Source organism: Streptomyces sp. NPDC048664 (assembly GCF_040650555.1).
Lineage (GTDB): Bacteria > Actinomycetota > Actinomycetes > Streptomycetales > Streptomycetaceae > Streptomyces.
This window is the reverse complement of sequence record NZ_JBEZHK010000001.1, coordinates 57,672-114,321: the sequence shown is the minus strand read 5'-3', so window position 1 is coordinate 114,321 and position 56,650 is coordinate 57,672. Positions and strand designations below refer to the sequence as shown.

Annotated in this window: 48 protein-coding genes, 1 pseudogene and 1 riboswitch (2 of these 50 only partly in view); of the genes and pseudogenes, 29 read left to right on the top strand and 20 right to left on the bottom strand. The window is 72.5% G+C overall.

Annotated features, from left to right (window positions below):
• On the top strand, positions 1-993 hold the 3' portion of the coding sequence (pcrA, locus tag AB0C59_RS00495; protein ID WP_362999921.1) for a DNA helicase PcrA. The gene continues 1,527 nt to the left of window position 1, outside the view; the window shows 993 of its 2,520 coding nt (coding positions 1,528-2,520); its start codon lies beyond the left edge, outside the window; it ends in the stop codon at positions 991-993.
• Positions 994-1,027: 34 nt separating this feature from the next.
• Here pcrA and AB0C59_RS00490 read toward each other — a convergent pair whose 3' ends face one another.
• Positions 1,028-2,683 (bottom strand): M23 family metallopeptidase, encoded by a 1,656-nt coding sequence (locus AB0C59_RS00490; RefSeq protein ID WP_362999920.1) that lies wholly within the window; start codon positions 2,681-2,683, stop codon positions 1,028-1,030.
• A gap of 204 nt (positions 2,684-2,887) precedes the next feature.
• A complete protein-coding gene (locus AB0C59_RS00485) occupies positions 2,888-3,751 on the bottom strand; it encodes an alpha/beta fold hydrolase (RefSeq protein ID WP_362999919.1) in 864 nt (287 codons plus the stop codon).
• Positions 3,752-4,343: 592 nt separating this feature from the next.
• Between AB0C59_RS00485 and AB0C59_RS00480 the strand changes: the two genes are divergently transcribed.
• Positions 4,344-4,760 (top strand): cobalamin B12-binding domain-containing protein, encoded by a 417-nt coding sequence (locus AB0C59_RS00480; protein WP_362999918.1) that lies wholly within the window; start codon positions 4,344-4,346, stop codon positions 4,758-4,760.
• Between the two features lie 666 nt (positions 4,761-5,426).
• Here AB0C59_RS00480 and AB0C59_RS00475 read toward each other — a convergent pair.
• Positions 5,427-6,992 (bottom strand): DUF5691 domain-containing protein, encoded by a 1,566-nt coding sequence (locus AB0C59_RS00475; RefSeq protein WP_363000141.1) that lies wholly within the window; start codon positions 6,990-6,992, stop codon positions 5,427-5,429.
• Positions 6,993-7,156: 164 nt separating this feature from the next.
• Positions 7,157-8,524: an SWIM zinc finger family protein gene (locus tag AB0C59_RS00470; protein ID WP_362999917.1), complete on the bottom strand. Its 1,368-nt coding sequence runs from the start codon at positions 8,522-8,524 to the stop codon at positions 7,157-7,159.
• 164 nt (positions 8,525-8,688) lie between these two features.
• Here AB0C59_RS00470 and AB0C59_RS00465 point away from each other — a divergent pair, with 164 nt between their 5' ends.
• From AB0C59_RS00465 to sucD, 5 genes are all read left to right on the top strand, one after another.
• On the top strand, positions 8,689-9,846 hold the full coding sequence (locus tag AB0C59_RS00465; protein ID WP_362999916.1) for an AAA family ATPase: 1,158 nt from the start codon (positions 8,689-8,691) through the stop codon (positions 9,844-9,846).
• 171 nt (positions 9,847-10,017) lie between these two features.
• On the top strand, positions 10,018-12,429 hold the full coding sequence (locus AB0C59_RS00460; RefSeq protein ID WP_362999915.1) for a DUF5682 family protein: 2,412 nt from the start codon (positions 10,018-10,020) through the stop codon (positions 12,427-12,429).
• Positions 12,426-13,625, top strand: coding sequence for a VWA domain-containing protein (locus AB0C59_RS00455; RefSeq protein WP_362999914.1), 1,200 nt, complete (start codon positions 12,426-12,428; stop codon positions 13,623-13,625). The genes AB0C59_RS00460 and AB0C59_RS00455 overlap by 4 nt, the downstream gene beginning before the upstream one ends.
• Before the next feature lie 692 nt (positions 13,626-14,317).
• Positions 14,318-15,499 (top strand): ADP-forming succinate--CoA ligase subunit beta, encoded by a 1,182-nt coding sequence (sucC, locus tag AB0C59_RS00450; RefSeq protein WP_362999913.1) that lies wholly within the window; start codon positions 14,318-14,320, stop codon positions 15,497-15,499.
• A gap of 20 nt (positions 15,500-15,519) precedes the next feature.
• Entirely contained in the window at positions 15,520-16,404 is an 885-nt protein-coding gene (sucD, locus tag AB0C59_RS00445; protein ID WP_362999912.1) for a succinate--CoA ligase subunit alpha, read from the top strand.
• 107 nt (positions 16,405-16,511) lie between these two features.
• Here the strand turns inward: sucD and AB0C59_RS00440 are convergent, their stop codons facing one another.
• A complete protein-coding gene (locus AB0C59_RS00440) occupies positions 16,512-17,660 on the bottom strand; it encodes a sigma factor-like helix-turn-helix DNA-binding protein (RefSeq protein WP_362999911.1) in 1,149 nt (382 codons plus the stop codon).
• Positions 17,661-17,756: 96 nt separating this feature from the next.
• Here AB0C59_RS00440 and AB0C59_RS00435 point away from each other — a divergent pair, with 96 nt between their 5' ends.
• Positions 17,757-19,481, top strand: a complete 1,725-nt coding sequence (locus AB0C59_RS00435) for a DUF6350 family protein (protein WP_362999910.1) — start codon at positions 17,757-17,759, stop codon at positions 19,479-19,481.
• 60 nt (positions 19,482-19,541) lie between these two features.
• On the opposite strand, the gene AB0C59_RS00430 is transcribed toward AB0C59_RS00435, so the two are convergent.
• Positions 19,542-20,339, bottom strand: a complete 798-nt coding sequence (locus AB0C59_RS00430) for a hypothetical protein (RefSeq protein ID WP_362999909.1) — start codon at positions 20,337-20,339, stop codon at positions 19,542-19,544.
• 351 nt (positions 20,340-20,690) lie between these two features.
• On the opposite strand from AB0C59_RS00430, the gene purN reads away from it, so the two are divergent.
• Positions 20,691-21,329 (top strand): phosphoribosylglycinamide formyltransferase, encoded by a 639-nt coding sequence (gene purN, locus AB0C59_RS00425; protein ID WP_363000140.1) that lies wholly within the window; start codon positions 20,691-20,693, stop codon positions 21,327-21,329.
• Positions 21,326-22,897, top strand: coding sequence for a bifunctional phosphoribosylaminoimidazolecarboxamide formyltransferase/IMP cyclohydrolase (gene purH, locus AB0C59_RS00420; RefSeq protein ID WP_362999908.1), 1,572 nt, complete (start codon positions 21,326-21,328; stop codon positions 22,895-22,897). Before purN ends, purH begins: the two co-directional genes overlap by 4 nt.
• Before the next feature lie 113 nt (positions 22,898-23,010).
• Here purH and AB0C59_RS00415 read toward each other — a convergent pair whose 3' ends face one another.
• Complete coding sequence (locus AB0C59_RS00415) at positions 23,011-23,535, bottom strand: hypothetical protein (RefSeq protein WP_362999907.1); 525 nt, start codon at positions 23,533-23,535, stop codon at positions 23,011-23,013.
• Positions 23,536-23,796: 261 nt separating this feature from the next.
• Between AB0C59_RS00415 and AB0C59_RS00410 the strand changes: the two genes are divergently transcribed.
• From AB0C59_RS00410 to AB0C59_RS00395, 4 genes are all read left to right on the top strand, one after another.
• Positions 23,797-24,651: a bifunctional methylenetetrahydrofolate dehydrogenase/methenyltetrahydrofolate cyclohydrolase gene (locus AB0C59_RS00410; RefSeq protein WP_362999906.1), complete on the top strand. Its 855-nt coding sequence runs from the start codon at positions 23,797-23,799 to the stop codon at positions 24,649-24,651.
• A 67-nt stretch (positions 24,652-24,718) separates the two neighbouring features.
• Positions 24,719-25,156 (top strand): DUF3017 domain-containing protein, encoded by a 438-nt coding sequence (locus AB0C59_RS00405; protein WP_363000139.1) that lies wholly within the window; start codon positions 24,719-24,721, stop codon positions 25,154-25,156.
• A gap of 300 nt (positions 25,157-25,456) precedes the next feature.
• On the top strand, positions 25,457-26,362 hold the full coding sequence (locus AB0C59_RS00400) for a DUF2690 domain-containing protein (RefSeq protein WP_362999905.1): 906 nt from the start codon (positions 25,457-25,459) through the stop codon (positions 26,360-26,362).
• A gap of 407 nt (positions 26,363-26,769) precedes the next feature.
• On the top strand, positions 26,770-27,759 hold the full coding sequence (locus AB0C59_RS00395; protein ID WP_362999904.1) for a malate dehydrogenase: 990 nt from the start codon (positions 26,770-26,772) through the stop codon (positions 27,757-27,759).
• Between the two features lie 84 nt (positions 27,760-27,843).
• Here AB0C59_RS00395 and AB0C59_RS00390 read toward each other — a convergent pair whose 3' ends face one another.
• Positions 27,844-29,253, bottom strand: coding sequence for an MFS transporter (locus tag AB0C59_RS00390; protein WP_362999903.1), 1,410 nt, complete (start codon positions 29,251-29,253; stop codon positions 27,844-27,846).
• 171 nt (positions 29,254-29,424) lie between these two features.
• Between AB0C59_RS00390 and AB0C59_RS00385 the strand changes: the two genes are divergently transcribed.
• The gene (locus tag AB0C59_RS00385; protein WP_363000138.1) at positions 29,425-30,309 is read left to right on the top strand and encodes a LysR family transcriptional regulator; all 885 of its coding nucleotides are present in this window, start codon (positions 29,425-29,427) and stop codon (positions 30,307-30,309) included.
• 209 nt (positions 30,310-30,518) lie between these two features.
• Here AB0C59_RS00385 and AB0C59_RS00380 read toward each other — a convergent pair whose 3' ends face one another.
• Both AB0C59_RS00380 and AB0C59_RS00375 read right to left on the bottom strand, forming a co-directional pair.
• Positions 30,519-30,920, bottom strand: coding sequence for a hypothetical protein (locus AB0C59_RS00380; RefSeq protein ID WP_362999902.1), 402 nt, complete (start codon positions 30,918-30,920; stop codon positions 30,519-30,521).
• 149 nt (positions 30,921-31,069) lie between these two features.
• Positions 31,070-31,843: a hypothetical protein gene (locus AB0C59_RS00375; protein WP_362999901.1), complete on the bottom strand. Its 774-nt coding sequence runs from the start codon at positions 31,841-31,843 to the stop codon at positions 31,070-31,072.
• A 192-nt stretch (positions 31,844-32,035) separates the two neighbouring features.
• On the opposite strand from AB0C59_RS00375, the gene AB0C59_RS00370 reads away from it, so the two are divergent.
• From AB0C59_RS00370 to AB0C59_RS00350, 5 genes are all read left to right on the top strand, one after another.
• On the top strand, positions 32,036-33,547 hold the full coding sequence (locus AB0C59_RS00370; RefSeq protein WP_362999900.1) for an aldehyde dehydrogenase family protein: 1,512 nt from the start codon (positions 32,036-32,038) through the stop codon (positions 33,545-33,547).
• 79 nt (positions 33,548-33,626) lie between these two features.
• Positions 33,627-35,153 carry a GMC oxidoreductase gene (locus tag AB0C59_RS00365; protein WP_362999899.1) on the top strand — a complete coding sequence of 509 codons (1,527 nt, stop codon included), beginning with the start codon at positions 33,627-33,629 and terminating at the stop codon, positions 35,151-35,153.
• Complete coding sequence (locus AB0C59_RS00360; RefSeq protein ID WP_362999898.1) at positions 35,153-36,328, top strand: glycine betaine/L-proline ABC transporter ATP-binding protein; 1,176 nt, start codon at positions 35,153-35,155, stop codon at positions 36,326-36,328. Before AB0C59_RS00365 ends, AB0C59_RS00360 begins: the two co-directional genes overlap by 1 nt.
• Entirely contained in the window at positions 36,328-38,277 is a 1,950-nt protein-coding gene (locus tag AB0C59_RS00355; RefSeq protein WP_362999897.1) for an ABC transporter permease subunit, read from the top strand. Before AB0C59_RS00360 ends, AB0C59_RS00355 begins: the two co-directional genes overlap by 1 nt.
• 34 nt (positions 38,278-38,311) lie before the next feature.
• The gene (locus AB0C59_RS00350) at positions 38,312-39,268 is read left to right on the top strand and encodes an ABC transporter substrate-binding protein (RefSeq protein ID WP_363000137.1); all 957 of its coding nucleotides are present in this window, start codon (positions 38,312-38,314) and stop codon (positions 39,266-39,268) included.
• A 115-nt stretch (positions 39,269-39,383) separates the two neighbouring features.
• Here the strand turns inward: AB0C59_RS00350 and AB0C59_RS00345 are convergent, their stop codons facing one another.
• On the bottom strand, positions 39,384-40,301 hold the full coding sequence (locus AB0C59_RS00345) for a hypothetical protein (RefSeq protein ID WP_362999896.1): 918 nt from the start codon (positions 40,299-40,301) through the stop codon (positions 39,384-39,386).
• 85 nt (positions 40,302-40,386) lie between these two features.
• Between AB0C59_RS00345 and AB0C59_RS00340 the strand changes: the two genes are divergently transcribed.
• On the top strand, positions 40,387-41,055 hold the full coding sequence (locus tag AB0C59_RS00340) for a peptidase E (protein WP_362999895.1): 669 nt from the start codon (positions 40,387-40,389) through the stop codon (positions 41,053-41,055).
• Positions 41,056-41,070: 15 nt separating this feature from the next.
• On the opposite strand, the gene AB0C59_RS00335 is transcribed toward AB0C59_RS00340, so the two are convergent.
• A complete protein-coding gene (locus AB0C59_RS00335) occupies positions 41,071-41,538 on the bottom strand; it encodes an NUDIX domain-containing protein (RefSeq protein ID WP_362999894.1) in 468 nt (155 codons plus the stop codon).
• 49 nt (positions 41,539-41,587) lie between these two features.
• The gene (locus AB0C59_RS00330) at positions 41,588-42,475 is read right to left on the bottom strand and encodes a hypothetical protein (protein WP_363000136.1); all 888 of its coding nucleotides are present in this window, start codon (positions 42,473-42,475) and stop codon (positions 41,588-41,590) included.
• Between the two features lie 107 nt (positions 42,476-42,582).
• On the opposite strand from AB0C59_RS00330, the pseudogene AB0C59_RS00325 reads away from it, so the two are divergent.
• The 5 genes and pseudogenes from AB0C59_RS00325 to AB0C59_RS00305 form a co-directional block, all read left to right on the top strand.
• Positions 42,583-42,921, top strand: a pseudogene (locus tag AB0C59_RS00325) (glutathionylspermidine synthase family protein); the annotation flags it as partial.
• Positions 42,922-42,980: 59 nt separating this feature from the next.
• Positions 42,981-43,075: riboswitch (ZMP/ZTP riboswitch) on the top strand.
• A gap of 33 nt (positions 43,076-43,108) precedes the next feature.
• Positions 43,109-44,557, top strand: a complete 1,449-nt coding sequence (locus AB0C59_RS00320) for a glycine hydroxymethyltransferase (protein WP_362999893.1) — start codon at positions 43,109-43,111, stop codon at positions 44,555-44,557.
• 145 nt (positions 44,558-44,702) lie between these two features.
• On the top strand, positions 44,703-45,719 hold the full coding sequence (gene trpS / locus AB0C59_RS00315; RefSeq protein ID WP_362999892.1) for a tryptophan--tRNA ligase: 1,017 nt from the start codon (positions 44,703-44,705) through the stop codon (positions 45,717-45,719).
• Between the two features lie 140 nt (positions 45,720-45,859).
• Positions 45,860-46,438, top strand: coding sequence for a 2'-5' RNA ligase family protein (locus tag AB0C59_RS00310; protein WP_362999891.1), 579 nt, complete (start codon positions 45,860-45,862; stop codon positions 46,436-46,438).
• A 116-nt stretch (positions 46,439-46,554) separates the two neighbouring features.
• On the top strand, positions 46,555-47,466 hold the full coding sequence (locus AB0C59_RS00305) for a YihY/virulence factor BrkB family protein (protein ID WP_362999890.1): 912 nt from the start codon (positions 46,555-46,557) through the stop codon (positions 47,464-47,466).
• Here the strand turns inward: AB0C59_RS00305 and AB0C59_RS00300 are convergent.
• Positions 47,414-48,706, bottom strand: coding sequence for a D-alanyl-D-alanine carboxypeptidase (locus AB0C59_RS00300; protein ID WP_362999889.1), 1,293 nt, complete (start codon positions 48,704-48,706; stop codon positions 47,414-47,416). The two genes, AB0C59_RS00305 and AB0C59_RS00300, sit on opposite strands and share 53 nt — an antisense overlap.
• On the opposite strand from AB0C59_RS00300, the gene AB0C59_RS00295 reads away from it, so the two are divergent.
• Entirely contained in the window at positions 48,705-48,947 is a 243-nt protein-coding gene (locus tag AB0C59_RS00295) for a hypothetical protein (protein ID WP_362999888.1), read from the top strand. The two genes, AB0C59_RS00300 and AB0C59_RS00295, sit on opposite strands and share 2 nt — an antisense overlap.
• 127 nt (positions 48,948-49,074) lie before the next feature.
• Positions 49,075-50,631 carry an ABC transporter substrate-binding protein gene (locus AB0C59_RS00290; RefSeq protein ID WP_362999887.1) on the top strand — a complete coding sequence of 519 codons (1,557 nt, stop codon included), beginning with the start codon at positions 49,075-49,077 and terminating at the stop codon, positions 50,629-50,631.
• 16 nt (positions 50,632-50,647) lie between these two features.
• Here the strand turns inward: AB0C59_RS00290 and AB0C59_RS00285 are convergent, their stop codons facing one another.
• The 6 genes from AB0C59_RS00285 to AB0C59_RS00260 form a co-directional block, all read right to left on the bottom strand.
• Positions 50,648-51,427, bottom strand: a complete 780-nt coding sequence (locus tag AB0C59_RS00285; protein ID WP_362999886.1) for a TetR family transcriptional regulator — start codon at positions 51,425-51,427, stop codon at positions 50,648-50,650.
• A gap of 134 nt (positions 51,428-51,561) precedes the next feature.
• Positions 51,562-52,323, bottom strand: coding sequence for a succinate dehydrogenase iron-sulfur subunit (locus AB0C59_RS00280; RefSeq protein WP_362999885.1), 762 nt, complete (start codon positions 52,321-52,323; stop codon positions 51,562-51,564).
• Positions 52,323-54,077, bottom strand: coding sequence for a succinate dehydrogenase flavoprotein subunit (gene sdhA, locus AB0C59_RS00275; RefSeq protein WP_362999884.1), 1,755 nt, complete (start codon positions 54,075-54,077; stop codon positions 52,323-52,325). The genes AB0C59_RS00280 and sdhA overlap by 1 nt, the downstream gene beginning before the upstream one ends.
• Positions 54,078-54,096: 19 nt before the next feature.
• Positions 54,097-54,579: a succinate dehydrogenase hydrophobic membrane anchor subunit gene (locus AB0C59_RS00270; protein WP_362999883.1), complete on the bottom strand. Its 483-nt coding sequence runs from the start codon at positions 54,577-54,579 to the stop codon at positions 54,097-54,099.
• A gap of 5 nt (positions 54,580-54,584) precedes the next feature.
• A complete protein-coding gene (sdhC, locus tag AB0C59_RS00265; protein WP_362999882.1) occupies positions 54,585-54,965 on the bottom strand; it encodes a succinate dehydrogenase, cytochrome b556 subunit in 381 nt (126 codons plus the stop codon).
• A 167-nt stretch (positions 54,966-55,132) separates the two neighbouring features.
• Complete coding sequence (locus tag AB0C59_RS00260) at positions 55,133-55,726, bottom strand: 2-oxo-4-hydroxy-4-carboxy-5-ureidoimidazoline decarboxylase (RefSeq protein WP_363000135.1); 594 nt, start codon at positions 55,724-55,726, stop codon at positions 55,133-55,135.
• A 423-nt stretch (positions 55,727-56,149) separates the two neighbouring features.
• Between AB0C59_RS00260 and AB0C59_RS00255 the strand changes: the two genes are divergently transcribed.
• Positions 56,150-56,650: the 5' portion of a hypothetical protein gene (locus tag AB0C59_RS00255; protein WP_362999881.1), read on the top strand. The gene runs 69 nt beyond the window's last position; the window shows 501 of its 570 coding nt (coding positions 1-501); the start codon lies at positions 56,150-56,152; its stop codon lies beyond the right edge, outside the window.

Sequence of the window (56,650 nt, the reverse complement as noted above, 5' to 3'; positions counted from 1 at the left end):
CAGCGCGAGAAGATCAGCTTCCCGCAGGCGCTGCGCCGCGTGGACGAGGCGTACGGCATGGCGGCCCGCTCGACCAACGCGGTCAAGCGGTTCAACGCGCTGATGGAGGACCTGCGGACGATCGTGGAGTCCGGCGCGGGCCCGGCCACGGTCCTGGAGGCGATCCTCGAACGCACCGGCTACCTCGCCGAGTTGCAGTCCTCCACCGACCCGCAGGACGAGACCCGGATCGAGAACCTCCAGGAACTCGCCGCCGTCGCGCTGGAGTTCGAGCAGGAGCGCGGCGAGGAGGCGCAGCCGGCGCAGGCGCCGGAGGCGGGCGCGCCGGGCGGCATACTGGCCGAGTTCCTGGAGCGGGTCGCCCTGGTCGCCGACTCCGACCAGATCCCCGACGAGGAGGAGGGCGGCGGAGTCATCACGCTGATGACCCTGCACACCGCGAAGGGCCTCGAATTCCCCGTGGTCTTCCTGACCGGCATGGAGGACGGGGTCTTCCCGCACATGCGCGCACTCGGCCAGGCCAAGGAACTGGAGGAGGAGCGGCGCCTGGCGTATGTCGGTATCACGCGTGCCCGGGAGCGGCTGTATCTGACGCGGTCCGCCCTGCGCAGCGCCTGGGGCCAGCCCTCCTACAACCCGCCGTCCCGCTTCCTGGAGGAGATCCCGGGCCGGCACCTGGAGTGGAAGCGCACCGGAGCGCCCGCGGCCCCCGTCTCGCGGGGCCCGCTCTCCGGCGTGGCGGCTTCGCTGTCCTCCTCCCGCTCGCGCTCCTCGGCCGCCGGAGCGTCCGGGTTCGCCACCCGTCGTACGGGTGCCGTGGAGAAGCCGGTGATCGCCCTGGCGATCGGTGACCGTGTCACCCACGACCAGTTCGGTCTGGGCACGGTCGTCGGAGTGAAGGGCACGGGCGCGAACGCGGAGGCGACGGTCGACTTCGGGGAGCCGAAGCCGAAGAGGCTGCTGCTGCGGTACGCCCCGGTGGAGAAGCTGTAGGCGTCCCGCCCGGGGAGGCCGGGCGGGGGGTGGGTCAGGTCGGGTCGAGGCCGTGGCTGCGCAGCCACGGCAGCGGGTCGATCGGCGCGCCGCCGCCCGGCCGGACCTCGAAGTGCAGGTGGGGGCCGGTCGAGTTGCCGGAGTTGCCGGAGTAGGCGATCGGCTCTCCGGCCTTGACGGTCGTGCCGGGGGCCACGCGGTAGCTGGAGAGGTGGCAGTACCAGGTCTGCGTGCCGTCCTTGGCGGTCAGGATCAGCATGTTGCCGTACGCGCTGTTCCACTTCGTCTCTACGGTGCCGTCGGTCGCGGCCATCACCGTCGTGCCGTACGAGACGGGGAAGTCGATGCCGGTGTGCACGGACATCCAGTTGATGCCGGCCTGCCCGAAGTAGGCGCTCAGGCCCTTCTGCGTCACCGGCAGCAGGAACTTCGGGCGCATCCGCTCCTTCTGCGCCGCCTCCGCAGCCGCCTTCTTCTTCTCGGCCACCTGCTGGGCCTTGAGGTCGATGCGTTCCTGGGTGCGGCTCGCCCGGTCCGCGAAGTCGTTCGCTCCCGCGGACAGGCTCTCCAGCTGGGAGTCCAGTTTGACGTTGGCGACGGACGGTTTCACCGGTGTCGCGGCGGACGCGGTCGCCGTCCCGGCGTCCTCCCCGCCCATACCGACGGACGCGGCGGCGATGCCGGCGACCCCCATCACGCACACCGACGGCACGGCGACGGTCAGAAGGGCGGAACGCTTCGCCGGGGAGCGGCGGCGGGAGCGGTTCGAGCCGCGGGAGTCGGCACGGGGTGCCGGGGCGGGGGTGAACTCCTCCTGGTCCTCGAGCAGGAGGGCGCCGTCGGCCGCCTGGGAGGTCCCGGGCTCGCCGTCGTGGTCCCCGTCGGGGCTTCCCGCCGCGAGGTGTGCGGCACCGAAGTCCCCGTTCCCGAAGTCACCGTTCCCGAAGTCCGTGCTCTCGAGGTCCGTGCTCCCGAAGGTCCCGGTGTCCTGGTGCTCGGTGTCGAAGTCCGTGGCGGTCCGCGGGCCGAAGAGGTCGGCCTCGTCGAACGTCGTGGTCGCCTCCGGGACGAAGGCATCGGGGGACAGCCGCCCGAACGTCGCCGTCGGCGCGGCGTGCTGGTCGGGCGGTCCCTGGTCGGGGACGCCGGCAGAGTTCCACTGCGTGGCGTCGTACGCACCCGTGTCGAACGTCTGGGTGCCCCACTGCCACTGCTGGGTCGGATCCGCCGTCTGTCCGGCGTCCTGCCACGCCTGAGCGTCCCACTGGCCGGTCACGTCCGGCGATGTCCCCTGCGCGGGGAAGCCAACGATCTGCTGGTGGCCGGTCGCCCAGGCCGTCGTGTCGTGGAGACCGGTGTCGTAGGCGGCATAGTGCTGAGCGGTGTACTGGTCGTAGTGCGGCGTCTGGTGGGTCCCGGTGCCGAAGGCCGCGTGGCCGTCGGTGGCCCACTGGCCCACGTCGTACGCACCGGTCGAGCCGTCGGCCGGGAAGTCTCCGAACAGGGGGTCGGCGGCGTAGGCGCCGGTCGCGTGTCCGGGGGCCGGGTAGCCGGTCGTGGAGTGATCGGCATAGGTCGTGAACGCACCGTACTGGCCGCTCTGCTCGCCATAGGGCGCGTCATGCGCCGAGGTGGCATCGTGGGCCGGAGCCGGGGGAGTTGCGATCCCCGACGGGTGACGGTCGTTCACCAACTTCTCTTTCGCCTCGGCGGCAGGGGCTGGCAGAGCGGTGCGGCTGGCAGAGCAGTGCGGCGACTGTACCCGGCGGTATGCGGGCGCGACAATCTTCCGTGGATTCCCCTGAGGCACGAAGCGGGCATTCGCCCGTGTTTCGGCGGCCCACGGCAAGCCCTTGGCTCTTCGTTCGGTGAATGTTCGATGACGTGACGGTGTCTACGCGACCGTCAGGCCGTCGGCGTGGGGGGCGGGCGCTCCCGGCTCCTCGAGGTCCAGTGCCTGCCTTATCCCCGCCGCCACCGTCGGGTGGACCGGCAGGGCGAGATGGCCGATGCCGCTGACCCGTACGTTCTCCGCGAGCAGGTCGGGGTGGTCGACGCAGGCCGTCTCCAGGGGATCCATCAAGGGGTCCAGGTCGCTCCAGAAGCTCACGAAGTAGGTACGGCAGCCGGGAGCGGGCTCGCGCAGTTCCTCGATCAGCTCGGACCCGGGCCGCATCTGGCGGACGATCGGGTGGGCGTTGGCGAGCGGTGCGACGCGGGTCCCCGAGTGGGGTGTACCCAGGGTGACGAGCGTGCGGACGCGTGCGTCGCCGCCGAGACGCTGCACGTAGTACCGCGCGATCAGCCCGCCCAGGCTGTGCCCGACGACATCGACCCGCTGCTGTCCGGTGCGCTCGCACAGTTCTTCGACATAGCGGCCGAGCAGCTGGGCCGCGGTGCGGATGTCGCAGGTCAGCGGGGAGTAGTTGAGCGACTCGATGTGCTGGCGGCCGTGCTGGGTGAGGTTGCGGCGCAGCAGCACGAAGACCGAGCGGTTGTCGATGAACCCGTGGAGCAGGATGACCGGGGGTTTGGACCCGGTCGGCAGGGTGGCGGTGCCGGTGTCGGGAAGAGCCGGCAGGGGTACCGATCGGCGCTCCTGGATGATCCCCGAGGGGTAGAGGAGCAGGTGACCGGCGAGGATCGCGAACTCCAGGGCGGTCGCTTTCAGCAGGGCCATGGAGAGTCCGGCCAGCCTGGTGGGAAACAGGCGCTGGCACATCGGAAGCAACGGCTGCACTGCCCGGGTGACCATCATGGGCCGACCTCCCGTCGGCAACACCGAGGACGCCTGTGTCCCCCGTGAGCCCTCATGGAAAGCCGTGGCGGCGGCGGGCGTGCGGGGCGGATGCCGGTGTGGTGCCCGTCCTCCTCGGGGTGTGTGCCCGCTCGGGTGCCCTTTGCGGTCCTGTCGCCGAGAGGCCTCATCGCACGGCGCCCCGAGGGCGACGGGCGGCGGGCCGCCTCATAGCGGCTCTCCTTGCGCACGGTCCCCACGGCCTGTGGCGCTCGGGCCGCCGGTGAGTGCGGCTCGTGTGCCGCGGGACGGGGAGACCCTGCGCGGCGAATGTGTCCCACTGTGTGATTTCCCCCTCGGTCCGCACCGCGAAACTGCCGGTTGCGGGATGCTGGCGATAACGTTCGTTCACTTCCTGTGCCGACGCGGGCGCGGGGCGCCTGTGCCGTGAGGGATTCGGGGGGCCTGGACTGCGGGAACCGTGCCGGCGGCGGACTCGGCGCGATCGGCGCGAAATACGCTGATCGCGCGATCGCGTGTCCGCCGGTGCGGTGATGCGGCGGCAGGGCGGTACATCGGTACAGGGTGGAGAAGTCGCTTCATGGAGGCAGTGATGGGTGTGGCAGCCGGTCCGATCCGCGTGGTCGTCGCCAAGCCGGGGCTCGACGGTCATGATCGCGGAGCCAAGGTGATCGCCAGGGCGCTGCGTGACGCGGGTATGGAGGTCATCTACACCGGCCTCCACCAGACGCCCGAACAAATTGTCGATACCGCGATCCAGGAGGACGCCGACGCCATCGGCCTGTCGATCCTGTCCGGCGCGCACAACACCCTGTTCGCCGCGGTGATCGCTCTGCTGAAGGAGCGCGAGGCGGAGGACATCCTGGTCTTCGGGGGCGGGATCATCCCGGAGGACGACATCGCCCCGCTGAAGGAGAAGGGCGTGGCCGAGATCTTCACGCCCGGCGCGACGACCGCGTCGATCGTGGACTGGGTGCGCGAGAACGTACGCCAGCCGGCAGGGGCGTAACGCACCAGGCCCGGCCGGTCTCCGGCCCGGGGGACGAGCGACGGACCGGCCGCATGCGCGGCGAGGCGGTGGCCGGGTCCGGCTCGTGTCGGCTGCGCGCGCGGGCGCGTCCAGTGGCGCGGCGGCCGAGGTGCGCCGAGCGGGAGCCGTGCGCCGTGCGCCCCTGGCGGGGCAGGTCCGGCCCGAGGGCGCGGCTGAGGCGGTCGCTCCAGATGGTCCGTGGGCCGTGGATCCGCTTCGGGGGACCACGGCGTGGAATCCCGTCGTCGTGGAATCGCGGCCGAGCCAGGTGAGACGTGGCCGAGGTGGTGGCGGCAGGTTCGTGTGCCGTGGAACCACGTCGCGGAACCGTGGCCGGTCCGGGTGGTGGCCCGGTGTTGCTCGGGCTCGGACGTCTTGGCGGACGCGGGGTCGCCCGGGCGCGGGATGTCGCCCGTGGGCCGGTCCGCGGACCGGCGGTGGTGCCATGGACCGGCGGTGGTGACATGGGCCGGCGGCGGTGCCACGGCGTGCTGCGGCCGTCCTTCGAGCCCGGGACAGGGCGGGCCGGCTCGGCGTGTCAGGTCGGCCCGACCGCTCACCCCGAGCCCACGGCTCACCCGTCATGTTCGGCTCGCGCAGAACCGGCAGCCCCCCTCCCTCCGAGCCCCGCGGCTCGCCCCCGTCTCAGGCCGCGTCCAGCTCCGCCCGCATCGTCGCCCGCAACCGCAGCGTCGTCGTCAGGCGCTGGAACGCCTCCGCCCAGTACCCGCCCGCACCCGGTGACGCGTCCTTCGATTCGTCGGGTATCGCCGTCAGCGAGTCGAGCCGGATCGTCTCCGCCGGATCCAGGCAGCGCTCCGCCAGGCCCATCACCCCACTGAAACTCCATGGGTAACTCCCCGCGTCCCGAGCGATGTTGAGCGCGTCCACCACCGCCGTGCCGAGCGGAGCGGACCAGGGGACCGCGCACTCCCCGAGGAGTTGGAACGCCTCGGACAGGCCATGTGTGGCGATGAACCCCGCGACCCACTCGGCCCGTTCCCCGGCGCCCAGCGTGGAGAGCAGCCTCGCCCGCTCGGCCAGGGACACCGCGCCCGGCCCCCCGGCTTCCGGTGCCACGGGTGAGCCGAGCAAGGCCCGGGCCCAGCCGGCGTCCCGCTGGCGCACCGCCGCCCGACTCCAGGCCGCGTGCAACTCCCCGCGCCAGTCGTCCGCCACCGGCAGCGCCACGATCTCGCACGGGGTGCGCCCCCCGAGCCGTGCCGTCCAGGAGCCGAGCGGCGCCGCCTCCACCAACTGGCCGAACCACCAGGCGCGTTCGCCGCGCCCCGCCGGGGGGTGTGGCGCGACCCCGTCACGCTCCATACCGGGATCGCACTCGTGCGGCGCCTCGACCGCGATCGCCGGCTCGCTTCCGGTGCGGTCGATCGCCACACAGGCGGCGGCCCGGGCCGCCATCCGCCCGGCGAACGCCGAACCCGGCAGCGTCGACAGCAACTCCGCGGCCGTGCACCGCACATTGCGGCTCCGGTCCGACAGCGCCACCTCCAGGAAGGGCTCGTCGTCGGGCCCCAGCCCCGGGCGGAGCGAGTCGAGGAACATCAGGCGGTCCTCGGCGCGCTCCTTGGCCCAGGTCGAGGCCAGCAGTTCGCGAGCGGCAGCCGGTCGCCGGGCGCGGAGCGCGCCGAGCGCCGCCACCCGCTCCGCGAACAGGCCCTCGTTCCACAGGCGCTCCGTCGTCTCCCGCTCCTGCGCAGGGGGCGGTGCTGAGCCGGTGCCGGACGCGGACCGCAGCGCGAAACGCCAGTCCGGGTTCAGCCGGGCGAGCCACAGGGCGCGCGGCCCGGCGAAGGCCAGCACGGCCGGTCGCAGGTCCGTGCGGCCACGGGCGGCGTCCAGGAGCGCCGGCAGAGCTTGCGGCTCAGGAGCGAAGCCACGCTCGTGTGCCAGGTGCAGCCATTGCGGCAGCAGCTCCATGAGGTCGGGTGCCGATCCCCGGCGGCCACCGCTCACTGCGGGGCGGTCGGACAGCAGCAGGGCCAGTCTGCGGGACGCGGCCGGGGGCAGCGGTGGCCGGGTGTCCGCCGGGGCGGGTTCCGGGGGCGGCCCGGCCGGCGCGGGGCGCAGTCCGGCCCTGCGCCGCACCGTCTCCACCGCGGCCAGGTCCAGCAGCGCCGTGGGCGCGGCGCCGCCGAGCGGCAGCCACCCCGCGGGGCGCCGGTCCGTGCCCAGCAGGGCCACGGTCAGCAGCTCCTCCCAAGGCGTGGCGGAGGGCTCGTCCGAAGGGGCGGGGAACCGGGATGCCGGTGCGGGTGTGGCGCGAGCGGTGGGGTGGACGTTCACGACGATGCTCTCCTCGCTCTTCTCGTCTGCCGACGTCCCTTCCGGGGCCCCGTGGGCCGGCCCAGGTGTCGTCAGCACAGCGGGACCACCTCACCCTCGTCCTGTGACCAGGCGGCCAGCGGGGTGAAGCCGCCGGGGCCGCATTCACCGAAGACGGTGACCGGGGCGCCCCCGGACAGGGCGACCAGGCGCCACAGGTCCGCGCGGGCGCCGGCCGCCGGGGTGAGCGGCAGTGCTGTGCCGCCGTCCGCGTCCGCGAGTTGCCAGGACTCCTCGAACGGGGTCGGTACGACCGGGCCGAGTGCCACCGGGAACGACTCCAGCCAGGGATCGGCCCGCAGCGCCTCACCGTAGAGGGCCGCCGCCTGTGCGGTGGTCGAGGCCTTCGGCCGCAGTGGCGTGGGGGCGGGGGGCGTGAACTGCTCCCCGAGGGCGACCCGCAGCTGCCCGGCCCCCGGATACGCGCACACCTCCGCCTCGAAGGCCAGCCCCACGGGGAACGTCAGCTCCGGCGCGCGGCCTGCCGCCCCGTAGGACAGGAGCAGTGCGGTCCGGCCGGAATCCGTCCCGTACAACCAGATCCGGCGTGTGGTGAGCCGACCGTCCGAGGTGTCGTACCGCGCCAGCACCAGCCAGCGGTCGCGCACGGCCGGGCCGGCGTCGGCGGATCCCGGCAGGCCGACGCGTGAGCCGACCGTCGCCGCGAGCGCCTCAGGCAGTCGCGCACGGCGCAGCCACCCCTGGTCGAGCAGGTGCAGCAGCGCACACTCCTCCAGCATCCTCGACGGCCAGCCGGGCCCCGAGGACGGCAGCGCCCCCAACTCCCGTACCCGTGCGGCCAGCCCAGGAGCCTGGGCGTCGACCATGCGGGCGGCGGTCTCCTCCCACAGCCCGTACCCCGTCCGCTCGGCCGCGGCCAGACCGCCGCGCAGCAGGTCGGCCAGCCGCTGCTCCAGCTCCGTCGCCCCCGACGTGATCCGCTCGGCCCGTCGCTCCGCCCTGCGCCGGGCCGCCTCCGGATCGGCCGGCGCCGGCGTGGGCGCACCCCCCGTCGTACCTCCTGCCGTCCCCTTGTCCCGGGCGCGCTGTCTGCGCCCCTCGATCCACTGCTCCGCCCAGTCGGGCACCTCCCCCCGCACGACCGCCCCGTCCGAGCCCGCCCAGAGCAGCAGCAGCCCCAACGCGTGCTTGCACGGGAACTTGCGGCTCGGACAACTGCACCGGCTCGCCGGGCCACCGGCCCCCGCGAGGTCCACGACCGTGCGGTACGGACTGCTGCCGCTGCCCTGGCACAGCCCCCACACCGTCCCGTCGCCGGAACTGCCCGTGCGCGACCACGGCGCCGCCGTGCCGAGCCTGCTCCCCGCCTTGCGTGACGCCGCGTCAGGTGCCAGTGCCAGCACCTGGTCCGCGGCCCAGCGCACCTCCTGCTGAGTCATGTCCCCGAAGGTAGGGCCAGGCACTGACAACGGGTCATCTCGACGGTGTCCGCGCAGGTCACGACGCATTGTCAGTGGTGTGGTGCACGGTGGGTGGCAGTTGCGAACCGGCCGAATTGGAGGGGGAAGTGGCCATGCGTGCGTCCGTCGATCCGATGGATCCGATGTCCGTGGAACAAGGCCCGATCGGGCCCGTGCGGGACGGGGAGGGGGACAGGGCCGGCGCGGAGTCCGGGGCGTCGGCCGAGGCGCTGCGGCCGCACGCGGAGGTCGCCTTCGCGGCCGAACTCGCGGCGCTGGCGGCCCAGGACGACCGGCCGCGCCCGGAGCGATGGAAGCTGTCGCCGTGGGCGGTGGCCACCTATCTGCTCGGCGGAGTGCTGCCGGACGGCACGGTGATCTCACCGAAGTACGTCGGCCCGCGGCGCATCGTCGAGGTGGCCGTCACCACGCTCGCCACCGATCGCGCCCTGCTGCTGCTCGGAGTGCCGGGCACGGCCAAGACCTGGGTGTCCGAGCATCTGGCGGCGGCCGTGAGCGGCGACTCGACGCTGCTCGTCCAGGGCACCGCCGGGACCCCGGAGGAGGCGATCCGTTACGGCTGGAACTACGCGCAGCTCCTCGCGCACGGCCCCAGCCCCGACGCGCTGGTGCCCGGCCCCGTCATGCGGGCCATGCGGGAGGGGAGGGTGGCCCGGGTCGAGGAGCTGACCCGCATCCCGGCCGACGTGCAGGACACGCTGATCACGATCCTGTCGGAGAAGACCCTGCCGATACCGGAGCTGGGGCGGGAAGTGCAGGCGGTCCGCGGCTTCAACCTGATCGCCACGGCGAACGACCGCGATCGCGGTGTGAACGACCTCTCCAGCGCACTGCGCCGCCGCTTCAACACGGTCGTGCTGCCCCTGCCGGAGAGCGCCGACGCCGAGGTCGACATCGTCTCCCGCCGGGTCGAGCAGCTCGGCCGCTCGCTCGATCTGCCGGCCGTTCCCGACGGAGCGGACGAGATCCGCCGCGTCGTCACGGTCTTCCGTGAACTGCGCGCGGGTGTCACGGCGGACGGCCGCACGAAGGTGAAGTCGCCCAGCGGCACGCTGTCCACTGCCGAGGCGATCTCCGTCGTGACGGGCGGCCTCGCGCTGGCCGCCCACTTCGGCGACGGCGTGCTGCGGGCGAGCGATGTCGCCGCGGGCATCCTGGGCGCCGTCGTCCGTGACCCCGCGGCCGACCGCGTCGTCTGGCAGGAGTACCTGGAAGCGGTGGTCCGTGAGCGCGACGGCTGGGCCGACTTCTACCGCGCCTGCCGGGAGGTGACGGCATGAGGCCTCGCGGCGGCGGGCGCCCGTGGCACCGGGGGCGGATCCGGTGACATGCGGTGCGCAGGATCAGCAGGGTGAGCAGGACGAGCGGGGCGTGGAAGGGCAGCCGGCGCGGGTCGGCGCGGGAGAGCGCGGACGGCGGGCCGGACGGGAACCGGCGGTGAGGGGGACGGTGTGACGGGCGTCGAGGGGCCGCCGGGCGGAGCGGCGAAAGGGACGGACGGCGGACCTCTGCTGCTCGGGGTGCGCCACCACGGCCCGGGGTCCGCCCGCTCGGTGCGGGCCGCGCTGGCGGCGGCGCGCCCGCGGGCGGTGCTGATCGAGGGGCCGCCCGAGGCGGACGGGCTGATCCCGCTCGCGGCCGAGGAGGGGATGCGGCCGCCGGTCGCGCTGCTGGCGCACGCGGTGGACGAGCCCGGACGGTCGGCCTTCTGGCCGCTGGCCGAGTTCTCCCCGGAATGGGTCGCGCTGCGCTGGGCCCTGGAACACGGAGTCCCGGCCCGGTTCATCGACCTGCCGGCGGCGCTCACCCTGGCGTACGAGGCGGAGGATCCGGCGCCTCGGAAGGACGACCCGGCAGGTCCGACGCCGGCACCTCCCACGGGCGGCGGCGGGAACGGGGAGGGAGATCGGAGAGGGGACGCCGTGCGGGTCGACCCCCTCGCGGTACTGGCCGAGGCCGCCGGACACGACGACCCGGAGCGATGGTGGGAGGACGCCGTCGAGCACCGGGGAGCCGGCGAGGGCGACACGCTGGCACCGTTCACCGCCCTCGAAGAAGCCATGACCGCACTGCGGGAGACATACGGAGCGGGAGGACGCGAGCGGGACCTGGTGCGGGAGGCGTACATGCGGCTCCAGGTGCGCGCCGCCCGCAAGGAGTTCGGTGACCGGGTGGCCGTGGTGTGCGGTGCCTGGCATGTGCCCGCGCTGCGGCGAGGGAGCACCGTCACCGCCGACCGGGCCCTCCTGAAGGGGCTGCCCAAGGTGAGGACGGACCTGACCTGGGTGCCCTGGACCCACCGGAGACTGGCCCGGGCCGGCGGCTACGGCGCGGGCGTCGACTCACCCGGCTGGTACGCGCATCTCTTCCAAGCGCCCGACCGGCCCGTCGAGCGATGGCTGACGAAGGTCGCCCGGCTGCTGCGTGAAGAGGACCAGGTCGTCTCGTCCGCGCACGTCATCGAGGCGGTACGGCTCGCCGGGGCGCTCGCGGCGCTGCGCGGGCGCCCGCTGCCGGGGCTGACCGAGACGACCGACGCGGTGCGGGCGGTCATGTGCGAGGGCTCGGACGTGCCGCTCGCCCTGGTGCACGACCGGCTCGTGGTCGGCGACGTCCTCGGGGAGGTGCCCGCGTCGGCGCCGGCCGTGCCGCTGCAGCGCGACCTCGCCCGCCTCCAGAAGCGGCTGAGGCTGAGAGCCGAACCGCGGGAGCGGGAGCTGGAGCTCGATCTGCGGGGGGAGACCGACACCGGGCGCAGCCGGCTGCTGCACCGGCTCGTGCTCCTCGGCATCGGCTGGGGAGAGGTCACGGCCTCGCGCAGCGGCACGGGGACGTTCCGGGAGACATGGCGGCTGCGGTGGGAACCGGAACTCGCGGTGCGGGTCGCCGAGGCCGGGGTGTGGGGGACGAGCGTGCACGCCGCCGCCACCGCCAAGGCCGAGGCGCACGCCCTCGGCGCGCGGGCCCTGGCCGAGGTGACGGCGCTCGCCGAGCGATGCCTGCTCGCCCAGTTGCCGGACGCGTTGCCCGTGGTGACTCGGGCACTCGCCGACCGCGCCGCCCTCGACACCGACGTCGGGCACCTGGCGCAGGCCCTGCCCGCCCTGGCGCGCTCCCTTCGCTACGGAGACGTGCGGGGCACGGACACGCGAGCGCTGGAGGGCGTCGCGGCCGGGCTCGCGGAGCGCGTGTTCGTCGGGCTGCCGCCGGCGTGCGCCGCGCTGGACGCGGACGCCGCCCTGGAGATGCGGGGCCATGTCGACACGGTGCACGGTGCGGTGGCCCTGCTGGAGGAGAGCGCCGCGGCGGGCGGTCTGCGCGAGCGGTGGCGTTCCGTTCTGCGGGTGCTGTCCGGGAGGGACACGGTCGCCGGTGTCGTGCGCGGGCGCGCCACGCGCCTGCTCCTGGACGACGGGGGGCTGCCGCACGAGGAGGCGGCGCGCCTGATGGGGCTCGCGCTGTCGCCCGGAACGGAGCCGGGGGACGCGGCGGCGTGGATCGAGGGGTTCGTCGGGGGCGGCTCCGGCGGCGGGATGCTGCTCGTGCACGACGAGCGGCTGCTCGGCCTGGTGGACGCGTGGCTGACCGGTGTGCCACCGGAGGCCTTCACCGACGTGCTGCCCCTGCTGCGGCGCACGTTCTCGGCCTACGAGCAGGGAGTGCGGCGCACCCTGGGCGAGTTGGTGCGACGAGGACCGGGCGCGCGTGCGAGCGCGGCGGCCACCGGTTCGGGCCTGCCGGGGTTCGCGCCCGGACTCGACGACGACCGGGCCGACTCGGTGGTTCCGGTACTGCGGCTGCTGCTCGGTCTGGAGGAGCCGGGCCGCGTAGGAGCCGACGGACGTGTGGAGGTGGGGCGATGAGTACGCACCCGAACAGCCGGCCGCGGACCGCGCCCGGACAGGGCGCGGCGACCGGGGCCGAGGAACGGCTGCGCCGCTGGCGGCTCGTGCTCGGAGGGGACGCGGCGGACGGCACCGGGCACGTGCTCACCGGACGGGACGCGGCGATGGACAGCGCCCTCGCCGCGCTGTACGGCACAGGCGACCGGCCACGGCGGGGGAACGACCGCTCGGCGGGGCTCGGGGCGTCCGCGCCGTCCGTCGCGCGCTGGCTCGGCGACATCCGGACCTACTTCCCCTCGTCCGTCGTCCAGGTCATGCAACGCGACGCCATCGACCGTCTCGGGCTGTCCGCGCTTCTGCTCGAACCCGAGATGCTGGAGGCGGTCGAGGCGGACGTGCACCTCGTGGGCACCCTGCTCTCACTGAACAAGGCGATGCCGCAGACCACGAGGGAGACGGCGCGGGCGGTGGTCCGCAAGGTCGTCGAGGACCTGGAGCGGCGGCTCGCCACGCGGACCCGGGCCGCGATCACCGGAGCCCTGGACCGCAGTACGCGCCTGACGCGGCCCCGCCACCACGACATCGACTGGAACCGCACGATCGCGGCGAACCTGCGGCACTACCTGCCCGAGTACCGCACGATCGTGCCGGAGCGGCTGATCGGGTACGGGCGGGCCTCCCGGTCCCTGAAGAAGGAGGTCGTGCTGTGCATCGACCAGTCGGGGTCGATGGCGGCGTCGGTCGTGTACGCGTCCGTGTTCGGAGCGGTCCTCGCGTCGATGAGGTCCCTGGCCACCCGGCTCGTGGTCTTCGACACGGCCGTCGTGGACCTCACCGACCAGCTGGACGACCCCGTCGACGTCCTGTTCGGCACCCAGCTCGGCGGGGGCACGGACATCAACAGGGCACTGGCCTACTGCCAGTCGCGGATCACCCGCCCCGCGGAGACGGTCGTGGTGCTCATCAGCGACCTGTACGAAGGGGGGATCCGCGACGAGATGCTGAAGCGCGTGGCGGCGATGAAGGCGTCGGGGGTGCAGTTCGTGTCGCTGCTCGCGCTCTGTGACGACGGGGCGCCGGCGTACGACCACGAGCACGCGGCGGCGCTCGCGGAACTGGGCGCACCGGCGTTCGCGTGCACGCCCGACCTGTTCCCCGAGGTGATGGCGGCGGCGATCGAGAGACGCCCGCTGCCGATACCGGAAGGGGCATGACCGCCTCTCGGTGACGGGGGCCCGGCGGAGCGGAGGGCGAGGCGGAGCGCGCGGCGGCCCGCGCACCGTACCCACGCTGCCGTACGCCCCGGGAGCCCGGAATGCCCCCTTCGGGCGTTCGGGCCGCCGGACCCCCGTGTGTGCGCTGGTTTGGCGGGCGGCCACGCGGCCACCAGGTAGGGGGGTGGCGAGGTCCCCACCCCGCGGCACCGGGCGGCGCCGCAGCGCACGATCACCGACCCCGCGCGGTCCAGGACCGGCCCGGGCCGAAACCGTCGGCCCCCGGTCGCACCCCGCGGACGGGGCGGGTGGCCCCATTGGGGTGGGGCTCACCCGTCCCGAGCCCCCCGGGGCGGAGAGAAAGGTCCCACCGGGCCAACCCCAACCCGGTGGGACCCTGTGCCCGCACGCCCCGTCGTCCGCCCCGACCGGCCCGCCGTCGCCCGTTTGCCCTAACAGCCGCGAGCGGGCTGTGTCCCCTGCTCAGGTGCACGTGTGACAGGTATCACCGCTCAGGTGTGACCTGCGATTTAGAGCCCCACCTCCAGCGGGGATAACCTGCGGGACGGACATGCCGCGTGCTCGGACACCGTGTGCGCCTCCCTTGTGACACAGAGCGGACGTCACGTTGCCCTTCGCGGCACGCCCACGCATCCAACGAACCGCGAGATCACTGATAGGGACGGAAGCGCGTGGACCTGTTCGAGTACCAGGCGAGGGACCTCTTCGCCAAGCACGGTGTACCGGTGCTGGCCGGTGAAGTCATCGACACGCCTGAGGCGGCGCGCGAGATCACCGAGCGGCTGGGCGGCAAGTCGGTCGTCAAGGCGCAGGTGAAGGTCGGTGGCCGCGGCAAGGCCGGCGGCGTGAAGCTGGCCGCCACGCCGGACGAGGCGGTCGCCCGCGCCACGGACATCCTGGGCATGGACATCAAGGGCCACACGGTCCACAAGGTGATGATCGCCGAGACGGCTCCGGAGATCGTCGAGGAGTACTACGTCTCCTTCCTCCTCGACCGCGCCAACCGCACCTTCCTCTCCATCGCCTCCGTCGAGGGCGGCATGGAGATCGAGGAGGTCGCGGCCACCCGCCCCGACGCCGTCGCCCAGATCGCGATCGACGCGATCGACGGTGTGGACGAGGCCAAGGCCCAGGAGATCGTGGCCGCGGCCAAGTTCCCGGCCGAGGTCGCCGACAAGGTGGCGCACGTCCTGGTGACGCTGTGGGACACCTTCATCAAGTCGGACGCCCTCCTGGTCGAGGTCAACCCGCTGGCGAAGGTCGCCTCCGGCGACGTCATCGCGCTGGACGGCAAGGTCTCCCTGGACGACAACGCCGAGTTCCGCCACCCCGAGTTCGAGGAACTCCACGACAAGGCCGCCGCCAACCCGCTGGAGGCGGCCGCCAAGGAGAAGAACCTCAACTACGTCAAGCTCGAGGGCGAGGTCGGCATCATCGGTAACGGCGCCGGCCTGGTCATGTCGACCCTGGACGTCGTCGCCTACGCCGGTGAGGCCCACAAGGGCGTCAAGCCGGCCAACTTCCTCGACATCGGTGGCGGCGCCTCCGCCGAGGTCATGGCGAACGGCCTGGAGATCATCCTCGGCGACCCGGACGTCAAGTCCGTGTTCGTCAACGTCTTCGGCGGCATCACCGCCTGCGACGCGGTCGCCAACGGCATCGTGCAGGCCCTGGAGCTCCTCGAGTCCAAGGGCGAAGAGGTCACCAAGCCGCTGGTCGTGCGTCTGGACGGCAACAACGCCGAGCTGGGTCGCCAGATCCTGGACGACCGCAACCACCCGCTCGTACAGCGTGTGGACACCATGGACGGCGCGGCCGACAAGGCCGCCGAGCTGGCTGCGGCCGCGAAGTAAAGGACGAGGTCACAGACACCATGGCTATCTTCCTCACCAAGGAATCCAAGGTCATCGTCCAGGGGATGACCGGCTCCGAGGGCCAGAAGCACACCAAGCGCATGCTGGCTTCCGGCACGAACATCGTCGGTGGCGTGAACCCGCGCAAGGCGGGTCAGGTCGTGGACTTCGACGGCACCGAGGTACCCGTCTTCGGCTCCGTCAAGGAGGCCATCGAGAAGACCGGCGCCGACGTCACGGTCATCTTCGTCCCGGAGAAGTTCACCAAGGACGCGGTCGTCGAGGCCATCGACGCCGAGATCCCGCTCGCGGTCGTCATCACCGAGGGCATCGCGGTGCACGACACGGCCGCCTTCTGGTCGTACGCGGGCAAGAAGGGTCACAAGACCCGCATCATCGGCCCGAACTGCCCCGGTCTGATCACCCCGGGTCAGTCGAACGCCGGCATCATCCCGGCCGACATCACCAAGCCGGGCCGTATCGGCCTGGTCTCGAAGTCCGGCACGCTGACGTACCAGATGATGTACGAGCTGCGGGACATCGGCTTCTCGACCTGCGTGGGCATCGGTGGTGACCCGATCATCGGCACCACGCACATCGACGCGCTGAAGGCGTTCCAGGACGACCCCGACACCGACCTGATCGTCATGATCGGTGAGATCGGCGGCGACGCCGAGGAGCGGGCCGCGGCCTTCATCAAGGAGAACGTGACCAAGCCGGTCGTCGGCTACGTCGCGGGCTTCACCGCCCCCGAGGGCAAGACCATGGGCCACGCGGGCGCCATCGTCTCCGGTTCGTCGGGCACCGCCCAGGCGAAGAAGGAGGCCCTGGAGGCCGCCGGCGTCAAGGTCGGCAAGACGCCGACCGAGACGGCGAAGCTCGCGCGCGAGATCCTGGCCGGCTGACCCAAGTCCCGGCCGACGCGGCTCAGGCCGTGAGTCGATGGGCCCGTCCCCCTCACCAAGGGGGGACGGGCCCATCGGCGTGTGCGGCCGCAGGCCGTGGCGGTGGGTCAGCGGGCCTGCGGAAGCAGGCGTTCCGGGCCGCTGTGCGCCCCCGTCCTCAGTCGGGCCTCCAACCGCAGCTGTCGGGCGGAGAGCGGGCCCTGGGCCACCGGGAAGGGGATGTCCTCGATCACCGATCCTCCGGGCACCGGGCGTTCGTAGTGGTCCGCGGCCAGTTGCAGGGTCAGGGCCGTCGCACCCATGATCAGGGCCGTGAAGGCGCAGGTGGCGAGGGTCCAGCGGCGGGTGCGCTGTTCACCGACGGCCCGCACCACGGGGCCCTCGTCCGCCTGCAGGCCCTCCGCGCCGGCCAGTTCGGTCAGCCGCCGCGACAGCACCTCCGGCGCGGCCTGCTCCGGCACGAGGGCGGTGAGGGTCGCACGGCCGCGTTGCAGCCGTCCGGCGGACGCCGGGGTGGACGCCTGCGTCTCGGCCGCGGTGTCCGGCAGGTCGAGCCCCACGCCGTCGTAGAGCACCACGGTGCGGCGCTGGGCCGGAGGCAGGGTCAGGAGCGCGTGCAGCAGGGCGCGGTCGGCGGGATCCGTGGGCGGTGCCTCCGGGCGTCGGTAGGCCGGGCGGAAGCGGTGCCAGGGGGAGAGCGCCCACTCGTACGCCGCCGCGCGCACCCACCCCTGCGGATCGGGGTCCCTGGCCACCTCGGGCCAGCGCTGCCAGGCGAGCTGGAACGCCCGTTCGGCGGCTTCCCGGGCGAGCGCGCGCCGACCGGTGAGCAGATACGTCTGCCGTACGAGGGTGTCGCCGCAGAACTCGTACAGCGCGTCGAACGCCTGACAGGGCATCAGGGTCGAGGGGACCGGCCTGTCCAGCCTGCGGGAGACGTCCGCCTTCCGGGGGGCGGGGGCGGGGTCGGTCCACGCGGGTGACGGGCCGTCGGGACGGGCGGGGAGTGTGCCGTGGCGGCCGGGTTCCGGCCGCGACGCGGTGGTCATCTCCTGGGCCGCCCACTCGGCGAGCAGTCTCGCGTACGCCCTGCGCCTGCGGCCGCGCGGGACCGACAGGCCGGTCTCCCAGTCGCGCACGGTCTCGACGGAGACGCCCAGTCGGGAGGCGATCTGAGTCTGCGTCAGGGACTGGGTCCTGCGCAGGCGTCGGCATTCCTTCGGTCGCGGCAGCGGGGAGGCGGGACTCTGCTTCACGAGACGGCCCTCCGTGTGAAAAAGTACATAAACGTATATTGAGCGACACATCGGCGGTTTGCCCGTTACGCCGGTAAAGCGCGTGTCGTTGGGACCATGGCGGGCGTGACGCAATGGACCGGCCGCCGCACCTCGTTGTCGCCCCTGCTCGCCAAGCTGCGGGACCGCCCGCCCGGACTCGGCGACTGCCTCATGGGAGGCGCGGTCGCCGCGGTGCTGGGGCTCGGCTCCTTCGCCCTGCTCGTGATGGTGCTGTGGGTCAGCTCGCCGTACCCCGACCACGGCTCCGGCGGGGCCCTGCGGTTGGCGGCCTCGCTGTGGCTGCTGGTCCACGGCGTCGTCCTCGTGCGCACCGAGACGCTGTCCGGTGCGTCCGCGCCCGTGGGTGTGATCCCCCTCCTGCTGGCCTTGTGGCCGGTGTGGCTGCTGCACCGGGCGGGCCGCGACGGCGCGGACGGGGGGCACGCGGAAGCCGACGAGGCGGTGGACGCGCCGCTCGTCGGCGCCCGCACGGCGTGGTGCGCGGTGGCGGCCGGCTATCTCGCGGTGGCGGGGCTCGCGGCGCTGTACGCCTCGGGCGGGGCGCTGCGGCCGTCCTGGACCTGGAGCGCGCTCTTTCTGCCCCTGGTCGTCGTCCTGTCGGTCGGCGCCGGGGTGTGGACGGCGTACGGCCGCCCGTGCGGGCGCCTGCCGCGCCGGACGCGCCGAGCCCTGGACCGGCTGCCCTCTCCCGTGCGGGTCCTGCTGACCGCGGGAGCGGTCGACCGGGACGGGCGGGTCCGGCTCGGGGACGCGCTCCGGGCCGCCCTGGCCGGGGCCGCGGTGCTGCTGGGCGGGGGCGCGCTGCTGGTCGGGGTGGGGCTGCTGCTGCACGGGGACACCACGCGCGCGACGTTCCTCCAGCTGGCGAACGGATGGTCGGGCCGCTGCGCGGTGCTGCTCCTCGCGGCGGCCCTGGTGCCGAACGCGGCCGTGTGGGGGGCGTCGTACGGGCTCGGGCCGGGCTTCGTGCTCGGCGTGGGCCATGTGATGGGTCCGCTGTCCCCGACCGGGCCGCCGCGGCTGCTCCCGCCGTTCCCGTTGCTGGCGGCGGTGCCGAGGACGGGCGGCGGACCACCGCTGTGGACGGTGGGCGCGGTGCCGCTGGCGGCGGGGGTGACGGTCGGGTGGTTCGTGGCGCGGGCGGCGTGCGGCCGGCAGGGGCGGCCCGAGGCGCGGGGCCGCGAGGCCGGCGCGGGGCGCGCGGCCCCGGGGCGTGGGCAGGGCGCGGTCTGGCCCGTCGGGCGGACGGTGGGCGCGGTGGTGGTGGCGGGAGTGCTGTGCGGGGTGCTGACCGGGGGGCTCGCGCAGGCGGCGGGCGGGCCGCTCGGGGTGGCCGCGCTGGCGCGGTTCGGTCCGGTGGGCTGGCAGGTGGGCGCGGCGGCGGCCGGCTGGGTGGTGGCGGCGGGGGTGCCGGTCGCGGTGGGGCTGCGGTCCTGGCGGCTTCGGGATCCGGCCTGGGCCTGGGCGCCGGACGGTGCGGTGCGCGCGGCCGTGGTTCCGGCCCCGGCGGGGGCGAGGGCCGGGCAGGTCCCGGGGAGCGGCAAGTGGGAGTGGATGTGGGACACACCGCTGCACCGGCCCGCTCTTCCCGCGCCGGGCCGAGCGGAGGCCGAAGCCCGGCCCGGGGCCGATCCCGGGCCCGGGTCCGGGGCCGCCGCCGCGTCCGGCGGGGGTGTCCGGGACTGGGAGGACCCGGACCTCAGGCCGTACGAGGTGCTGCCGCCGGTGGATCCCTTTCCGCACGACCCCCCGGGGGCGGGGACGCCCGGGGAGGCATGACCGCGCAGGCGTCCGGGCCGCGTGGCTGCTCCCGCGCCCGTCCGGCGGGCCGGGCGGCCGTCAGTTCTGGGCGTCCAGCACGCCCCGCAGGTCCTTCGGGAGAAGGGTGGAGCAGGACTGCTTCGCCGCGTTGGTCAGGGCGTCGTCGACGCAGGTGTAGTAGTCCCGGTAGACGAGCTGGGCCGCGAAGGTGGCCGCCACCATCGCCAGCGCCAGGGACGCCGTCACCAGGCCGCTGACCGCGGCCGAGGTCCCCGGCCGCGCCGCGCCCGGCGCGGGACGGGGCGCGCCCGGGCCGGGCTGGTGGGGCTTGGCGCGCAGGGCGCTCACCCCCCAGTACAGCGCCAGCGCACCCAGCAGCAGCGCGACGTACGGCCAGCTGAAGAGCGCGAAGAAGAAGGCCCACAGGCCGGCCAGCAGCGCGTACCGCGCCCGGCGCTGCGCCGGGTCCGTGGGGTCCCAGCGCATGCCCTGGTCGGAGCCGCCGCCGGGCCCCTCGGGGTCGCGCCGGCCGCCCGGTCCTTCCGGTCCCTCCGGTCCGCCGGGGCCGGTGGTGCCCGGCCGCTGGCCGAAGGGGCCGCCCGAGGACGGGCCGGGCTGCCGGTCGCTCCACTGGCTGCCCCACGGGGCGTGCCCGCCGGCGCCGGCGCCCTCCTGCCCCTCGCCCTGTCCCGGTGCCGGACGGCGCGGCTGCCACGGTCGGTCCGGTGCCCCCTCCGGCGGCGGCGCGAAGGGATTGTCGTCCGGGGGCGTGGAACCGTCTCCGCTCGCGGGTGCCCCCTCGCTCTCGCGCGGCGGCGGCGAGGAGTGCCGCTCGCGCAGCAGCGGCTGAGGGAGTCGGAGACTGCGGTCCGGCATCAGGTGTGCGTCTTCCCCTTGGTCGTTCTGGCGGGTGTGCCTGTCCTGGATCAACGTCCCACGCGGGTATGGCGTTCCCCGCGTCGTCGCTCGTCTTCCGGGTGGCTCCTCCCCAGACGCTACCTCCCGGCCGCGCCCCCGTCCCGCGGGGGCCTTCTTGTGTGCCGGTATCGTTGCTGGCGGTCGTCCGGTTCGTAGACTTCCCCGTATACGGGGCTGCGAAGCATTCGTACGATCACACGAGTGCGCGTTCTGCCTCCCGGGCTCCGAGTCACCGAGCCCGATCCGAGCCCGAGCGCCCTCGTGACGACGCACGTCCTCCCGAGAAAGGGCCCCGCCGTGGCCGAGTCCGTGGCCGCCGAGACCGTCACCGAGTCCGCGGCCAAGCGCCTGGTCGTCCTGGTCTCCGGGTCCGGCACCAACCTGCAGGCGCTCCTCGACGCCATCGCCGAGACCGGTGCCGGCTACGGCGCCCGGATCGTGGCGGTGGGAGCCGACCGCGACGGCATCGAGGGCCTCGCCCGCGCCGAGCGCGCCGGGCTGCCCACCTTCGTGTGCCGCGTCAAGGACCACGACAGCCGCCAGGCCTGGGACGAGGCGCTCACCGAGGCCGTCGCCGCCCACGCGCCGGACCTCGTCGTCTCCGCCGGGTTCATGAAGATCGTGGGCAAGGAGTTCCTCGCGCGGTTCGGCGGCCGGTTCGTGAACACCCACCCGGCCCTGCTCCCGAGTTTTCCCGGTGCCCATGGTGTGCGCGACGCCCTCGCGTACGGCGCCAAGGTCACCGGTTGCACCGTCCACTTCGTCGACGACGGCGTCGACACCGGGCCGATCATCGCGCAGGGCGTGGTGGAGGTCCGGGACGAGGACGACGAGAGCGCTCTGCACGAGCGCATCAAGGAAGTCGAGCGAAGGCTGCTCGTCGAGGTCGTGGGGCGGATCGCCCGCAACGGCTATCGCATCGAGGGACGAAAGGTAGTAATCCTGTGACCGCCGAGAGCACCAAGCGGCCCATCCGGCGCGCGCTCGTCAGCGTCTACGACAAGACCGGGCTCGAAGACCTGGCCCGCGGGCTGAACGAGGCGGGCGTCGAGCTCGTCTCCACCGGGTCCACCGCATCGAGGATCGCCGCCGCGGGCGTCCCCGTCACCAAGGTCGAGGAGCTGACCGGCTTCCCCGAGTGCCTCGACGGCCGGGTCAAGACCCTGCACCCCAAGGTCCACGCGGGCATCCTCGCCGACCTCCGTCTCGACAGCCACCGCCGGCAGCTCGACGAGCTGGGCGTGGCGCCGTTCGACCTGGTCGTCGTCAACCTCTACCCCTTCCGGGAGACCGTCGCCTCCGGCGCCTCGCCCGACGAGTGCGTGGAGCAGATCGACATCGGCGGCCCCTCCATGGTCCGCGCCGCCGCCAAGAACCACCCGTCCGTGGCCGTGGTCACCAGCCCCGACCGCTACGGCGACGTCCTCGCGGCGATCCGCGACGGCGGCTTCGACCTCGGCGCCCGCAAGCGGCTCGCCGCCGAGGCCTTCCAGCACACCGCGTCCTACGACGTCGCGGTCGCCTCCTGGTTCGCGTCCTCGTACGCCCCCGCCGACGAGGCGTCCGGCGACTACCCGGACTTCCTGGGCGCCACCTACCGGCGCAAGAACACCCTGCGCTACGGCGAGAACCCCCACCAGCCCGCCGCCCTCTACACGGACGGCAGCGGCGGCGGCCTCGCCGAGGCCGAGCAGTTGCACGGCAAGGAGATGTCGTACAACAACTACACGGACACGGACGCCGCGCGCCGTGCCGCGTACGACCACTCGGAACCCTGCGTCGCGATCATCAAGCACGCCAACCCCTGCGGCATCGCGATCGGCGCGGACGTCGCCGAGGCGCACCGCAAGGCCCACGCGTGCGACCCGCTGTCCGCGTTCGGCGGTGTCATCGCCGTCAACCGGCCGGTGAGCCGGGAGATGGCCGAGCAGGTCGCCGAGATCTTCACCGAGGTCGTCGTCGCGCCGGACTACGAGGAGGGCGCGCTGGAGATCCTCGCCAAGAAGAAGAACATCCGCGTCCTGAAGGCCCCTCAGGCCCCCGCGCAGCCCGCCGAGGTCAAGCAGATCGACGGCGGCGCGCTGCTCCAGGCCACCGACCGCCTCCAGGCCGAGGGCGACGACCCCGCCCACTGGACCCTGGCGGCCGGTGAGGCGCTCGACGCCGCCCAGCTGCGGGAACTCGCCTTCGCCTGGCGGGCCTGTCGCGCCGTCAAGTCCAACGCCATCCTGCTCGCCAAGGACGGTGCTTCCGTCGGCGTCGGCATGGGGCAGGTCAACCGCGTGGACTCCTGCAAGCTGGCCGTCGAACGGGCGGGCGAGGAGCGGGCCCGGGGGTCGTACGCCGCCTCGGACGCGTTCTTCCCCTTCCCCGACGGGCCGGAGATCCTGATCGCCGCGGGTGTCAGGGCCATCGTGCAGCCCGGCGGTTCGATCCGTGACGAGCAGGTCGTCGAGGCCGCCCGGAAGGCCGGCGTGACCATGTACGTCACGGGCACGCGCCACTTCTTCCACTGACCCGCGCACCGGTCGACGCGACGAGGCCGTGTCCCCCTTCCGCAGGGGGACACGGCCTCGTCGTACGGCGCCCAGGGCGGCCGGGTCGCGCGGCGCGCGACCCGGCGCGCCCGTCAGTAGGCGGGCTGCTGCGCGCGGTTGAACCACGCGCGGCCGTTGGCGTTGCCGACGAAGACCGCGATCAGGATGGCGAGCACGGTGTGCAGCAGGCCGATGATGATGAACGGGAAGACGCCGAGGACGGCGGTGATGATCCCGAAGACCAGGGCGGTCACCCGGACACCGTTTCCGCCGGTGCTGAACTTGAGGGCGAGCACGATCGCGAAGACCGCCCAGGCCGCGGCGAACGTCGCGATCGCCCACGCCAGTCCGGCCGACGCCTCGCCGAACCGGGAGAAGGCGGAGCTGTCCTTGTTGGTGTTGAGGGCGGCGAAGGTGTAGATGGCCACACCGATGATCTGCAGGCCGACGATGACCCACAGCAGCACCCGGGCCGTGCTGACCGTGCCGGGCATCGCGGTGAGAGCGGGCTGCTGGCCGTAGCCGCCCTGCGGCACCGGCGGTGCCTGCGGGTAGCCGTAACCGGGCTGCTGGCCCTGGGGCGGGCCGTAGGGGTTGTTCGGATCGCCGAAACTCATGAGGGGTCTTCCTCCGTCTGCCTCAAGTGCGGGGACGAGCGCGGCAGATAGGAAGGAGGGCTCATGGACACGGTCCGTCCCCCCGGATACTGTCCGCGGCACCGTGAACTCATCGTTGTCAAGACGTCATAAGTTTGTCCAGCGGGAATTCACAGGCGTTGCACAAGCGCAACCTCCCCGATCACCAGGACCGCAGGACCGTACGGGCCCATCGGGGGTCCCTGATTGGAACCGGGGCGGGTCATCCGCGAGGATGGCACCATGACCGCCCAGATTCTCGATGGCAAGGCCACCGCGGCCGAGATCAAGTCCGAGTTGGCCGCCCGTGTGGCGGCGCTGAAGGAGAAGGGCGTCACGCCCGGCCTCGGCACGATCCTGGTCGGCGACGACCCCGGCAGCCGCAAGTACGTCGCGGGCAAGCACCGCGACTGCGCGGAGGTCGGCATCTCCTCCATCCAGCGTGAACTTCCGGCGACGGCGACGCAGGAGGAGATCGAGGCAGTGGTCCGCGAGCTGAACGAGGACCCGGCCTGCACCGGGTACATCGTGCAGCTCCCGCTGCCCAGGGGCATCGACGAGAACCGGATCCTGGAGCTGATGGACCCGGACAAGGACGCCGACGGCCTGCACCCGATGAACCTCGGCCGCCTCGTCCTGAACGAGCCGGCGCCGCTGCCCTGCACCCCGAACGGCGTGCTCACCCTGCTGCGCCGCTACGGCGTGGAGATCAAGGGCGCGGAGGTCGTGGTCGTCGGCCGGGGTGTGACCATCGGGCGCCCGATGCCGCTGCTGCTGACGCGGCGCAGCGAGAACGCCACGGTGACGCAGTGCCACACCGGCACCCGCGACCTGTCGGCCCACCTCAGGCGCGCGGACGTCATCGTGGCCGCGGCGGGCTCCGCGCACCTGATCCGGCCCGAGGACGTGAAGCCGGGCGCCGCGGTCCTCGACGTCGGTGTCTCGCGCAGCGCCGAGGGCAAGATCGTCGGCGATGTGCATCCGGACGTGGCCGAGGTGGCCGGCTGGATCTCCCCGAACCCGGGCGGTGTGGGCCCGATGACGCGCGCCCAGCTGCTGGTCAACGTGGTCGAGGCGGCGGAACGCGGTGTCGGCTGAGCGCAGGCCCGAGGACGGCGGCACCGGTGAGCGGCCCACGGCCGGGACCGACGCCGAGGGCGAGGCCGTGGTGACGGACGCGGTGAGCGCCCCGGACGCCGAGGGCGCACCGAGGCGTACGACCCGCCGGTTCCCGCGCGTGACCCGGGACACCGCGCGGCCCGAGGGCGGAGGCAGGGCGGCTCCCCGGGACGCGCCCGCGCCCGCCCGGCAGTGGCCGATCCTCGCGGTGCTGGGCCTGGTCGCGCTGGGGCTGCTGGTGACGGCGCTGGACGCGTTCCGGCTGGGCACGATCCTGATCGGCGTCGCGCTGATGGGCGGTGCCGCGATGCGCTGGACGCTGCCGGACGTGGGCATGCTCGCGGTGCGGTCCCGGTTCACGGACATGGTGACCTACGGGGTCCTGGGCCTGGTCATCGTGCTGCTGGCGCTGATGGCGCAGCCGCATCCGTGGCTGGAGATACCGCTCCTGGACGACACGTTGCACTTCACGGTCCGCGCCTGAGCGCACGGACACACCGGCGGGCCGCCCTCCTGCGAGGGCCGGCCCGCCGACGCGTGCGCGGCCCCCGGACCACCGCTGCGCGGCGCTCGCTCCCGCCCCCGCCGGGCCGCCACGACCGCGGTGGCTCCGGTGGGCCACCGGCTCCGACGGCGGCCCCCTGGCCGCGTCCCGGCGGGTGTGGGACGGTGCAGGCCACCGGGGATGACGGGGGCGAGCCCCCGGAGACGGGGGAGCCCCCTCGGGGACAGGGGGAGCCCCCTCGGGGACAGGGGGAGGACCCCAGGGGAAGGGGGCTGGGCGATGACCCGCCGGAAGGCATTACCCGAGGAACTCGATCCGCGGGTCAGGGAGTTCGTCGAGGAGCTGCGGCGCCTCGCGGACGGGAACGGGCTGAGCGCAGCCGAGCTGGCCGACCGCACGGGCTACGGCAGGACCTCCTGGGAGCGGTACCTGGACGGCCGGCTGCTCGCGCCGAAAGGGGCGGTGCTCGCCCTGGCGGAGGCGACCGGCACCGGCACGTCCCGGCTGACGGCCCTGTGGGAACGGGCCGAGCACGCCTGGAGACGCGCAGAGACCCACCAGGACCTGACCCTGGAGGCCCTGCGCATGTCCCGGGGCCGCCCCGCGCCCGAGGGCCCCGCCCCGCCCGCCGGAAGCGGCACGCCGCACGGTGCCGGGACGTCCCGCCGCCGGCGCCTGGCGATGTTCTGCGCGGGTGTGGCGGGGGCGCTGCTGGTGAGCGCGGTGATGTACCGCGTCACCGGAGGCGACGACGGCGACGCGGGCGGCAGCGCGAAGGCGGCGGCCGCGTCCGGGCCGTCGGCGACGGCGTCGGCGACAGTGCCGAGCCCGGCCGCCGATCCGCCGCCCGGTGTCGGATGCCGCGGCACGGACTGCACCGGCAAGGACCCGGAGAAGACGGGCTGCGGCGGCCCCCTGGCCACGAGCACCGCCACCGCCACCGTGGGCACCACGCTCGTCGAGCTGCGCTACAGCGCGACGTGCGACGCGGTGTGGGCGCGCATCACGCGGGCGCGGCTCGGCGACGTGGTCGAGGTGTCGGCCGGCGCCACCGCGCGTCACACCGCCTCGGTCACGGCGGCCGGGGACACGGACGCGTACACCCCGATGATCGCGGTGGGGAAGGCCTTCCGGGCGACGGCGTGCGTGGTGCCGGCGTCCGGAGGCCGCGGCTGCACGAAGTGACCCGGGAAAAGATCCACCGCGGCACGCATGACGCGTGCGACGCGGGGCAGGCGGAGGACACCCCCACGGGAGTCCGGCACATGCCGGAAGGCGTCGCGCACGTCTTCCGGCGGGATTTCCCCCCATACGACGGCCGCCTGCCCACGTCCGGTCCCCCCCACTCCTGGACGGACAGGCGGTCGCCGTGTCGCTCGTCCCGGGGCGTTGTGGGGCGGGCCACACGAACCCGGCCGCCCGCGGTCCCGCGGGCGCGATAGCCTGACCGCCGGATCTCTCTTGACGCCAAGAGATCGATCATTCATACCCGTGATCGATCATCGCGGCGGGCACCGGCCACAAGCCGGTGCGGGGATCCGTACCCCCAGGGGCAGGGACGCCCCACCGCCTGCTGTCATACGGAGAACGCCATGACCCGCACTCCCGTGAACGTCACCGTCACCGGCGCGGCCGGCCAGATCGGTTACGCGCTGCTCTTCCGCATCGCCTCCGGCCAGCTGCTCGGCGCGGACGTGCCGGTCAAGCTGCGCCTGCTGGAGATCACCCCGGCGCTGAAGGCCGCCGAGGGCACGGCCATGGAGCTCGACGACTGCGCGTTCCCGCTGCTGCAGGGCATCGACATCACGGACGACCCGAACGTGGCCTTCGACGGCACCAACGTGGCCCTCCTGGTGGGCGCCCGCCCGCGCACCAAGGGCATGGAGCGCGGCGACCTCCTCGAGGCCAACGGCGGCATCTTCAAGCCGCAGGGCAAGGCCATCAACGACCACGCCGCGGACGACGTCAAGGTCCTGGTCGTCGGCAACCCGGCCAACACCAACGCCCTGATCGCCCAGGCCGCCGCTCCGGACGTGCCGGCGGAGCGCTTCACGGCGATGACCCGCCTGGACCACAACCGCGCGCTGACCCAGCTCGCGAAGAAGACGGGCACGACGGTCGCCGACATCAAGCGCCTGACGATCTGGGGCAACCACTCGGCCACCCAGTACCCGGACATCTTCCACGCCACGGTCGCGGGCAAGAACGCCGCCGAGGTCGTGAACGACGAGCAGTGGCTGGCCGACGACTTCATCCCGACCGTCGCCAAGCGCGGCGCCGCGATCATCGAGGCCCGTGGCGCCTCCTCGGCCGCCTCCGCCGCCAACGCCGCGATCGACCACGTGCACACCTGGGTCAACGGCACCGCCGACGGCGACTGGACCTCCATGGGCATCCCGTCGGACGGCTCCTACGGCGTCCCGGAGGGCCTGATCTCCTCCTTCCCGGTCACCACCAAGAACGGCAGCTACGAGATCGTCCAGGGCCTGGACATCAACGAGTTCTCCCGCGCACGCATCGACGCCTCCGTCCAGGAGCTGGCGGAGGAGCGCGAGGCGGTCCGCTCGCTCGGCCTCCTCTGATCCCGGCCGACGAAACGCGGCCCCGCTCCGGTCACACCGGAGCGGGGCCTTTTTCGTGCCGCGAGCCTCTTGTCGAGTCTCCGGTCAGGGACGGGGCGCCTGGGCCAGGGTGGATTCGCGGGGTGGGGTCGGGGCCGGGGTGGGGGTTCGGGTGCTGCTGCCGTAGCCCGCGGTCACCGCGCCGGCGGCTGCCAGGACCACGACGGCCACCGTGCGCAGGGCCGGTCCGATGCCGTGGGCGAGGTCGGGGTGGGAGGCCAGGACCGTGCCGGTGACGGCGACGCCCAGGGCCGCGCCGATCTCCCGGGCCGAGGTGCCGAGTCCGGAGCCCAGGCCCGCCTGGTGGGCCGGGAGCGAGCTGACGACGCCGACGGTGAGCGCGGGCATGCTGAGCCCGGTGCCGAAGGAGACGACCAGCAGCCAGCAGGCGTACGCCCCGTAGGACGTGCCCGCGGTCGCGGTGGACGCGCCGAGCAGGCCGGCGCCGATCAGGGCGAGACCGCCGCCGATGACGCCCCGGGGGCGGTGCGCCCAGCGGGCGGCGAGCTTCTGGGCGAGGGCCATGCCGATCGGCAGCGGCGCGATCGCGATGCCGGTGAGGGCGGCGCCGTAGCCCTTCACCACCTGAAGATACTGCGAGTTGACGTAGAAGAGCGCGAACAGGCCGAAGAAGCCGGTGGCCATGCCGAGGGTCGCGGAGCGCAGCCGTGCCGAGCCGAGGACGCGGGGGTCGAACAGCGGGGCGGGCGACCTCAGGGCGTGCAGGGTGAACAGCGCCACCAGTGCCGCACCGCAGGCGAACGCGCCGAGGATGCGGGGCGAGCCCCAGCCGTACGCCGGGCCCTCGATGATGCCGAAGAGGACGGCGACCAGCCCGGTGGTGAGCAGCAGGGCGCCGAGCGGGTCGGGGTTGTTGCCCGGGGCGCGCTCGGTGCGCGGGGTGGTGACGGCCACGGCGAGGGCGAGGAGCGCGGCCAGCGGGACCATGACGGCGAACAGGGCACGCCAGTTCAGGAACTGGCCGACCAGGCCGCCGCCGAGGTTCCCGGCGAGCCCGCCGAGGCCGAGCGCGAGGGTCCAGGAGGCCATGGCCCGCGTCCGGCGTTCCGGGGCGGCCAGGTGCATGAGGATCGACATGGTGGCCGGGGTGATGAGCGCGGCGCCCGCGCCGGACAGGCCCCGGCCGGCGATCAGCAGTGCGGGGGTCGGGGCGAGCGCGCTGGTGGCGGCGCCCGCCGCGAACAGGGTGAGCCCGGTGAGCAGGGCGCCCTTGCGGCCGTAGCGGTCGCCGAGGGCACCGGCCGGGATGAGCAGTCCGGCGAAGGCGACGACGTAGGCGTCGACCATCCACAGCAGCTCGCTGTGCGAGGGACGCAGCGACGACGAACCGAGCTGCGGGATCAGCAGGTTGATGGCGGCCACCATGCTCTGGGCGACCAGGACGCACGCGCAGAGCGCGAGGAGGGTCGACCGTTTCAGGGCGTGCGAGGGCACGGCTCCTCCTGGGAGTTGGGCGTGGTGTGGGGTGCCCTGTCACCGTAGGGTCGGCATCCACCTGCTTTCCAGTGCAACCTTTGCAAGGGGTGATTGCGTGTGACGCAATCCGTTGTTCCCGGGCCCGAACGCCGTCCCAGCCGCGGCCCCGACCTCCCCCCGGACGTCGACCTGAACCTGCTGGTGGCCCTGGACGTGCTCTTGGAGGAGCAGAGCGTCCAGCGTGCCGCCCGACGGCTCCATCTCTCCGAGCCGGCGATGAGCCGCACGCTCGGCCGGGTCCGCAAGGCGCTCGGCGACCCGGTCCTGGTGCGCGCCGGACGCCGCATGGTGCCCACCCCGCGCGCACTGGCCGTGCGCGCCGAGGTGGGCGCGGTGGTGGAGCGGGCCCGCGCGTTGTTCGCGCCCGGCCGCGACACGGACCTCAGGACCGTCCGTCGCACGCTCACGATCGTGGGCACCGATCTCATCGCCGCCGCGTACGGCGCGAAGCTGCTCGCCCGGGCCGCCGAGCAGGCGCCGGGGATCCGGCTCCGCTTCCTGTCCGAGAGCCACGTGGACGCGCCGTTCCTGCGCCAGGGCACCGCCGACCTGGAGGTCGGGGTCGTGGACACCACGGCGCCCGAGGTGCATGTGGAGACGTTGCGCGAGGACCGGATGGTGGGGATCGTGCGGGCCGGGCATCCGCTGCTCGACGGCGAGCTGACGGCCGAGCGGTTCGCGCTGGAGGCCGGTCATGTGACCGGCTCGCGCCGGGGCAGGCTGCACGGCCCGGTCGACGCGGCGCTGGCCGAGCGGGGCCTGGCGCGCACGGTGGTGGCCTCGGTCGGGACCCTGCCCGCCCTGCTCTTCGTCGTCCGCGACACCGACCTGGTCGGCATGATCGCGTCGACGGGGCAGCCGCAGGCGGCGGATCTGGGTCTGGTCGCCTTCGAGATCCCGCTGCCGCTTCCCCCGCTGTCGATGGGGATCGCGTGGCACCCGCGGCACGACGCGGATCCGGCGCACGCGTGGTTGCGGGGGTGCGTACGGGACCTGATGGTGGGGCCCGCATGACGGCGACGGCCCCGGTGCCCGCCTGGCGGCGCCGGGGCGCCCGTCGTACTGGGAAGGCTCGGCGGTGTCGGACGCGTGCGGCCGTGCGGGACACGCGGGGCCTGTCCGATGGCACGGAGTGCGTCTGGTTCCCCGGGACGTCGGACGGGGCGCGCAGGGGGGGAGCCGCCGGTGGGGCCCGCCTGACGCCCCGGTGTCCGCCCGAGGGCTCAGCCCCGCGGGCGGGCCGACGCTCCGCCGGAGGCCAGCCATCGCCAGCGGGGGCGTTCGGTGACCAGGGTGGTGGCGGCCAGCAGCGTCACCACGGTCGCCGCCCAGGCGGGCCAGGCCAGCCACGAGGAGGCGACGGCCGCGGCGAGCTGGAGGAGCACCAGGAGGATCGTGACCCGGCCCGGCACCGCGATGATCACGTGCGCCTTGTCGCCCGGGGTGGAGAAGCAGGTCGGGAGGCCGATCAGGAGCACCACCGACAGGGCCGCGAGCACCCATGAGTGGCCGGCGAGCGCCCAGGGGGTCGCCACCCAGGCGATGAGTTCCACCCCGAAGCGCAGAGCGGACGCCGTACGGTCGTCCGGCCGTGCCGAGATCGTTCCCCCACCGGCGTCGGTCACGCCCGTCACGATCCCATGGCCCACGGAGGTGGCCAAGGGGCCGGGGAGGGCCGAAGGGGGTTGGCCGGATCTCGGCCCTGCCGCGGGGTGTGGCCCCCGGGGCGCTCCGCGGGGCGCCGGGAGGGCTGGGGGCAACACCGCTCACGCGCTCAGGACGTGGGCAGCTTCGGGACCGCCGAGATGTCCACCGACTGCGCGGCCGCCGGGGCCACCGCCTTCACCGGCTTGTTGTAGTCCGTGAAGGTGAGCGACAGGTTCGTGCCCGGACCCGTCTGCGCCGCGCGGTACAGCCGGTGCGGCTTGTCGGCCGTGACGTACAGGGTCGACGTCAGGCCGTTCACCTGGAAGGTCAGCGGCACGACCCGGGTCGTGCCCAGCTTCGTCGCCAGCCCCTCCTTCAGCGAGGAGGGCGCGCTGACCGTCGCTGCCTGCTGGAGCGACGCCAGGTCGCAGGTGTTCGCGATGCCGCTGAGCATCTGGTCGGACGTGGTCCCGTGGATGTACCGGTCCTTGAACTGCCGACTCGCGGTGACACCACGCTCACCCGGCAGCTCGGCCCGCCAGAACGTCTGGTCGGGTTTCAGCCATACGGCCGTCCCCCGCTTGATGATGTCGACACTGCCCCCGTGCCCGCCCAGCGTCATCGAGCCGGTGCAGTTGCCCTTCCGGTCGATGGCCAGGTTCATCGAGGTGGGCAGACGGTTGTTCGAGGCGGCCGTCGCGCTCCGGTCGGAGTAGCCGAGGCGCACCGAGGTCGCCTTCCGCAGGCTCTGCTGGGCCTGGGCGGCCAGCTTCTGCGGGTCCGGGTTCCCTCCGCCCTGGGCCGACGACACTCCGCCGAGCGCGGGGGAGAACAGCAGACCCAGCGCCGCGCTCGCCGTCGCCGTGCATGTCGCGATCGTGAAGCCACGGGTCCGGGACATCGCATCACCTCCATGAGTACGTGACCGACAGCGTACTTTTCACCCTTTTCGACCGCATTTTCAGTGACGCCGCGCACTTTCGGCCAAAGGGGAGGCATGCATCGCCTGTGAGGGGGCAGGTGCAGCTGGCCTCTGGGAGTGACACGCGTGTGACTCAGGGACATCGAACAGGAACGGAAGGCAACACCGATCATGGCCGGACAGCAGGCAGAACAGACCATCCACGTGGGCGGGGAATGGCGTACGGCACTCTCGGGGGCGACGCGCGAGATCCTCGACCCCGCGGATGGCGCGCCGTTCGCCCTGGTCGCCGAGGGCGACGAGCGCGACGTCGACGCGGCCGTCGCGGCGGCTCGCCGCGCCTTCGACGAGGGGTCCTGGCCCGGCACGCCCGTCGCCGAGCGCGCCGCTGTGCTGCGCCGTGTCGCCGACCTCCTCATACGCGACCGCGAGGAGCTCGGCCTGCTGGAGAGCCGCGACGCGGGCAAGACGGTCGAGGAGGGCCGGGTCGACATCGACTGCGTCGCCGACGCCTTCCGCTACTTCGCCGACCTGGTCGTGGGCGAGGGGGCCGGACGCGTCGTGGACGCCGGCTCGGCCGACATCCACAGCGTCGTCGTCCACGAGCCGGTCGGCGTGTGCTCCCTGATCACCCCCTGGAACTACCCCCTGCTCCAGGCCAGCTGGAAGATCGCCCCCGCGCTCGCCGCGGGCAACACCTTCGTCATCAAGCCCAGCGAGATCACCCCGATGACCACCATCGCGCTGATCGACCTGCTCACCGAGGCCGGCGTGCCCGCGGGCGTCGCGGGCATCGTCACCGGCCCCGGCCACTCCGTCGGCGCCCGCCTGGCCGAGCACCCCGACGTCGACCTCGTCTCCTTCACCGGCGGACTCGTCAGCGGCACGAAGGTCGCCCAGGCCGCCGCCGTCGGAGTGAAGAAGGTCGCCCTCGAACTCGGCGGCAAGAACCCCAACGTCGTCTTCGCCGACGCCTGCGCCACCGAGGAAGGCTTCGACACCGCCGTCGACCAGGCCCTCAACGCCGCCTTCATCCACAGCGGCCAGGTCTGCTCGGCGGGTGGCCGGCTCATCATCGAGGAGTCGGTCCGCGACCGCTTCGTCACCGAGCTGGCCCGCCGCGCCCAGAAGATCCGGCTCGGCCGCGGCACCGAGAAGGGCGTCGAGTGCGGCCCCCTGGTCTCGGCCCAGCAGCGCGACAGGACCGAGTCCTACGTCGCCTCCGCGCTCGCCGAGGGCGCGGTGCTGCGCTGCGGAGGCCGGCGCCCCGAGCCGGACGCGACCCGGCCCGAGAGCGGCTACTTCTACGAGCCGACCGTCCTGGACGCGTGCCATCGTGAGATGAAGGTCGTGCGGGAGGAGGTCTTCGGCCCGGTCCTGACCGTGGAGACCTTCCGCACCGAGGACGAGGCCGTCGCCCTCGCCAACGACACGGAGTACGGCCTCGCCGGGGCCGTGTGGACCGCCGACCAGGGCCGCGCCCGCCGTGTCGCGGGCCGCCTGCGCCACGGCACCGTGTGGATCAACGACTTCCACCCCTACCTCCCGCAGGCGGAGTGGGGCGGCTTCGGCAAGAGCGGCGTCGGCCGGGAACTGGGCCCCGCGGGCCTGGCCGAGTACCGCGAGTCCAAGCACATCTACCAGAACCTCGCACCGAGCCCGGTCCGCTGGTTCGCGGGCTGACCCCCGGCCCGCCCCCCGTCCCCCCACCCCCACCGCTTAAGCGCAGCACCTTCGCAGATCCCCGAGGAGCAGCACGCACATGTCCGAGCAGCACATCTACGACTACGTCGTCATCGGCGGCGGCACGGCGGGCTCTGTCATCGCCTCCCGCCTGACCGAGAACCCCGACGTCACCGTCGCCGTCATCGAGGGAGGCCCGAGCGACGTCGGCCGTGACGACGTCCTCACCCTGCGCCGCTGGATGGGCCTGCTCGGCGGCGAGCTCGACTACGACTACCCGACCACCGAGCAGCCGCGCGGCAACTCCCACATCCGGCACAGCCGCGCCCGCGTGCTCGGCGGCTGCTCCTCGCACAACACGCTGATCTCGTTCAAGCCCCTGCCGTCCGACTGGGACGAGTGGGAGGCGGCCGGGGCCGAGGGCTGGGGCGCCGTCCCCATGGAGGCCTACTACGCCCGCCTCCGCAACAACATCGTCTCGGTCGACGAGAAGGACCGCAACGCCATCGCCCGCGACTTCGTGGACGCGGCCGGCACCGCGCTCGGCGTGCCGCGCGTCGAGGGCTTCAACAAGAAGCCGTTCACCGAGGGCGTCGGCTTCTTCGACCTCGCCTACCACCCCGAGAACAACAAGCGCTCCAGCGCCTCGGTGGCGTATCTGCACCCGGTGATGGACGAGCGTCCCAACCTGACGATCTTCCTGGAGACCTGGGCCCACAAGCTGGACCTCGACGGCACGCGCGCCCGGGGCGTGCACGTGCGCACCAAGGACGGCGAGGAGATCCTCGTCCAGGCCCGCCACGAGGTCGTCCTGTGCGCCGGCGCCGTCGACTCCCCGCGCCTGCTGATGCACTCGGGCATCGGCCCGAAGGGCGACCTGGAGAAGCTCGGCATCCCGGTGGTGCTCGACCTGCCGGGCGTCGGCGAGAACCTGCTCGACCACCCGGAGTCGGTGATCGTGTGGGAGACCGACGGGCCGATCCCGGAGAACTCCGCGATGGACAGCGACGCCGGTCTCTTCGTGCGCCGCGACCCGGAGCACGCGGGCCCCGACCTGATGTTCCACTTCTACCAGGTGCCGTTCACCGACAACCCGGAGCGCCTCGGCTACGAGCGCCCCGAGCACGGCGTCTCGATGACCCCGAACATCCCCAAGCCCAAGAGCCGCGGCCGGCTCTACCTGACCAGCGCGGACCCCGAGGTCAAGCCCGCCCTGGACTTCCGGTACTTCACCGACGAGGACGACTACGACGGCCGCACCCTGGTCGACGGCATCAAGATCGCCCGTGAGATCGCGCGGACCCAGCCGCTGGCCGGCTGGCTCAAGCGCGAGGTGTGCCCCGGCCCGGACATCACCGACGACGCCGAACTGAGCGAGTACGCCCGCAAGGTCGCGCACACCGTCTACCACCCGGCCGGCACCTGCAAGATGGGGGCCGCGACCGACGAACTCGCCGTCGTCGACCCGCAGCTGCGCATCCGCGGCCTGGAGGGTATTCGCATCGCCGACGCGTCGGTCTTCCCGACCATGCCCGCCGTGAACCCGATGATCGGTGTGCTCATGGTCGGGGAGAAAGCTGTCGAACTGATCGGAGGTGCCGCGTGATGAGCGCCAGTACCAGCACCAGCACGAGCACGGACATGACCAAGGACGCGAACACCCCGGTCTTCTCGGTCGAGAACCTGTGGAAGGTCTTCGGACCCAAGGCCGAGCGGGTCCCGGCGGACGCCGAGCTCGGCGCGCTGGACCCCGCCGACCTGCGTGAACGCACCGGCTGCACGGCCGCGGTGCGCGATGTGAGCTTCGACGTCCGCAAGGGCGAGGTCTTCGTCGTCATGGGCCTGTCCGGCTCCGGCAAGTCCACGCTGGTGCGCTGTCTGACCCGGCTCATCGAGCCGACCGCGGGCACGATCGCCTTCGACGGCGACGACGTCCGCGCCATGGACCGCTCCCGGCTGCGCGAGCTGCGCCGCCACCGCGCCGCGATGGTCTTCCAGCACTTCGGCCTGCTGCCGCACCGCACCGTCCTCGACAACGTGGCCTACGGCCTGGAGGTCCAGGGCGTCGGCAGGAGCGAGCGCCGCGAGCGGGCCGCCGAGTTCGTCGCCAAGGTCGGCCTGGAGGGCATGGAGCACCGCCGTCCCTCGCAGCTGTCGGGTGGCCAGCAGCAGCGTGTGGGGCTCGCCCGCGCGCTCGCCGTCGACCCCGAGGTGCTGCTGTTCGACGAGCCGTTCAGCGCGCTCGACCCGCTGATCCGGCGCGACATGCAGGAGGAGGTGGTACGGCTGCACCGCGAGGAGGGACGCACGATGGTCTTCATCACGCACGACCTGAGCGAGGCCCTCAAGCTCGGTGACCGTATCGCCCTCATGCGCGACGGCCGCATCGTGCAGCTCGGCAGCCCCGAGGAGATCGTGGGCTCCCCGGCCGACGAGTACGTCCGCGACTTCGTCCGGGACGTGCCGCGCGAGCAGGTCATCACCGTGCGCTCGGCCATGCGCCCCGCGACCGCCGACGAGGCGGCCGACGGCCCCGCGGTGTCCCCGGACGCCACCGTCGCGGAGGCCATCGAGGCCGTGGCCCGTACCGGCTCCGCGGCCCGGGTCATGGACGCGGGACGCTGCCTGGGCGTCGTCGACCACGAGCGGCTCCTCGGCGTCGTGGCCGGAACCGACAACGGCACGGCGACCGGCACGACGGCCGGTGCGACGGTCGGCAAGGAGACCGATAGGCAGACCGACAAGCAGAGCGGCAAGGAGACCGGCGAGGAGGCTGCGTGATGGCGACCGTCACAGCGAATCCGCCCCGGATAGGCCTGCCCGGCCTCCTCAAGAACCGCGTCCTCGGCAAGCTCGTCCTGCTCGCCGTCGTCGCCGCGGTCCTCGTGCCCCTGGCCAACGCCCGCTGGGCGAGCGGAAGCTGGCCCCACGCGCTCACCGTCGACCTGTCCAAGCCGCTCGGCAGCGCCAGCGACTGGATCATCGACAACCGGGACAGCCACCCCCTGTTCCTCTACTTCTTCGGCTACATCAGCAACGCGGTCGTCGTGTCCGTGCGCGCCGTCTACCTGCTGCTGCTCGCCGCGGGCTGGGCGGGCGTCAGCGCCGCCGCCGGGCTGGTGGCCTGGCGCGTCGCCGGAGTGCGCCTCGCCCTGGGCACGGCCGCGGCGTTCCTCGCCTGCGGTCTGCTCGGCATGTGGGTGCCCACCATGCAGACGCTCGCGCTGATGGTGGTCGCCGTGCTCTTCTCGGTCGTGCTGGGCGCGCTGCTCGGACTCGCGGCCGGCCTGTCCGACCGCGTCTTCCGAGCCCTGCGCCCCGTCCTGGACACCATGCAGGTGCTGCCGGCGTTCGCGTACCTCCTGCCGGTCGTCCTCGTCTTCGGCATCGGCGTCCCCGCGGCCGTGCTCGCCACCGTCGTCTACGCCGCCCCGCCGATGGCCCGGCTCACCGCGCTCGGCCTGCGCGGCGCCGACAAGGAGGTCCTGGAGGCCGTCGAGTCGCTCGGCACCACGGCGCGCCAGCGCCTGGTCACCGCCCGGCTGCCGCTGGCCCGCAAGGAACTCCTCCTCGGCCTCAACCAGACGATCATGATGGCGCTGTCCATGGCCGTCATCGCCTCGGTGATCGGCGCGGGCGGCCTCGGTGACCGCGTCTACCAGGCGCTCGCCTCCGTCGACGTGGGCGCCGCGCTCACCGCCGGTATCCCGATCGTGCTGCTCGCCGTCGTCCTGGACCGCGTCACCGGCGCGGCGGGCGCCGGCCAGGACGCGGCGGAGCGTCCCGGTGGCCGCGCGGGCTGGGCGTACGTCGTCGGCGCGACCGTCGTCGTCGCCGTGGCGGCTCGGCTGCTCGGCCGGCAGGAGTGGCCGAGCACGTGGACCGTGCACTTCGCCCAGCCGGTCAACCACGCCGTCGACTGGATGACCGACCACCTGTACTCGGGTGTCCCCGTCGTGGGCGGCACCGCCGACTGGGCGGCCCACTTCACCACCTGGATCCTTGACCCCATGAGGTCCGGACTGCAGTGGCTGCCCTGGTGGTCAGTCCTGCTCATCGTCGCCGCGCTGGCCTGGGTGATCGGCACCTGGCGCACGGCGCTCACCGCCGTCCTCGCGATGGCCGCGACCGGCGTGCTCGGCGTGTGGAAGCCGTCCCTGGACACGCTGTCCCAGGTCCTCGCCGCCGTCGCGGTCACCCTGGTCATCGGCTTCGCGACCGGGATCGCCGCCGCGCGCAGCGACCGGGTCGAGCGGCTGCTCCGCCCCGTCCTGGACGTCTTCCAGACGATGCCGCAGTTCGTGTACCTGATCCCGGTCGTCGCCCTGTTCGGTGTCGGGCGCGCGCCCGCCGCCGTGGCCGCGATCGTCTACGCGCTGCCGGCCGTCGTCCGCATCACCACCCAGGGCCTGCGCCAGGTCGACCCGGCCGCCCTGGAGTCCGCGCGCTCGCTCGGCGCCTCCAGCACCCAGCAGCTGCGCCAGGTCCAGCTTCCGCTGGCCCGCCCGGCCCTGCTGCTCGCCGTCAACCAGGGCGTCGTCCTGGTCCTCGCCGTCGTCATCATCGGCGGTCTGGTCGGCGGTGGCGCGCTCGGCTACGACGTCGTGTTCGGCCTCGCCCAGGGCGACCTGGCCACCGGTCTGGTCGCGGGCGCTGCGATCGTCTGCCTGGGCCTGATGCTGGACCGGGTGACCCAGCCCACCGAGCGCCGCGCGAAGAAGGGAGCGTGACATGTCTCGTACTCGAATCCGTCTCCGTACCCGTATGCGTACGAAGACCGCGGTGACCGCGTTGGCCGTGCTCGGCCTCGGCCTCACGACCGGCTGCGGCGCCGCGGACATGACCAAGCAGACCTCGCCCTTCGCGGGCGCCCAGGGCGCGAAGACCGTGACCCTGTCCGTGCAGTCGTGGGTGGGCGCGCAGTCGAACGTGGCCGTCGCCCAGTACATCCTCGAACACGAACTCGGCTACCGCGTCGACACCGTCCAGGTCGACGAGATCCCCGCCTGGGACGCGCTCAGCCAGGGCCGGGTCGACGCGATCCTGGAGGACTGGGGCCACCCCGACCAGCAGAAGCGGTACGTCCAGGACAAGAGGACGATCACGGCGGCGGGCGGCCTCGGGGTCACCGGCCACATCGGCTGGTTCGTCCCGACGTACCTGGCAAAGCAGCACCCGGACATCACCGACTGGAAGAACCTCAACAAGTACGAGGGGCTCTTCCACACCGCCGAGAGCGGCGGCAAGGGTCAGCTGATGGACGGCTCGCCGTCCTATGTCACCAACGACAAGGCGCTGGTCAACAACCTGAAGCTGAACTACCAGGTGGTCTTCGCCGGTTCCGAGGCCGCGCAGATCACGCAGATGAAGCAGTTCGCCAAGGCCAAGAAGCCGTTCCTGACGTACTGGTACTCGCCGCAGTGGCTCTTCAAGAAGATCCCGATGACCGAGGTCAAGCTGCCCGCCTACAAGGAGGGCTGCGACGCGGACACCGCGAAGATCACGTGCGCGTACCCCAAGACGCCCCTGCAGAAGTACCTCAACACGGACTTCGCGCACCACGGCGGCAAGGCGGCCCGCTTCCTGAAGAACTTCAAGTGGACCACCGAGGACCAGAACGAGGTCTCGCTGATGATCGCGGACCAGAAGATGGATCCGCAGGACGCCGCGAAGAAGTGGGTGGACAGCCACCGCTCCACCTGGAAGGCATGGCTGTCCTGACCGGACGCCCGGCCCGAACATGACACGTGTGGCCCCGAGCCCCACCGAGCCCCCGGGCTCGGGGGCGAGGGGCCACACGTGGATCACGGTCGGGTGGTGCCCCTTCGCCTCGGTCCTAGCCGACGAGGCGGCGGCGCCAGTCCAGTGGGGTCACGGTGATGGCCCGGTCGGGGTCGTGGTCCCACTCGGCGTGGAGGCCGGCTGCCGCGAGGGCGGCCACGACCTCGTGGCCGATGGCCGCGGTGGTCGCGGTCGAGCCGTCGAAGCCGCCGTAGAGGAGTGTCAGTCCGTGGCCGGCCGCGGCGGAGTCCGTGCACTGGGTGTGGAAGTAGACGAAGCCGCGGGCGTCGGGCTCGCCCTCACCGCCGATCTCGGACCGACCGCAGCTACGGCAGCAGGTGAAGTTCTCGCGGGCCGTGACGCCGGCCTCCCGCAGGGCGGTGAACGCCCGGGTGAGCCGCTCGGGGTCGGTCTCGCCCTGCCATGCGGCCTGCTCCGCGACGCGCTCCAGCCACAACCGGTCCGCCAGCACCCGTGCCTGCTCGCGCGAGACGGGTCGGCGGTCACCGGTGACCAGGTAGTCCTCGGCGAGCTCGGCCAGTTGGGCGCGGGAGGCGTAGCCGCCGGCCAGCACCTCGCGGACGCGCTTCTCCAACTCCTCGCGCTCGTCCTCGTCGAGGTCGAGTGGCGGTGTCTCCGGAGGGGAGCCCAGGTCCAGCAGCGACCAGGCCAGAGCACCGTCCCATCCGGCCTCCTGGCGTGCCCAGCCGGTCATCGCGGCGATCACGGCCCCGGGCCCCTCGGTCACCGCCCGGAAGTGCCGGTCGGCGGCACCGTCGCGGTGCTCCACCACGTAGTCACCACCGGCCTGGTGCCAGACCTGGGCGAAGACGTCGGGCAGGTCGGGTATGCGCTGGACCACCAGGAACCGGTCACCGTCACCGCCGATACGCCGCACCAGCCCGGCCAACTCCCCGGCGGACACACGCACGTGCCGCTCCCGGTTCTCCGTCTCCACCACGATCTCGACCATGCACCGACTCTGACACGCCCCTCTGACAACAGGGGCGGCTCCCGGGTTCGTTGCGCGTGCCCGTCAGCCGTGCTTGGCTCGCCCGATGAACCTTCTGCTGACGGCGAGCGGCCTGCGCAACGAGATGCTGCGGGACGCGCTGCGGGACATGCTGGGAAAGCCGTTCGGGTCGGCGAACGTGGTGTTCGTTCCCACGGCGTCCGTCGCCGAGCCCGGGGACCACGGGTGGGTCGTCGCGGACATGAACCGGCTGCACGGCCTCGGCTGGCGGGAGTTCGACATCCTGGAGCTGAACGGACTGCCCCGGCAGACGGTGCTCGACCGGCTGCTCCACGCCGACGTCGTCTACGTCGAGGGCGGCAACCACTACCACCTCGCGCGCAGCATCACCGGCAACGGCCTGGCCGACGGCTTCCGGGACGCGCTGGAGAGCAGGGTCTACGTGGGGGTCAGCGCCGGCTCGATGGTCTTCAGCCGCAATCTCACCGCGCACTCCGCCGACGTCATCGGGGACACCGCGGACCTCCGTGCGCTCGGCGCGACGACCGTGGAGCCGCCGTTCGGCCTCTTCGACTGGTATCTCAAGCCCCACCTGTACTCGCCGGACTTCCCCGAGCGGGACGACGCCTGGGCCGACCGCATCGCCGCGCGGGCGGACTTCCCGATCTACTTCATCGACGACGAGACGGCCGTCCGTGTCAGGGACGACGAGGTGGACGTCGTCTCCGAAGGCCGGTGGCGGTTCCATCCGTGACGCGACGCCCCCGCTTCACCGGAGGGCAGGGCCGGTGCCGCCGCGCCAGTCGGTGATCCTTCTGCGGATCGACGGGACCATGGGCAGGTCGTCCACCTCGGCGGGCGCGAACCAGCGTACGTCGGTGGACTCGTCGGAGACGGCGATCCGACCACCCACCGGCCGGGCCAGGAAGCAGACGGAGAACTCCTGACGGACCTCGCCGTCGTCGTACGCGAACACGTGCCCCGGGTCGGTGTAGGTGCCGACGATGCCGGTCAACTCCACGTCGTAGCCGGTCTCCTCGCGGGTCTCGCGGCGGGCGCAGTCGGGCAGGCTCTCGCCGAGGTTCATCGCACCGCCGGGCAGCGCCCACACGCCGTTGTCGGCACGCCGCTGGAGCAGGACGCGGCCAGCGCCGTCCACGACGACGACCGACGCCGCGGGGACGAGGCTGTTCGCCGTCGGGGCGTCCGGGTCCCCCTCGTGGTCACGCCGTGCCATGGATCCCCTCCCGGACCGGGGTACCCCGGCCCTGCTCCGTGCCCGGTCGCTACTCCGCGCTCGGGGCCGTCTGCGGGTGGCTGTCCTCGTCGGGGTTCGGTGGGCTCTTCGGGGGGTTCTCCGCGGCCGCCGGCGCCTCCCCGAAGCGTGCCAGGGCCAGGGCGCCGGCGACGGCCACCGCGAAGCCCAGGGCCGCGAGCCAGGTGTAGCCCTCGCGGGTGCGGTCGCCCAGCCACACCACCCCGATCGCGGCGGGCCCCACCGTCTCGCCCACGACCAGCCCCGCCGTCGCCACCGTCACGGAGCCCTTCTCCAGCGCCGTGGTGAGCAGCAGGAAGGCCGCACCGCCGCCCAGCAGCAGCGCGTACGTCGCCGGGTTGGTCAGCAGCGGAACCGGTGCGAGCGAGTCGATCAGCCGCACCGCCACCTCGACCACGCCGAACCCGCACCCGGCGCCGAGCCCCAGCGCCAGCGACCGCCCCCGCCCCGGCAGCCGCGCCGCGGCGAGCCCGAGCAGCAGGACCGCCACAGCCGTGCCCAGCATCGCGTACTTCAACTGCGTGGACCCGGCCCGATCGCCCTCCGTGCCGGACGCCAGGCCGAGCATCGCGAGCCCCGCGCACACCACGGCCACGGCCCCCCACTCGCTCCCGGTCAGCCGGACCCGCAGCAGCCGGGCCGCCACCACCGCCGTCACCGCGAGACTGGCCGCCAGCGCGGCGCCCACCACGTAGATCGGCAGGGACTTCAGCGCGACGATCTGGAGCAGGAACCCGAGCCCGTCCAGCGCGAGCCCCGCCAGGTAGCGCCACTGCCGCAGGGCCCGCAGCAGCAGGGCCGCCTCCCCGCCCTCACCGGTACCCGCCGCGCGCGCGGCGACGGCCTGGAACACCGTCGCCGTACCGAAACACACCGCCGCGCCGAGCGCGCACATCATTCCAAAGAGCACGAAGTGACTGTAGGGGACGGCGGGAGGGCCGGGACCGCGGGGGAGAGGTGGTGGCCGCCTCGAACGCCGGAACGAGACTCATTGACCTGTTCTGGATCTCCATGGAGGAGATCGGCTGGGACCCGCTGTCCGGCCGTTTCGTGGACAACCGGCTCCGCTTCATCCGCAGTTGCTTCAAGCTCTACCCCTGGGAGTGGCTCAGCAGGACCAGTTCGGCCCGCACGTCCTGGCCACCCTGGACAACGGCGGCGGCACGGGCAGCACCCTGTGGATCGAGCCCGCCTGGAGGGCGTGACGATCCACGAACCGGGCGAGGGCGGCTCCCCGGTCGCGGCCGAGGACCCCGCTGCTGCCAGCAACTGGCCCCGCTGCCCTCCTTCGACGGCAACCACGTGGTCCTCGGCGCCTGGGTGGTCGAGGACGAGCCGGCGGGATCGCGACGCTCGCATGCTGGACGTCGCGGCGGGCCCGGGCGGGGCGGCCGGTAGGGTGAGCCGTGGGCCGTGACTGGCGCGCTGGGATGGGACCGACCATCGGGGAGCGGCCCCTGAGCCGAGCGATCGTGTGCCGTGCGCCTGGGCCGAACCGAGAACGCTGAACGCACGCCGTCCGGAGGTCCCCATGCCAGAGCAGCACCTCTCCACCCAGTCCACCGCCTTCCGCGCCGCCCTCGACGTGATCCGCGCCGTCGAGCCGCGGGTGGCCGACGCCATCGGCCAGGAGGTCGCCGACCAGCGCGAGATGCTCAAGCTGATCGCGTCGGAGAACTACGCCTCGCCGGCCACGCTGCTCGCCATGGGCAACTGGTTCAGCGACAAGTACGCCGAGGGCACCATCGGCCGCCGCTTCTACGCCGGCTGCCGCAACGTCGACACGGTCGAGTCGCTGGCCGCCGAGCACGCCAGGGAGCTGTTCGGCGCCCGCCACGCCTACGTCCAGCCGCACTCCGGCATCGACGCCAACCTCGTCGCCTTCTGGGCCGTGCTCGCCGACCGGGTCGAGGTGCCGTTCCTGAAGAAGGCGGATGCCCGCCAGGTCAACGACCTCTCCGAGGCGGACTGGGACGAGCTGCGCCACGCCTTCGGCAACCAGCGCATGCTCGGCATGTCCCTGGACGCGGGCGGCCATCTCACCCACGGCTTCCGGCCCAACATCTCCGGCAAGATGTTCGACCAGCGCTCCTACGGCACCGACCCGGCCACCGGCCTGATCGACTACGACGCGCTGCGCGCCTCGGCCCGCGAGTTCAAGCCGCTGATCATCGTGGCGGGATACTCCGCCTACCCCCGCCTGGTGAACTTCCGGATCATGCGGGAGATCGCCGACGAGGTCGGCGCGACGCTCATGGTCGACATGGCCCACTTCGCGGGCCTGGTCGCGGGCAAGGTGCTGACCGGCGACTTCGACCCGGTCCCGCACGCGCAGATCGTGACGACCACGACCCACAAGTCGCTGCGCGGCCCGCGCGGCGGCATGGTGCTGTGCGACGACTCGCTCAAGGACCAGGTGGACCGGGGCTGCCCGATGGTGCTGGGCGGCCCGCTGCCGCACGTCATGGCCGCCAAGGCGGTCGCCCTCGCGGAGGCCCGGCAGGACTCCTTCCGCGCCTACGCCCAGCGGATCGTCGACAACGCCCGCGCCCTGGCCGAGGGCCTGACGCGCCGCGGCGCCACGCTCGTCACCGGCGGCACCGACAACCACCTGAACCTGATCGACGTGGCCTCCTCCTACGGCCTCACCGGCCGCCAGGCCGAGGCGGCGCTGCTGGAGTCGGGCATCGTCACCAACCGCAACGCGATCCCCGCCGACCCGAACGGCGCCTGGTACACCTCGGGCATCCGCATCGGCACCCCCGCCCTGACCACCCGGGGCCTGGGCACCGCCGAGATGGACGAGATCGCGTCCCTGATCGACCGCGTCCTGACCACGACGGTGCCCGGCACCACCGGCAAGGGCGCCCCGTCCAAGGCCCAGCACGTCCTGGACCCGAAGATCGCCGACGAGATCTCCCACCGCGCGAGCGACCTGCTGACCCCGTTCCCGCTGTACCCGGAGATCGACCTGGGCTGACCCACCGCCCGGCCTCCCCGACGCCGCGGCGCGCCGGGGGAGGCCGGGCCGGCCGCCTCCCTGTTACACCCTCGGTGACGCTTCGGATCGCGGCTGTTGCTCTCGCGTTCGGGGGTGGGGGGCCGGACCTGAGAGAATGGTGAGCATGGCTTCAGACCGCCCGCTTCGCGTGCTCTCCGGGATCCAGCCCACCGCCGGCTCGTTCCACCTCGGCAACTACCTCGGCGCGGTGCGCCAGTGGGTGGCGCTCCAGGACAGCCATGACGCGTTCTACATGGTCGTCGACCTGCACGCGATCACCGTCCCGCAGGACCCGAGGGAACTGCGCGCGAACACGCGGCTGGCCGCGGCCCAGCTCCTCGCCGCCGGGCTCGACCCGGAGCGGTGCACGCTCTTCGTGCAGAGCCACGTCCCCGAGCACGCGCAGCTCGGCTGGGTTATGAACTGCCTCACCGGATTCGGCGAGGCGAGCCGCATGACCCAGTTCAAGGACAAGGCCGCCAAGCAGGGCGCCGACCGCGCGAGCGTCGGACTGTTCACCTACCCGGTCCTCCAGGTCGCCGACATCCTGCTCTACCAGGCCAACGAGGTCCCCGTCGGGGAGGACCAGCGCCAGCACATCGAGCTCACCCGTGACCTCGCCGAGCGCTTCAACGGCCGCTTCGGCGACACGTTCACCGTCCCGCGGCCGTACATCCTGAAGGAGACGGCGAAGATCTACGACCTCCAGGACCCGTCGATCAAGATGAGCAAGTCGGCGTCCACGCCGAAGGGCCTGATCAACCTCCTGGACGAGCCGAAGACCACCGCCAAGAAGGTCAAGAGCGCCGTCACGGACACGGACACCGTCATCCGGTACGACACCGAGCTCAAGCCCGGCGTCAGCAACCTGCTGACCATCTACTCGACGCTCACCGGGACCGGCATCCCCGAGCTGGAGGAGAAGTACGCCGGCAAGGGCTACGGCGCGCTCAAGACGGACCTGGCCGAGGTCATGGTCGACTTCGTGACGCCGTTCCGGGAGCGCACCCAGCAGTATCTGGACGACTCCGAGACGCTCGACTCGATCCTGGCCAAGGGCGCGGAGAAGGCGCGCACCGTCGCCGCCGAGACCCTCGCCCAGGTGTACGACAGGGTGGGCTTCCTGCCCGCCAAGCACTGACCGGAGTGCTGCACTCCACTCCGCTCGCTCCTGCCCGACGGCGGGGGCGTGGTCGTACAGTCGAATCGGAAGCCGGGCACCGGACCGGCGGCACGTCCCGCCCCCCGGGCCCGCACACCAGCACGACGACAGGAGACGACGTGGGGACCGTAACGATCGGGGTGTCGATCGCGGTCCCGGAGCCCCACGGCAGCGAGCTCCAGGAGCTGCGCGCGGGCTTCGGCGACGCCGCGGCTCACGGCATCCCCACGCATGTCACCCTGCTCCCGCCGACCGAGGTCGACGTCGGTCGGCTGCCCGCGATCGAGACGCATCTGGCCGAGGTCGCCGCGGCCGGGCGGCCCTTCCCCATGCGGCTGTCCGGGACCGGCTCCTTCCGGCCGCTGTCGCCGGTGGTGTACGTCCGGGTCGCCGCGGGCGCCGAGGAGTGCACCTGGCTGCAGATGCAGGTCCGTGACGGCTCCGGGCCCCTCGCCCGGGACCTGCTCTTCCCCTACCACCCCCATGTGACGGTGGCGCACGGCATCGACGAGGCGGGGATGGACCGCGCCCAGGAGGAACTCGCCGGGTACGAGGCGCAGTGGCCGTGCCTGGGGTTCGCCCTGTACGAGCAGGGGCAGGACGGAGTCTGGCGCAAGCTCAGGGAGTTCGTCTTCGGCGGAGCGGTGGTGCCCCCGCAGGCCGGCGCGCGAGCCGACGCGACGCTGCCCTCGGCCTAGGCCTGTTGCGAAAGGGGCCTGTCCGGGTGAGCCGCGTGTGGTGGCCCCGCGTGCCGTAATTCCCGTTCTCGGGGTATCCGGAGACTGGACCCGGACGACGAGGGGAGAGTCTGATCATGGACTGGTTGAAGAAACTCCCTGGTATCGGGCCGATCGTGGTGCGTCTCATGGCCACGCGTGCCTGGCGTTCCTACGAGCGGCTCGACCAGGTGAAGTGGACCCGGCTCGCCGCGGCCATGACCTTCGTCAGCTTCGTCGCGCTCTTCCCGCTGCTCACCGTCGCCGCCGCGATCGGCGCCGCGACGCTCAGCCCGTCGCGGCAGGACAAGCTGCAGAACAAGGTCGCCGAGCAGTTCCCCGGCATCTCCGACCAGCTCGACATCCACGGCCTGGCCCAGAACGCCGGCACCGTCGGGATCATCGCCGGTGTGACGCTGTTCTTCGTCGGCCTCGGCTGGGTCGGCCAGATGCGCGGCTGCCTGCGCACCGTGTGGGAGCTGCCCGACGGCGACGAGAACCCCCTGGTGCGCAAGGCCAAGGACGCGGGGGTGCTGATCGGCCTCGGCGGCGCGATCGTGATCACCCTCGCCCTCTCGACCATCGCCTCGGCGCTGGTCGACCACCTCGCCACCGCGCTCGGCCTCGACCACGGCGGCTGGGGCAGCATCCTGCTGCGGGTCCTCGCGTTCGTCGTCGCCGTGCTCGCCGACTTCCTGGTCCTGCTGTACGTCCTCACCCTGCTGCCCGGGGTCGAGCCCGCGCGCCACCGCCTCCTCGTCGCCGCCCTGGGCGGCGCCGTCGGCTTCGAACTGCTCAAGCTGCTGCTCAGCGGCTACATCCAGGGCGTCGCCTCGAAGAGCATGTACGGCGCCTTCGGGGTGCCCGTGGCGCTGCTGCTGTGGATCAACTTCACCTCCAAGCTCCTGCTGTACTGCGCCGCCTGGACGGCGACGCCCGGCAGCGGGACCGGGGCGGTCAGGGCCGGGAGCGGCGGCGCACCAGGTCCGGCAGCGGCCAGCGGCGGTTGACCAGGAAGACCCCCGCGGCCAGCAGGGCGAGCACCCCGGCCGTGATGCCGAGGGCCACTCCCACACCGCTGGACGCGGGCGCGGTGCTCCGGGCGGCGGAGCCCTTGTCCGCGCCCGCGGCGGACGGCTTCGCGCCCGGCCCCGACCCGGGGTGCGCGCTCCCGGGGGCGACGAGCTCACCCACCGGCTTCGCCTTGCCGGACGCGGCGAAGCCCCAGTCCAGCAGCCGGGCCGCCTCCCGGTAGACCTCGTTGTGCTCCTTCTTCTCCGGGTTCATGACGGTGACGAGGAGCACCCGGCCGTCGCGCTCGGCGACCCCGGTGTAGGTGGCGCCGGCGTTGGTGGTGTTGCCGTTCTTGACGCCGGCTATGCCCCGGTAGGGGGTGATGTCGTAGTCGCCCGACAGCAGCCGGTCGGTGTTCTGGATCTCGAAGCTCCCCCGGGACTTCCTGCCCTTCTTCACCGTGGTCTCGCCCGGGAAGTTCGTCCGCACCGTGGAGCAGTACTCGCGGAAGTCCTTCTTCTGCAGCCCGGAGCGGGCGAACAGCGTCAGGTCGTAGGCGGAGGAGACCTGGCCCGGCTCGTCGTAGCCGTCGGGGGTGACCACATGGGTGTCGAGGGCCTGGAGTTCCTCGGCGTGCGCCTGCATGTCCTTGACGGTCTGCCCGACGCCGCGGTTCATCGCGGACAGCACGTGCACCGCGTCGTTGCCGGAGCGCAGGAAGACGCCGAGCCACAGGTCGTGGACCGAGTAGGTCTCGTTCTCCTTGATTCCGACCAGGCTGGACCCCTCACCCATGCCGGCCAGGTCGGACGCGACCACCTTGTGCTGCTCGGTCCTGGGGAACCTGGGCAGCACGGTGTCGGCGAACAGCATCTTCAGCGTGCTGGCCGGGGGCAGCCGCCAGTGCGCGTTGTGCGCGGCCAGGACGTCGCCGGACTCGGCGTCCGCGACGATCCAGGAACGCGCGGACAGGTCCTTGGGGAGCACCGGCGCGCCGCCGCCGAGGTCCACCTGGGTGCCGGGCCTGCCCAGCGCCGCACCGCCCACGGTCGACATGGCGGCCGGAGGGGTCACGGCGGACGGGCGCTGGGCGCCCGCCAGCGCCGTGGCGGGCGCGGTGGAGAGCGCGAGCGACAGGGCCGTGAGCGAGAGCGCCACGGCGGCGCCGGACGCCACGGCCGGGCGGCGCGCACCCCGCGCGGGGCGGCCGCCGGACGGCCGCGATACTGGACCCATGAAGCTCAGCCGCCCCGTCTCCTGGTTCCTGCTCGCCTTCGGGGTGTGGAGCTGGGTCATCTGGATCACTTTCGTCAAGAACCTGTGGAAGGACGGCAGCGGGCTCGCGTTCGACGACGCGGGAGACCCCACGGCGTACTTCTGGGTTCACCTGACCCTCGCGGTTGTCTCCTTTGTCTTGGGGACAGCCGTCGGCGCCATCGGGTTGCGCGGGCTGCGCGCATTGCGACGAACGCCATAGCCGGCACGCCACGCCCCGTTCTTTCGGCTCTCAACAATTCCCTCTTCCCCCGGGCGAAACACCTGTGATTAGGTGATCTACGCCACTGGGGAGGTGGCGTGCGCTGAGGGCCTGGGGAGGGGCGCCGATGCGATCGGCTCGCATGCGAATTCTCGCGACCGTGCTCGTACTAGCGGCTGTGGGAGTGGGCGGGTGGCAACTGCTGCCGGCCAAGGAGAACACCAACAGGACCATCACGGTCGGCCAGTCTGAGATCGTCACCTCGCTCGATCCGGCGGGGGCCTACGACGAGGGGTCCTGGGCGCTGTACAGCAGCGTCTTCCAGTCGTTGCTGACCTTCGAACCGGACGGCGTCGAACCCGTCCCGGACGCAGCCAGCAGCTGCGGGTTCGAGGACACGGACCTGCGGACGTACCGCTGCACCCTCCGCAAGGACCTGAAGTTCCCGAGCGGACGGGCGATGACCGCCGAGGACGTCAAGTACTCGTTCGACCGGATCAAGCGCATCCACTCGGACGTGGGCCCGTCGTCGGTGCTGGGCACCCTGAGGTCGGTGGACGCGCAGGGACTCGTCGTCACCTTCCATCTGGCCTCGCCCGACGCCACGTTCCCGTTCAAGGTGGCCACCGGGGCCGGATCCATCGTCGACCGCACCGTGTATCCGAGCACCAAGCTGCGGACCGGCGACCAGGTCGACGGGACCGGCCCGTACACGCTGAAGAAGTACACGAGGAACAAGGAGGCCGAGCTCGCGCCGAACCCGAACTACCGGGGCGACGTCACTAGCCCCGGCCGCCCCGTCACCTTGCGCTACTACGCCGACTCCGCCGCCCTGGAGAAGGCGTGGAAGGCCAAGGAGATCGACGTCGCCACCCGCCAGCTGCCGCCCTCGGTGCTCGCCGGCCTGTCGCCGAGCGACCCCCACCAGCGCGTCAGCGAGGCCGACAGCGCCGAGACCCGCAACCTGATCCTGAACACCCACGACGGCTCGCCGTTCCACTCGCAGGCCGTCCGCCAGGCCGTCGCCCATCTGATCAACCGTGAGGAACTGGTCGACAAGGTCTACGAGGGCACCACCGACCCTCTGTACTCGCTGATCCCGGCGGGCATCACCGGGCACACCACCTCGTTCTTCGACGCCTACCCCAAGCCCAGCCAGAGCAGGGCCCGCGCCCTGCTCACGGCGGCGGGGGTGCAGTTGCCCGTCCACATCACCTACGGCTACGGCCAGGGCACCGGGTCGTCCGACCAGGAGGCCGCGGAGCTGAAGCGGCAGCTGGAGGCGGGCGGCCTGTTCAAGGTGGACCTCAAGCCGTACGAGTGGACCGCGTTCCAGAAGGTGTACACGAGCGGCAAGCTCGACATGTTCGGTATCGGCTGGGTCGCCGACTTCCCCGACCCGGACACCTTCGGCGCCCCGCTCATCGGCACCGGCAACACCATGAAGAACGGCTACAGCAGCAAGGACGTCGACAACCTGATCCTGGACAGCCAGCGCTACTCCGACCGCAGCCGGACCGCCGAGGACTTCCAGCACATCCAGGAGCTCGTGGCCGAGGCCGCTCCCGTGATCCCGCTGTGGCAGCGCAAGGAGTACGTCGTCACCAGCGAGGACATCGGCGGCGGACAGTACCTGTCGGACGGCACCGGCGTCTTCAGGCTGTGGCGGCTGAGCTGGATCTGACGTCCGCCGACCACGCTCAGGGGCGTTCGCCGTCGGCGGACGCCCCGGGGCGCGCCGGCGGTTCCGGGCGCCGCGCCGACGGGTCCGGCAACGCCCTCGTCATCCCGGGCAGGAAGTCCGTGAACAGCTCGTGCACCTCGCGGACCAGGGGCCGCAGCACGCGGAAGCGGGCCAGGGCCACGCCGCGCGCGGTGAGGCGGGCGCCGCGCCGGGCCAGCCGGTAGCTGCGTTCGCGCCCTTCGGTCCGGTCGAAGATCCAGTACAGCACGAGTCCCATCTGGGACAGCCACAGCAACTCGGGCAGCACGTCCCGCAGTTCGTCCGGCACCTTGGTCCGCGCCCCGGACAGCACCTCCCGGTGGACGGCGATGGCGTCCTTGCGGGCGTGCTCCGACTCCGAGGAGAAGGGGCTGAGGGGGCTGTCCGGGTCGGCGGCGTTCTTGAAGAACTGCACCGCGAACTCGTGGTACGGCGTGGCGACGTCCAGCCAGGCCTCCAGCACCCCGGCGAGCCGCGCCTCCAGGTCGGTCTCCCGCGCCAGGACCTGCCGCACGGCCTCGCGGTGTTCGCCGGCGATGCGGTCGTAGAAGCCCTGGATCAGGTGTTCCTTGCCCGCGAAGTAGTAGTACGCGTTCCCGACGGAGACCCCGGCCTCCTGGGCGATCGCCCGCATCGTCGTCCGGTCGTAGCCGCGCTCCTGGAACAGCCGCATCGCGGTCTCGAGGATGAGCGCGCGGGTCTGCTCGGACTTGGTGAGCGGGAGGCCGTCGTCGGGCCGGTCGTTGTTCGCGGGCACGATCCCAGAGCCTAGGTCCTGTCCGACAGTTCCTGCCTGCCGCCCTTCGGGCGAACGACAGGAACTGTCGGCATGCGCGAGGGCCCCGTCTGCGATCGAGACGGGGCCCTCGGCGGGGTTCGGGACGGATGTCCTCAGAAGCGGCGCGTGATCAGCGCCCGCTTCACCTCCTGGATCGCCTTCGTCACCTCGATGCCACGCGGGCAGGCGTCGGTGCAGTTGAACGTCGTGCGGCAGCGCCACACGCCGTCCTTGTCGTTCAGGATCTCCAGACGTTGCTCGCCGGCCTCGTCACGCGAGTCGAAGATGAAGCGGTGCGCGTTGACGATGGCCGCCGGGCCGAAGTACTGGCCGTCGTTCCAGAACACCGGGCACGAGGACGTGCACGCGGCGCACAGGATGCACTTCGTGGTGTCGTCGAAGCGCTCGCGGTCCTCGGCCGACTGCAGACGCTCGCGCGTCGGCTCGTTGGTGTCCTTCGTGATCAGGAAGGGCATCACGTCCCGGTACGCCTGGAAGAAGGGCTCCATGTCCACGACCAGGTCCTTGAGGACCGTGAGGCCCTTGATGGGCTCGACCGTGATCGGCTTCGAGGGATCGATGTCCTTGATCAGCGTCTTGCAGGCCAGACGGTTCTTGCCGTTGATCCGCATGGCGTCGGAGCCGCAGATGCCGTGGGCGCAGGAACGGCGGAACGTCAGCGTGCCGTCGACGTCCCACTTGATCTTGTGCAGACCATCGAGGACGCGCTCCTTGGGGTCGATCTCCAGCTGGAAGTCTTCCCAGGTCGCCTCCGCCGAGACCTCCGGGTTGAAGCGGCGGATCCGGAAGGTGACGGTGATGTAGGGAGACGCCTTGGCGTTCGCCTCCACCTTGTCCATAACGGGCGTTGCCATCAGTACTTACGCTCCATCGGCTGGTAGCGGGTCTGGACGACCGGCTTGTAGTCGAGACGGATGGACTCCGTGCCGTCGTCGCCCACCTCGCGGTACGCCATGGTGTGGCGCATGAAGTTGACGTCGTCGCGGTTCGGGTAGTCCTCGCGGTAGTGACCGCCGCGGGACTCCTTGCGGGCCAGCGCGGAGACCGCCATGACCTCGGCCAGGTCCAGCAGGTTGCCCAGCTCGACGGCCTCCAGGAGGTCCGTGTTGAACCGCTTGCCCTTGTCCTGGATCGCCACGTTCTTGTAGCGCTCCCGCAGCTCGGCGATCTTCCCGACGGCCGTCTTGATCGTCTGCTCGGTGCGGAACACCATGACGTTCGCGTCCATGGTCTCCTGCAGCTCGCGCCGCAGCTCCGCCACGCGCTCGGTGCCCGTGGAGGCACGCAGCCGCTCGATCTGGTCGACCACGAGCTGGGCCGGGTCCTCGGGCAGCTCGACGAACGACGCGGTCTGCGAGTACTCCGCGGCGGCGATGCCCGCGCGGCGACCGAAGACGTTGATGTCCAGCAGCGAGTTGGTGCCCAGGCGGTTGGCGCCGTGGACGGACACGCAGGCGACCTCGCCGGCCGCGTACAGGCCCGGGACCACCGTGGTGTTGTCGCTGAGGACCTCACCCTCGACGTTCGTCGGGATGCCGCCCATGGCGTAGTGCGCGGTCGGCTGGATCGGGATCGGGTCCGTGTAGGGCTCGATGCCGAGGTACGTCCGCGCGAACTCTGTGATGTCGGGCAGCTTGGCGTCCAGCTGCTCCGGCGGCAGGTGGGTGAGGTCCAGGTAGACGTGGTCGCCCTCGGGACCGCAGCCCCGGCCCTCGCGGATCTCCGTGTAGATGGAGCGGGAGACGACGTCACGGGACGCGAGGTCCTTCATGACCGGCGCGTACTTCTCCATGAAGCGCTCGCCGTCCTTGTTGCGGAGGATGCCGCCCTCACCGCGGGCGCCCTCGGTCAGGAGGATGCCCATGCGCCAGATGCCGGTCGGGTGGAACTGGAAGAACTCCATGTCCTCCAGCGGCAGACCGCGCCGGTAGCAGGCCGCCTGGCCGTCACCGGTGAGCGTGTGCGCGTTGGAGGTCACCTTGAAGAACTTGCCGGTGCCGCCGGAGGCGTAGATCACGGCCTTCGCCTGGAAGACGTGGATCTCGCCGGTCGCCAGCTCGTAGGCCACCACGCCGGCCGACCTCTTGACGCCGTCGACCTCGGTGATCAGCTGGTCCAGGACGTAGAACTCGTTGAAGAACTCAACGCCCTCCTTGACGCAGTTCTGGTACAGCGTCTGGAGGATCATGTGACCGGTGCGGTCGGCCGCGTAGCAGGAGCGGCGGACCGGGGCCTCGCCGTGGTTGCGGCTGTGGCCGCCGAAGCGGCGCTGGTCGATGGTGCCGTTCGGGGTCCGGTTGAACGGCAGACCCATCTTCTCCAGGTCGAGGACGGCGTCGATGGCCTCCTTCGCCAGGATCTCGGCGGCGTCCTGGTCGACCAGGTAGTCACCGCCCTTGACCGTGTCGAAGGTGTGCCACTCCCAGTTGTCCTCCTCCACGTTGGCGAGCGCGGCGGCCATGCCGCCCTGCGCGGCGCCCGTGTGGGAGCGGGTCGGGTAGAGCTTGGTCAGCACGGCGGTGCGGCTGCGCTTCGTGGACTCGATGGCCGCGCGCATGCCCGCGCCACCGGCGCCGACGATGACGGTGTCGTACTTGTGGATCTTCATGATTCTCGCAGCCCCGTGCCTAGCGGATGTTCGGGTCGAAGGTGAAGATCACCAGCGTGCCCAGCAGGATGGTGAACACCGTGGCGGTGTACAGCAGGCCCTTGAGCCACAGACGGGTGTTCGCCCGCTCCGCGTAGTCGTTGATGACGGTACGCAGACCGTTGGCGCCGTGCAGCATGGCGAGCCACAGCATCGCGAGGTCCCACAGCTGCCACCAGGGGGAGGCCCAGCGGCCGGCCACGAAGGCGAAGCCGATCTTGGAGACTCCGCCGTCCAGCACGAGCTGGATCAGCAGGTGGCCGATGACCAGGACGACCAGGACGATGCCGGACAGGCGCATGAACAGCCAGCCGTACATCTCGAAGTTGCCGCGGGTCGACTTCGGCGTCTTCTTCGTCCGCTTGCGCGGCGCCTCGATGACCGGCGCCGGGTTCTCGACGTCGTACAGCGAGTCACCCTCGACGGGGCCGATGCCCGAGGAGGCGGTTTCAGTCGTGGACATGCGCGTCAGCTCCCGAACACTTCACGAGCGGCGTGGCCGAGGACGGGGTAGATGGCCCCGAGCATCAGCAGGACCCAGACGCCGACGACGGTCCAGAGCATCTGCTTCTGGTAGCGCGGGCCCTTCGACCAGAAGTCGACGGCGATGACGCGGAGACCGTTGAGCGCGTGGAAGAGGATGGCGGCGACGAGGCCGTACTCCAGGCACGCGACGATCGGCGTCTTGTACGTGGCCACGACCTTGTCGTATGCCTCGGGGGAGACACGGACGAGTGCAGTGTCCAACACGTGTACGAACAGGAAGAAGAAGATGAGGACGCCGGTGACTCGGTGAGCCACCCAGGACCACATTCCTTCCCGGCCGCGGTACAGCGTTCCAGCCGGCACGGAAGAACCCTCCGGGAGCGGGGACTAGGGCCGCGCCGGCTTCTGTGTCGGTCGGGCCCGGCCGGGTACGGTCCACCGGCCCCCAGCATCGTAGCGACGTGTGGTCCCGAGTCTTACGGCGGCCCTACCTAACTGATCAAACTGCCGATCAAACGAGCACGGACGGGCTATCGACCGGGCGGATGTTCCACCCGGGCGGGCGCCGGCCGGGGGCTCGGCGGGCCTGTGCCGGAGAAGTCGCGCGCCAGGCGGACGAGCCGGCCCCGCGCCAGCCGGCGCAGCTCGTCGGCGGCCAGCGGGCGCTCGTCCTCCGGATCGTTCGCCAACCGTGACCGGATGGCCGCCAGGACCCGGTCGGCCGCCTCGGCGGGGGACACGTCGTCCAGATAGATCACGAACACGTGCCCGAAGCGGCTCTCGTAGGCGGCGTGGGCGGCGCTCAGTGCCGTGCGCGCGGCCGAGTAGGCGCCGGCCGGGAGCGCGGTGAGCGACTCGCCGGACAGGGCCTCGGCGAGGTCGGCGGGCCCGAGGTCGTACGCCGCCTCGTCGGCCGCGGCGAGCAGCGCGTCCAGGTCCGGATAGGGGCGGTGGTCGGTCACGCGGCACGCCCAGCGCAGGCTCCCGCAGCAGGCGAGCAGCGCCCGGCGTACGTCGTCGGCGGGCGCGGCGTTGAACCGCTCCAGGCCGGCGGGGGTCGTGGAACGGCGCTGCGCCGGCAGGGTGGTGGAGCCGGGGAGGGGTGGGAGACGGTGCGAAGGCAGCGTGGGTCCTCGGCGTGAGGTGGCGTGTCGTCGTGGGGACGGCACGTGGGGATCGGCAGGGGAAAGTGTGGGGAGTGCGCGGCCACGTTATCCGTGGCGATCGGGGCGTCGTCCAACAGCTGACCGGTTTTCACCCGGATGAGAGAGTTTCGCGGCGGTCGCTGGACGGGTGACCGGCCCGCGCCACGGGTGGGGCCGCGCTCGTGAATGGCCGAAAACGCACCCTCTCCGCACGTCTTCGCACGTCTTCGGACTTCATCGAACGCGACACCGGACTCCGTCGAACGCCTTCAAACGCCTTCGAACTCCGCTACGACAGGACGTAGTGCCCCCTGTGACACTCCCGGTAGGTTGCGCGCAGTAAGGGGAAGTGCGGGCTGCGTAGACATGAGGCGTCCCGTCGCGGCGCTTCGAGGAGGCGTGATGAGTCTGGTGGACCTGATCGCGGGGGCCGACGAGCGTGCGCTCGCGGCGAGTGGGCTGGCTTGTTTGGATCGGTCCGCTCCCCTGCTCGGGGCCGACGACGAGGCTCTGCGCCCGCTGTGGGCAAGCCTGGTCGAGGGCCGGGAGTGGGAGGAGCGGCTCGCCAAGGCGCGTGCCGAGCTCGCCGGCGAGGCCGGCGCGGAGTGCTCCTCCGAGGCCGAGGTCGAGGCCGCGCGGCTCGCGCGCCGCATGCTCGACGACGCCCCCGCCCACCCGTCCGCCGACTCCCTGCGCCGGTGGGCCGACACCTGCTCGGTGGCCGCCCTGCGCATCCACCGGCTGCTCGACCCCTCCGACACCGACGACGAGGCCCTCGTGGCGGCCCGCCACGAGGGCGGCGCCCAGGGCGTGTCGCCGCTCGTCGCCGCCGAGCTGCGACGCCAGACGGCCGTGCTGGAGCTGGTCACGAGCCATGGCGCGGCGGGCCTGCGCCAGGCCCTC

What these genes read in the sequence shown, in the direction of transcription:
- AB0C59_RS00485 (WP_362999919.1), bottom strand. Translation starts at nt 3,751, where the DNA reads ATGATGGTCACCCGGGCAGTGCAGCCGTTGCTTCCGATGTGCCAGCGC.
- AB0C59_RS00480 (WP_362999918.1), top strand. Translation starts at nt 4,344, where the DNA reads ATGGGTGTGGCAGCCGGTCCGATCCGCGTGGTCGTCGCCAAGCCGGGG.
- AB0C59_RS00470 (WP_362999917.1), bottom strand. Translation starts at nt 8,524, where the DNA reads ATGACTCAGCAGGAGGTGCGCTGGGCCGCGGACCAGGTGCTGGCACTG.
- AB0C59_RS00465 (WP_362999916.1), top strand. Translation starts at nt 8,689, where the DNA reads ATGTCCGTGGAACAAGGCCCGATCGGGCCCGTGCGGGACGGGGAGGGG.
- AB0C59_RS00455 (WP_362999914.1), top strand. Translation starts at nt 12,426, where the DNA reads ATGAGTACGCACCCGAACAGCCGGCCGCGGACCGCGCCCGGACAGGGC.
- sucD (WP_362999912.1), top strand. Translation starts at nt 15,520, where the DNA reads ATGGCTATCTTCCTCACCAAGGAATCCAAGGTCATCGTCCAGGGGATG.
- AB0C59_RS00435 (WP_362999910.1), top strand. Translation starts at nt 17,757, where the DNA reads ATGGCGGGCGTGACGCAATGGACCGGCCGCCGCACCTCGTTGTCGCCC.
- AB0C59_RS00430 (WP_362999909.1), bottom strand. Translation starts at nt 20,339, where the DNA reads ATGCCGGACCGCAGTCTCCGACTCCCTCAGCCGCTGCTGCGCGAGCGG.
- AB0C59_RS00415 (WP_362999907.1), bottom strand. Translation starts at nt 23,535, where the DNA reads ATGAGTTTCGGCGATCCGAACAACCCCTACGGCCCGCCCCAGGGCCAG.
- AB0C59_RS00410 (WP_362999906.1), top strand. Translation starts at nt 23,797, where the DNA reads ATGACCGCCCAGATTCTCGATGGCAAGGCCACCGCGGCCGAGATCAAG.
- AB0C59_RS00400 (WP_362999905.1), top strand. Translation starts at nt 25,457, where the DNA reads ATGACCCGCCGGAAGGCATTACCCGAGGAACTCGATCCGCGGGTCAGG.
- AB0C59_RS00395 (WP_362999904.1), top strand. Translation starts at nt 26,770, where the DNA reads ATGACCCGCACTCCCGTGAACGTCACCGTCACCGGCGCGGCCGGCCAG.
- AB0C59_RS00375 (WP_362999901.1), bottom strand. Translation starts at nt 31,843, where the DNA reads ATGTCCCGGACCCGTGGCTTCACGATCGCGACATGCACGGCGACGGCG.
- AB0C59_RS00370 (WP_362999900.1), top strand. Translation starts at nt 32,036, where the DNA reads ATGGCCGGACAGCAGGCAGAACAGACCATCCACGTGGGCGGGGAATGG.
- AB0C59_RS00365 (WP_362999899.1), top strand. Translation starts at nt 33,627, where the DNA reads ATGTCCGAGCAGCACATCTACGACTACGTCGTCATCGGCGGCGGCACG.
- AB0C59_RS00360 (WP_362999898.1), top strand. Translation starts at nt 35,153, where the DNA reads ATGAGCGCCAGTACCAGCACCAGCACGAGCACGGACATGACCAAGGAC.
- AB0C59_RS00355 (WP_362999897.1), top strand. Translation starts at nt 36,328, where the DNA reads ATGGCGACCGTCACAGCGAATCCGCCCCGGATAGGCCTGCCCGGCCTC.
- AB0C59_RS00350 (WP_363000137.1), top strand. Translation starts at nt 38,312, where the DNA reads ATGCGTACGAAGACCGCGGTGACCGCGTTGGCCGTGCTCGGCCTCGGC.
- AB0C59_RS00345 (WP_362999896.1), bottom strand. Translation starts at nt 40,301, where the DNA reads ATGGTCGAGATCGTGGTGGAGACGGAGAACCGGGAGCGGCACGTGCGT.
- AB0C59_RS00340 (WP_362999895.1), top strand. Translation starts at nt 40,387, where the DNA reads ATGAACCTTCTGCTGACGGCGAGCGGCCTGCGCAACGAGATGCTGCGG.
- AB0C59_RS00335 (WP_362999894.1), bottom strand. Translation starts at nt 41,538, where the DNA reads ATGGCACGGCGTGACCACGAGGGGGACCCGGACGCCCCGACGGCGAAC.
- AB0C59_RS00330 (WP_363000136.1), bottom strand. Translation starts at nt 42,475, where the DNA reads ATGATGTGCGCGCTCGGCGCGGCGGTGTGTTTCGGTACGGCGACGGTG.
- AB0C59_RS00320 (WP_362999893.1), top strand. Translation starts at nt 43,109, where the DNA reads ATGCCAGAGCAGCACCTCTCCACCCAGTCCACCGCCTTCCGCGCCGCC.
- trpS (WP_362999892.1), top strand. Translation starts at nt 44,703, where the DNA reads ATGGCTTCAGACCGCCCGCTTCGCGTGCTCTCCGGGATCCAGCCCACC.
- AB0C59_RS00305 (WP_362999890.1), top strand. Translation starts at nt 46,555, where the DNA reads ATGGACTGGTTGAAGAAACTCCCTGGTATCGGGCCGATCGTGGTGCGT.
- AB0C59_RS00295 (WP_362999888.1), top strand. Translation starts at nt 48,705, where the DNA reads ATGAAGCTCAGCCGCCCCGTCTCCTGGTTCCTGCTCGCCTTCGGGGTG.
- AB0C59_RS00300 (WP_362999889.1), bottom strand. Translation starts at nt 48,706, where the DNA reads ATGGGTCCAGTATCGCGGCCGTCCGGCGGCCGCCCCGCGCGGGGTGCG.
- AB0C59_RS00290 (WP_362999887.1), top strand. Translation starts at nt 49,075, where the DNA reads ATGCGATCGGCTCGCATGCGAATTCTCGCGACCGTGCTCGTACTAGCG.
- AB0C59_RS00280 (WP_362999885.1), bottom strand. Translation starts at nt 52,323, where the DNA reads ATGGCAACGCCCGTTATGGACAAGGTGGAGGCGAACGCCAAGGCGTCT.
- sdhA (WP_362999884.1), bottom strand. Translation starts at nt 54,077, where the DNA reads ATGAAGATCCACAAGTACGACACCGTCATCGTCGGCGCCGGTGGCGCG.
- AB0C59_RS00270 (WP_362999883.1), bottom strand. Translation starts at nt 54,579, where the DNA reads ATGTCCACGACTGAAACCGCCTCCTCGGGCATCGGCCCCGTCGAGGGT.